At 39.5% G+C, this 56342-nt stretch carries 63 protein-coding genes, 1 pseudogene and 7 riboswitches (2 of these 71 cut by a window edge); of the genes and pseudogenes, 46 read left to right on the forward strand and 18 right to left on the reverse strand.

What is annotated here, in order from left to right; all coding sequences use genetic code 11:
• Positions 1-465: the 5' end (the start) of an aminotransferase-like domain-containing protein gene (locus tag MKX47_RS07865; protein ID WP_340772731.1), read on the reverse strand. 984 nt of this gene lie to the left of the window's left edge; 465 of the gene's 1449 nt are visible here — the first part of the coding sequence; the start codon lies at positions 463-465; its stop codon lies off the left edge, out of view.
• A 99-nt stretch (positions 466-564) separates the two neighbouring features.
• Between MKX47_RS07865 and MKX47_RS07870 the strand changes: the two genes are divergently transcribed.
• Together MKX47_RS07870 and MKX47_RS07875 are read left to right on the forward strand one after the other, a co-directional pair.
• Complete coding sequence (locus tag MKX47_RS07870; RefSeq protein ID WP_340772733.1) at positions 565-1167, forward strand: LysE/ArgO family amino acid transporter; 603 nt, start codon at positions 565-567, stop codon at positions 1165-1167.
• Positions 1168-1289: 122 nt separating this feature from the next.
• The gene (locus tag MKX47_RS07875) at positions 1290-2528 is read left to right on the forward strand and encodes an MFS transporter (protein WP_340772735.1); all 1239 of its coding nucleotides are present in this window, start codon (positions 1290-1292) and stop codon (positions 2526-2528) included.
• Between the two features lie 806 nt (positions 2529-3334).
• On the opposite strand, the gene MKX47_RS07880 is transcribed toward MKX47_RS07875, so the two are convergent.
• A complete protein-coding gene (locus tag MKX47_RS07880) occupies positions 3335-3886 on the reverse strand; it encodes a nucleotidyltransferase family protein (RefSeq protein WP_340772737.1) in 552 nt (183 codons plus the stop codon).
• A gap of 434 nt (positions 3887-4320) precedes the next feature.
• Between MKX47_RS07880 and MKX47_RS07890 the strand changes: the two genes are divergently transcribed.
• From MKX47_RS07890 to MKX47_RS07900, 3 genes are all read left to right on the forward strand, one after another.
• The gene (locus tag MKX47_RS07890) at positions 4321-5046 is read left to right on the forward strand and encodes a nucleotidyltransferase domain-containing protein (RefSeq protein WP_340772742.1); all 726 of its coding nucleotides are present in this window, start codon (positions 4321-4323) and stop codon (positions 5044-5046) included.
• A gap of 57 nt (positions 5047-5103) precedes the next feature.
• Complete coding sequence (locus MKX47_RS07895) at positions 5104-5628, forward strand: DUF402 domain-containing protein (RefSeq protein WP_340772744.1); 525 nt, start codon at positions 5104-5106, stop codon at positions 5626-5628.
• A 66-nt stretch (positions 5629-5694) separates the two neighbouring features.
• Positions 5695-5976: a hypothetical protein gene (locus MKX47_RS07900; RefSeq protein ID WP_340772746.1), complete on the forward strand. Its 282-nt coding sequence runs from the start codon at positions 5695-5697 to the stop codon at positions 5974-5976.
• Positions 5977-6020: 44 nt separating this feature from the next.
• Here the strand turns inward: MKX47_RS07900 and MKX47_RS07905 are convergent, their stop codons facing one another.
• Positions 6021-6539 carry an NUDIX hydrolase gene (locus MKX47_RS07905; RefSeq protein ID WP_340772747.1) on the reverse strand — a complete coding sequence of 173 codons (519 nt, stop codon included), beginning with the start codon at positions 6537-6539 and terminating at the stop codon, positions 6021-6023.
• Positions 6540-6694: 155 nt separating this feature from the next.
• Positions 6695-6829, forward strand: a riboswitch (FMN riboswitch).
• 166 nt (positions 6830-6995) lie between these two features.
• Positions 6996-7129: riboswitch (FMN riboswitch) on the forward strand.
• 188 nt (positions 7130-7317) lie between these two features.
• Between MKX47_RS07905 and ribE the strand changes: the two genes are divergently transcribed.
• The 24 genes and pseudogenes from ribE (at position 7318) to MKX47_RS08025 (ending at position 30425) form a co-directional block, all read left to right on the forward strand.
• Positions 7318-7950, forward strand: a complete 633-nt coding sequence (gene ribE / locus MKX47_RS07910) for a riboflavin synthase (protein ID WP_340772749.1) — start codon at positions 7318-7320, stop codon at positions 7948-7950.
• Between the two features lie 12 nt (positions 7951-7962).
• Positions 7963-8547 (forward strand): annotated as a pseudogene (gene ribB / locus MKX47_RS07915) (3,4-dihydroxy-2-butanone-4-phosphate synthase); the annotation flags it as partial.
• A gap of 34 nt (positions 8548-8581) precedes the next feature.
• Entirely contained in the window at positions 8582-9049 is a 468-nt protein-coding gene (gene ribH, locus MKX47_RS07920; RefSeq protein ID WP_340772751.1) for a 6,7-dimethyl-8-ribityllumazine synthase, read from the forward strand.
• Between the two features lie 227 nt (positions 9050-9276).
• Positions 9277-10224 carry a cation diffusion facilitator family transporter gene (locus MKX47_RS07925; RefSeq protein ID WP_340772753.1) on the forward strand — a complete coding sequence of 316 codons (948 nt, stop codon included), beginning with the start codon at positions 9277-9279 and terminating at the stop codon, positions 10222-10224.
• A gap of 11 nt (positions 10225-10235) precedes the next feature.
• Entirely contained in the window at positions 10236-10553 is a 318-nt protein-coding gene (locus MKX47_RS07930; protein ID WP_340772754.1) for an ArsR/SmtB family transcription factor, read from the forward strand.
• A gap of 105 nt (positions 10554-10658) precedes the next feature.
• A riboswitch (cobalamin riboswitch) is annotated at positions 10659-10843 on the forward strand.
• Positions 10844-10988: 145 nt separating this feature from the next.
• Positions 10989-12638: a precorrin-3B C(17)-methyltransferase gene (cobJ, locus tag MKX47_RS07935; RefSeq protein WP_340772755.1), complete on the forward strand. Its 1650-nt coding sequence runs from the start codon at positions 10989-10991 to the stop codon at positions 12636-12638.
• A gap of 8 nt (positions 12639-12646) precedes the next feature.
• Positions 12647-13426, forward strand: coding sequence for a precorrin-6A reductase (gene cobK, locus MKX47_RS07940; RefSeq protein WP_340772756.1), 780 nt, complete (start codon positions 12647-12649; stop codon positions 13424-13426).
• On the forward strand, positions 13407-14081 hold the full coding sequence (locus tag MKX47_RS07945) for a precorrin-8X methylmutase (protein ID WP_340772757.1): 675 nt from the start codon (positions 13407-13409) through the stop codon (positions 14079-14081). The genes cobK and MKX47_RS07945 overlap by 20 nt, the downstream gene beginning before the upstream one ends.
• The gene (locus tag MKX47_RS07950) at positions 14056-15192 is read left to right on the forward strand and encodes a cobalt-precorrin-5B (C(1))-methyltransferase (RefSeq protein ID WP_340777756.1); all 1137 of its coding nucleotides are present in this window, start codon (positions 14056-14058) and stop codon (positions 15190-15192) included. Before MKX47_RS07945 ends, MKX47_RS07950 begins: the two co-directional genes overlap by 26 nt.
• Positions 15167-16378 carry a precorrin-6y C5,15-methyltransferase (decarboxylating) subunit CbiE gene (gene cbiE, locus MKX47_RS07955; protein WP_340777758.1) on the forward strand — a complete coding sequence of 404 codons (1212 nt, stop codon included), beginning with the start codon at positions 15167-15169 and terminating at the stop codon, positions 16376-16378. Before MKX47_RS07950 ends, cbiE begins: the two co-directional genes overlap by 26 nt.
• On the forward strand, positions 16375-17157 hold the full coding sequence (gene cobM, locus MKX47_RS07960) for a precorrin-4 C(11)-methyltransferase (protein ID WP_340772758.1): 783 nt from the start codon (positions 16375-16377) through the stop codon (positions 17155-17157). The genes cbiE and cobM overlap by 4 nt, the downstream gene beginning before the upstream one ends.
• A complete protein-coding gene (locus tag MKX47_RS07965; protein ID WP_340772759.1) occupies positions 17150-18271 on the forward strand; it encodes a cobalt-precorrin 5A hydrolase in 1122 nt (373 codons plus the stop codon). Before cobM ends, MKX47_RS07965 begins: the two co-directional genes overlap by 8 nt.
• 12 nt (positions 18272-18283) lie before the next feature.
• Positions 18284-19642: a cobyrinate a,c-diamide synthase gene (locus MKX47_RS07970; RefSeq protein WP_340772760.1), complete on the forward strand. Its 1359-nt coding sequence runs from the start codon at positions 18284-18286 to the stop codon at positions 19640-19642.
• An 18-nt stretch (positions 19643-19660) separates the two neighbouring features.
• Positions 19661-20215 (forward strand): nitroreductase family protein, encoded by a 555-nt coding sequence (locus MKX47_RS07975; RefSeq protein ID WP_340772761.1) that lies wholly within the window; start codon positions 19661-19663, stop codon positions 20213-20215.
• Between the two features lie 12 nt (positions 20216-20227).
• A complete protein-coding gene (locus MKX47_RS07980) occupies positions 20228-20767 on the forward strand; it encodes a cob(I)yrinic acid a,c-diamide adenosyltransferase (protein WP_340772762.1) in 540 nt (179 codons plus the stop codon).
• A gap of 11 nt (positions 20768-20778) precedes the next feature.
• A complete protein-coding gene (locus MKX47_RS07985) occupies positions 20779-22254 on the forward strand; it encodes a cobyric acid synthase (RefSeq protein WP_340772764.1) in 1476 nt (491 codons plus the stop codon).
• Positions 22255-22336: 82 nt separating this feature from the next.
• Complete coding sequence (cbiB, locus tag MKX47_RS07990; RefSeq protein WP_340772766.1) at positions 22337-23308, forward strand: adenosylcobinamide-phosphate synthase CbiB; 972 nt, start codon at positions 22337-22339, stop codon at positions 23306-23308.
• Positions 23265-24365 (forward strand): pyridoxal phosphate-dependent aminotransferase, encoded by a 1101-nt coding sequence (locus MKX47_RS07995; protein WP_340772767.1) that lies wholly within the window; start codon positions 23265-23267, stop codon positions 24363-24365. Before cbiB ends, MKX47_RS07995 begins: the two co-directional genes overlap by 44 nt.
• Positions 24316-24846: a histidine phosphatase family protein gene (locus MKX47_RS08000; RefSeq protein WP_340772769.1), complete on the forward strand. Its 531-nt coding sequence runs from the start codon at positions 24316-24318 to the stop codon at positions 24844-24846. The genes MKX47_RS07995 and MKX47_RS08000 overlap by 50 nt, the downstream gene beginning before the upstream one ends.
• A 170-nt stretch (positions 24847-25016) precedes the next feature.
• Positions 25017-25205: riboswitch (cobalamin riboswitch) on the forward strand.
• 197 nt (positions 25206-25402) lie between these two features.
• Positions 25403-26416 carry an ABC transporter substrate-binding protein gene (locus MKX47_RS08005; RefSeq protein ID WP_340772772.1) on the forward strand — a complete coding sequence of 338 codons (1014 nt, stop codon included), beginning with the start codon at positions 25403-25405 and terminating at the stop codon, positions 26414-26416.
• A gap of 21 nt (positions 26417-26437) precedes the next feature.
• Complete coding sequence (locus tag MKX47_RS08010) at positions 26438-27445, forward strand: FecCD family ABC transporter permease (RefSeq protein ID WP_340772775.1); 1008 nt, start codon at positions 26438-26440, stop codon at positions 27443-27445.
• Positions 27445-28236: an ABC transporter ATP-binding protein gene (locus tag MKX47_RS08015; protein ID WP_340772777.1), complete on the forward strand. Its 792-nt coding sequence runs from the start codon at positions 27445-27447 to the stop codon at positions 28234-28236. Before MKX47_RS08010 ends, MKX47_RS08015 begins: the two co-directional genes overlap by 1 nt.
• A gap of 50 nt (positions 28237-28286) precedes the next feature.
• Positions 28287-29726: a precorrin-3B C(17)-methyltransferase gene (gene cobJ, locus MKX47_RS08020; RefSeq protein ID WP_340772780.1), complete on the forward strand. Its 1440-nt coding sequence runs from the start codon at positions 28287-28289 to the stop codon at positions 29724-29726.
• 474 nt (positions 29727-30200) lie between these two features.
• A complete protein-coding gene (locus MKX47_RS08025; RefSeq protein WP_340772781.1) occupies positions 30201-30425 on the forward strand; it encodes a hypothetical protein in 225 nt (74 codons plus the stop codon).
• 47 nt (positions 30426-30472) lie between these two features.
• Here MKX47_RS08025 and MKX47_RS08030 read toward each other — a convergent pair whose 3' ends face one another.
• Genes MKX47_RS08030 through MKX47_RS08040 form a run of 3 tightly spaced genes read right to left on the reverse strand, consistent with a single transcriptional unit; the run spans position 30473 to position 32390 of the window.
• Positions 30473-31339 (reverse strand): ABC transporter permease, encoded by an 867-nt coding sequence (locus MKX47_RS08030; RefSeq protein WP_340772784.1) that lies wholly within the window; start codon positions 31337-31339, stop codon positions 30473-30475.
• Between the two features lie 8 nt (positions 31340-31347).
• Positions 31348-32259 carry an ABC transporter ATP-binding protein gene (locus tag MKX47_RS08035; RefSeq protein ID WP_340772787.1) on the reverse strand — a complete coding sequence of 304 codons (912 nt, stop codon included), beginning with the start codon at positions 32257-32259 and terminating at the stop codon, positions 31348-31350.
• Complete coding sequence (locus MKX47_RS08040) at positions 32256-32390, reverse strand: hypothetical protein (protein WP_340772788.1); 135 nt, start codon at positions 32388-32390, stop codon at positions 32256-32258. Before MKX47_RS08040 ends, MKX47_RS08035 begins: the two co-directional genes overlap by 4 nt.
• 217 nt (positions 32391-32607) lie before the next feature.
• On the opposite strand from MKX47_RS08040, the gene MKX47_RS08045 reads away from it, so the two are divergent.
• Complete coding sequence (locus tag MKX47_RS08045; protein ID WP_340772790.1) at positions 32608-33270, forward strand: hypothetical protein; 663 nt, start codon at positions 32608-32610, stop codon at positions 33268-33270.
• Positions 33271-33330: 60 nt separating this feature from the next.
• Here MKX47_RS08045 and MKX47_RS08050 read toward each other — a convergent pair whose 3' ends face one another.
• From MKX47_RS08050 to MKX47_RS08070, 5 genes are read right to left on the reverse strand one after another with little or no spacing between them, the layout of a single operon-like run.
• Positions 33331-33462 carry a hypothetical protein gene (locus tag MKX47_RS08050; RefSeq protein WP_340772793.1) on the reverse strand — a complete coding sequence of 44 codons (132 nt, stop codon included), beginning with the start codon at positions 33460-33462 and terminating at the stop codon, positions 33331-33333.
• A complete protein-coding gene (locus MKX47_RS08055; RefSeq protein ID WP_340772795.1) occupies positions 33459-34328 on the reverse strand; it encodes an energy-coupling factor ABC transporter ATP-binding protein in 870 nt (289 codons plus the stop codon). Before MKX47_RS08055 ends, MKX47_RS08050 begins: the two co-directional genes overlap by 4 nt.
• A 13-nt stretch (positions 34329-34341) precedes the next feature.
• Complete coding sequence (gene cbiQ, locus MKX47_RS08060) at positions 34342-35118, reverse strand: cobalt ECF transporter T component CbiQ (protein WP_340772797.1); 777 nt, start codon at positions 35116-35118, stop codon at positions 34342-34344.
• Positions 35105-35392 (reverse strand): energy-coupling factor ABC transporter substrate-binding protein, encoded by a 288-nt coding sequence (locus tag MKX47_RS08065; RefSeq protein ID WP_340772799.1) that lies wholly within the window; start codon positions 35390-35392, stop codon positions 35105-35107. Before MKX47_RS08065 ends, cbiQ begins: the two co-directional genes overlap by 14 nt.
• 1 nt (position 35393) lies before the next feature.
• A complete protein-coding gene (locus MKX47_RS08070; protein WP_340772800.1) occupies positions 35394-36137 on the reverse strand; it encodes an energy-coupling factor ABC transporter permease in 744 nt (247 codons plus the stop codon).
• Between the two features lie 124 nt (positions 36138-36261).
• Positions 36262-36438: riboswitch (cobalamin riboswitch) on the reverse strand.
• Positions 36439-36654: 216 nt separating this feature from the next.
• Positions 36655-36838: riboswitch (cobalamin riboswitch) on the forward strand.
• A 139-nt stretch (positions 36839-36977) separates the two neighbouring features.
• On the opposite strand from MKX47_RS08070, the gene cobI reads away from it, so the two are divergent.
• The 9 genes from cobI to MKX47_RS08115 are packed head-to-tail and all read left to right on the forward strand — an operon-like array spanning position 36978 to position 44667.
• A complete protein-coding gene (gene cobI, locus MKX47_RS08075; RefSeq protein WP_340772802.1) occupies positions 36978-37682 on the forward strand; it encodes a precorrin-2 C(20)-methyltransferase in 705 nt (234 codons plus the stop codon).
• Positions 37683-37707: 25 nt separating this feature from the next.
• On the forward strand, positions 37708-38340 hold the full coding sequence (locus tag MKX47_RS08080; protein WP_340772804.1) for a precorrin-2 dehydrogenase/sirohydrochlorin ferrochelatase family protein: 633 nt from the start codon (positions 37708-37710) through the stop codon (positions 38338-38340).
• Positions 38337-39095 carry a uroporphyrinogen-III C-methyltransferase gene (cobA, locus tag MKX47_RS08085; RefSeq protein ID WP_340772806.1) on the forward strand — a complete coding sequence of 253 codons (759 nt, stop codon included), beginning with the start codon at positions 38337-38339 and terminating at the stop codon, positions 39093-39095. Before MKX47_RS08080 ends, cobA begins: the two co-directional genes overlap by 4 nt.
• A gap of 18 nt (positions 39096-39113) precedes the next feature.
• The gene (locus MKX47_RS08090) at positions 39114-39950 is read left to right on the forward strand and encodes a class I SAM-dependent methyltransferase (protein ID WP_340772809.1); all 837 of its coding nucleotides are present in this window, start codon (positions 39114-39116) and stop codon (positions 39948-39950) included.
• Positions 39943-40983, forward strand: coding sequence for a FecCD family ABC transporter permease (locus MKX47_RS08095; RefSeq protein ID WP_340772811.1), 1041 nt, complete (start codon positions 39943-39945; stop codon positions 40981-40983). The genes MKX47_RS08090 and MKX47_RS08095 overlap by 8 nt, the downstream gene beginning before the upstream one ends.
• 1 nt (position 40984) lies before the next feature.
• Complete coding sequence (locus tag MKX47_RS08100; RefSeq protein WP_340777760.1) at positions 40985-41761, forward strand: ABC transporter ATP-binding protein; 777 nt, start codon at positions 40985-40987, stop codon at positions 41759-41761.
• Position 41762: 1 nt separating this feature from the next.
• Complete coding sequence (locus tag MKX47_RS08105) at positions 41763-42746, forward strand: ABC transporter substrate-binding protein (protein WP_340772812.1); 984 nt, start codon at positions 41763-41765, stop codon at positions 42744-42746.
• Between the two features lie 18 nt (positions 42747-42764).
• Positions 42765-43457: a sulfite reductase gene (locus tag MKX47_RS08110; RefSeq protein ID WP_340772814.1), complete on the forward strand. Its 693-nt coding sequence runs from the start codon at positions 42765-42767 to the stop codon at positions 43455-43457.
• Between the two features lie 13 nt (positions 43458-43470).
• Positions 43471-44667, forward strand: a complete 1197-nt coding sequence (locus MKX47_RS08115; RefSeq protein WP_340772815.1) for a CbiX/SirB N-terminal domain-containing protein — start codon at positions 43471-43473, stop codon at positions 44665-44667.
• A 47-nt stretch (positions 44668-44714) separates the two neighbouring features.
• Here MKX47_RS08115 and nrdF read toward each other — a convergent pair whose 3' ends face one another.
• From nrdF to MKX47_RS08145, 6 genes are all read right to left on the reverse strand, one after another.
• Positions 44715-45677 carry a class 1b ribonucleoside-diphosphate reductase subunit beta gene (gene nrdF / locus MKX47_RS08120; protein ID WP_340772817.1) on the reverse strand — a complete coding sequence of 321 codons (963 nt, stop codon included), beginning with the start codon at positions 45675-45677 and terminating at the stop codon, positions 44715-44717.
• Complete coding sequence (locus MKX47_RS08125; RefSeq protein WP_340777761.1) at positions 45665-46072, reverse strand: hypothetical protein; 408 nt, start codon at positions 46070-46072, stop codon at positions 45665-45667. Before MKX47_RS08125 ends, nrdF begins: the two co-directional genes overlap by 13 nt.
• 278 nt (positions 46073-46350) lie before the next feature.
• Complete coding sequence (locus MKX47_RS08130) at positions 46351-48084, reverse strand: ribonucleoside-diphosphate reductase subunit alpha (protein ID WP_340772821.1); 1734 nt, start codon at positions 48082-48084, stop codon at positions 46351-46353.
• A gap of 2 nt (positions 48085-48086) precedes the next feature.
• Positions 48087-48449, reverse strand: a complete 363-nt coding sequence (gene nrdI / locus MKX47_RS08135; protein WP_340772823.1) for a class Ib ribonucleoside-diphosphate reductase assembly flavoprotein NrdI — start codon at positions 48447-48449, stop codon at positions 48087-48089.
• Positions 48446-48670, reverse strand: coding sequence for a glutaredoxin family protein (locus MKX47_RS08140; protein WP_340772826.1), 225 nt, complete (start codon positions 48668-48670; stop codon positions 48446-48448). The genes nrdI and MKX47_RS08140 overlap by 4 nt, the downstream gene beginning before the upstream one ends.
• Before the next feature lie 141 nt (positions 48671-48811).
• Positions 48812-48991, reverse strand: a riboswitch (cobalamin riboswitch).
• Between the two features lie 78 nt (positions 48992-49069).
• Positions 49070-49393, reverse strand: a complete 324-nt coding sequence (locus MKX47_RS08145; RefSeq protein WP_340772827.1) for an ATPase — start codon at positions 49391-49393, stop codon at positions 49070-49072.
• Between the two features lie 178 nt (positions 49394-49571).
• On the opposite strand from MKX47_RS08145, the gene MKX47_RS08150 reads away from it, so the two are divergent.
• Positions 49572-50459 (forward strand): alpha/beta hydrolase, encoded by an 888-nt coding sequence (locus MKX47_RS08150; RefSeq protein WP_340772829.1) that lies wholly within the window; start codon positions 49572-49574, stop codon positions 50457-50459.
• A 22-nt stretch (positions 50460-50481) separates the two neighbouring features.
• The gene (locus MKX47_RS08155) at positions 50482-51234 is read left to right on the forward strand and encodes a class I SAM-dependent methyltransferase (protein ID WP_340772831.1); all 753 of its coding nucleotides are present in this window, start codon (positions 50482-50484) and stop codon (positions 51232-51234) included.
• Positions 51235-51274: 40 nt separating this feature from the next.
• Here MKX47_RS08155 and MKX47_RS08160 read toward each other — a convergent pair whose 3' ends face one another.
• Positions 51275-51673, reverse strand: coding sequence for a cobalamin biosynthesis protein CobN (locus MKX47_RS08160; RefSeq protein ID WP_340772834.1), 399 nt, complete (start codon positions 51671-51673; stop codon positions 51275-51277).
• A gap of 331 nt (positions 51674-52004) precedes the next feature.
• Between MKX47_RS08160 and MKX47_RS08165 the strand changes: the two genes are divergently transcribed.
• The 5 genes from MKX47_RS08165 to MKX47_RS08185 form a co-directional block, all read left to right on the forward strand.
• Positions 52005-53279, forward strand: a complete 1275-nt coding sequence (locus MKX47_RS08165) for a histidine--tRNA ligase (RefSeq protein WP_340772836.1) — start codon at positions 52005-52007, stop codon at positions 53277-53279.
• 21 nt (positions 53280-53300) lie between these two features.
• A complete protein-coding gene (locus MKX47_RS08170) occupies positions 53301-54011 on the forward strand; it encodes a metallophosphoesterase family protein (RefSeq protein ID WP_340772838.1) in 711 nt (236 codons plus the stop codon).
• A gap of 169 nt (positions 54012-54180) precedes the next feature.
• Positions 54181-55086, forward strand: a complete 906-nt coding sequence (locus MKX47_RS08175) for a cation diffusion facilitator family transporter (protein ID WP_340772841.1) — start codon at positions 54181-54183, stop codon at positions 55084-55086.
• Between the two features lie 123 nt (positions 55087-55209).
• Complete coding sequence (locus tag MKX47_RS08180) at positions 55210-55587, forward strand: GntR family transcriptional regulator (protein ID WP_340772843.1); 378 nt, start codon at positions 55210-55212, stop codon at positions 55585-55587.
• Positions 55587-56342, forward strand: the 5' portion of a protein-coding gene (locus MKX47_RS08185; protein WP_340772845.1) for an ABC transporter ATP-binding protein. It continues 105 nt past the right edge of the window; the window shows 756 of its 861 coding nt (coding positions 1-756); the start codon lies at positions 55587-55589; the stop codon falls past the right edge of the window. Before MKX47_RS08180 ends, MKX47_RS08185 begins: the two co-directional genes overlap by 1 nt.

Consider the following 56342-nt stretch of genomic DNA (forward strand, 5'->3'; position numbering starts at 1 on the left):
AGGCTCTGAGTAACCAATGGCTCTAGATTGTAAAACAATTTTTTGTAATGAATGTTCGAGCTGAGCTGTCGGTAATAGCTCGGGCGACAGCTCACCTGTACCGATACGAATCATATCCAGTCGTTGTTCATAGTCATTAATGAGCTGAATCGTATCAATATTTGGTTTATGTACACTTGCTTCGATATGTTGATTCCATTTTGGATGTGTGAGCATCGGCTGCCATGGATTTTCTGTAATAAATGTTCCCGCACCAATTCGAGTTTCAAGGAGCCCTCTTGCCTTTAACTCCTCTATAGCGGTATTAATGGTACTGCGATTCACCTCAAATTGTAGCGCTAATACACGCTGCGGTGGACATTTCATCCCTGGAGTGAAATCGCCACTTGTAATTTGTGCGGTGAACCAATCGACAATTTGCGTATGTAATGTTACTGATAGCTGTTTGTCTGGTTTCCAAGTCATAATGCAGCCCCCTTAATTGGTTGGGTAAATAGCCATCCAATTGGTCGTTTTCTTTTATTATAAAGCGAATTATAGTAGAAGGGAAATGGAGTGAGTTGAATGGAAGTAGTTTTACATGGTGTGATTTTAGCGTTTGGTTTAATTTTACCTTTAGGCGTGCAGAACGTCTTTATTTTTTCACAGGGGGCAACACAGCCGAGTCTTGTAAGGGCATTGCCGGCTACATTAACGGCTGCTATTTGTGATTCCGTACTTATTTTACTTGCGGTGTATGGATTATCGCTCGTTATTTTACAGTATGAGGGACTTCGCATGATGCTAATGGTAGCGGGGATTCTATTTTTGCTATATATGAGCTATTCGATTTGGCGAGCTACGCCGACAGAAGCAAATGTAGCGAATGCACTGCCGATGAAGAAGCAAATTTTATTTGCCTTAACAGTGTCGCTACTCAATCCACATGCAATATTAGATATTGTCGGAGTGATTGGTACAAGTGCTTTAAAATATAGTGGCTACGAGCTGGTGTTATTTACTGTAGCCTGTATTGCTGTGTCGTGGCTTTGGTTTTTCGCGCTAATGATTGCCGGCTCTCGTATAAAAAAATTCGGCAATCAATTGGTTATTATGACCGTTTTTAATAAGTTTTCAGCGATTTTTATTTTGGGGATGGCAATTTATTTAGCGATTGGGCTTATGTAATGCGCCATACTCGATTATGTATCTAAGAACCTATTATATCCTAAGAAATTGACAAATAGGAAATGGTTGATTAATCTTTACCTATTCTAACAAATCGTTACATAGAAAAGAGTGTGAGAAGAATGGCTACTCAAGAAATGTCGAGAGAGGCACTCCAAAAATTGTATAAACGAGTATTAGTCGTTGTGAGCATATCGCAAATGTTTGGCGGTGCTGGTTTGGCCGCGGGTATTTCGGTTGGTGCACTACTCGTACAACAAATGACGGGGGATAGCTCAATTTCAGGTGTTCCAACCGCATTGTTTACATTAGGGTCTGCAGTAACCGCCTATACGGTGGGTAAGATTTCACAAAAATATGGTAGGCGCATCGGTTTGTCAGCAGGTTTTTTTGTCGGTGGCATTGGCGCACTTGGTGTCATATTTGCAGCGATTTTAAATAACCTCATCCTGTTATTTATTGCTTTATTTGTGTATGGTGCGGGGACAGCCACGAACTTACAGGCACGTTATGCAGGAACAGATCTAGCAACGAAAGAGCAGCGCGCAAAAGCGATTAGTACTACGATGGTGATGACGACTTTTGGTGCAGTTGCGGGACCAAACTTAATTTCCACAATGGGGAACGTAGCGGAAAGTTTACATATGCCAGCTTTAGCAGGACCCTTTATTTTATCGATGTTTGCCTATTTACTGGCGGGCTTAACATTATTTTTAATGCTTCGACCAGATCCGTTACAAATTGCCAAACAGTTAGAGCAAAATCAGTCCTCTAGCCAAGCGATGGTAATGGATTCTTCGCAAGCGCAACGAAAAGACGGCATTATTGTTGGTGCGACTGTCATGATTTTAACACAAGTAGTCATGGTAGCGATTATGACGATGACGCCCATTCATATGACACATCATGGGCATAACTTAACAAGCATCGGTTTAGTCATTGGCTTCCATGTTGGCTTTATGTATTTCCCATCATTAATTACGGGCGTTCTAGTAGATAAGTTCGGACGTACGGTGATGATTATTGGTGCTGCGATTACATTAGTGTCAGCTGGATTACTTGCAGCCTATGCGCCAACTGATTCATTACTTTTACTTATTATTGCATTAGCTTTATTAGGTCTGGGATGGAATTTTGGTTTAATTAGTGGGACGGCGTTAATTGTAGATCATACGACGATTGCAGAAAGGGCTAAAGTACAGGGGACAATTGATGTTTTCATTGCGATTTCGGGTGCAGCGGCAGGTTTACTTTCAGGGCTTATTGTTGCTAAAACGAGCTATGGGCTGCTGTCAATTAGTGGCGCGCTGATTTCGTTAACGTTACTCTTGTTGGTTGGATGGATTATGAAAAGAAGGTGAAAAGGTAGAATTGATGATTTGTACTATCGTTTAATATTTCTACTTGAGATGTTCCACAATCGCACAGATAGTGGAACATTATTTATATAAGAACTTACATCGAGCAATTTTACTAACAATAAATGGATTAAGTACAGTATGTTTTCTTTTTGGCGGGCTACGGCATGACAGCATATTTAAAGTCAGCAACGTATAGGCTGACTTTAAATACTGCGACGAAAGCGTAGCGACAGGAGCATGACATTTTGCGACGAAAACGAAGTGACAGGAGTATGAACCCTGCTTCTGCGGGGAGTAAAGAGAAATTCTAAAAGGTGTTTTAGAATTTCCCTTTACTACTGTCTTTAATGCCGCATGCAAGGCCCGCCAAACTAAAATATAACTTCTAATAAAATGAAAAGCACTCAATGCTGCCGCTAGCGCTATCGCGAGGCAGCGGTTTTGGCTAAAATATGGCGCTGTTTCAATTATGTAACTTTGTCCAAAAGTTAGCTCTTCGAATAAAATATCCTACTATCATTGTGTTAAAATAAATCCTTTTCCAGATTAAAGTTATCTTGATTAAAATTATACGTTTGATTTCCCAAAATTTTTTTTAAAACCTTTCCTATAAAAAACAATCATAGTAGAAAAACACACTCAATTATCTATTTTTGTTTTGAAAAATGCTCGTTTTGAGTAATATGGAAATTAGCTATCCTTCTTTGAAAAAGTTAACAATTCCTCAATAACCAACTCAAGTAATGATGATATTTCTTCACTTTCTTATATACAATCCACATTTTCCTATGAAAATCTCATCGCAATTAAGTAATGATTTGTAACTTATTCCATGTATGTCCCCAGTTTTTTTCTTGAATTCTATTTAAAAAGATAGGGTGCAAAGGTGAATTATTTGTGAAATTTGGCGTTGGTCTTACTTGACAAGTAAATAAATCTTGTAATCCATAAGGTGCCATTATTTCGATTTTATTTTGATTAATTCTAGCAGCAATTGCCGTTGGTGTTTCAGGGAAGTTCGCGACGCCTTCAAATGAACTATGATAAGGTGGTAAGTTGTTTTTTATATGCATACGAGCTTGATTTTTTACGGACCAAGGTAGATGGGGCATAATGGTATTTAACTTAGCTTCCAATATTTTTTCAGCATTAATTGATGGTTCATTTTCATCGAAATAAATGACATCAATATCGTTGGTTTCAGTTTGCATACTATGTAATGTATCCCAAACTTTATTCCTAATAATGCCTGCAGCTATCCAACAATCATTTAGATTTAGCGTTTCTACTGCTTTCAAAATGGAGAAAAGAGCTTTATCCGACTCCAAAAGATTCATTAATTCTGATTCGAATTTCATTCATTTAGCCTCCTGTAATACTATCATTAGAATATTTGTACTTGTAATAATGATAAAGCAATTTTTACATAATGAGGAATTATTTATTTTAAGAAGGAGAAAGTGCTCTTTTGTTGAAGTGGATACTAACTGGCTAAAACGATTTTGATATTTTGGGGAGATGATTTTTTGGTTAACCTGTTGGAAAATGTTTATCAACTATCAGCAGTAGTCCTACTCCTATGCGCAATCTATTATTATAGACATTTTATAAAAACAAAGAGAGCAAGAAAATTAACTCGATTTGAATTTTCAATTTATGTAATTACTCAAATTGCTTTATTTGTTTGTGCTGGTAGTTATATTCTTTTGCTTTTGGATAAATAAGATTCAATAATCATGCCCCCGTCTTTATTTTAGTACCGGATTATGCTTGTAGATGAGAGGGGAAAGTTATGCAAAATAACAAAAGTTTAGAGCCGCTTAATGCAGCTAGCCAATTTGTAGAAAAGTATTTTTCATACTGCCAAGCAGCGTTACTTGCAGGTAGCGTCGTTCGTGGTGAAGCGACTACAACATCTGATTTAGATATTGTTATTTTCGATAAGGAAGTGAAAAATTCTTATCGGGAATCATTTGTTGAGTTTGAATGGCCGATTGAAGTGTTTGTACATAATTTAACATCATATAAAAAGTATTTGACTATGGATTATGAAAGGGCAATACCATCATTACAGAAAATGCTCGTAGAAGGAATGGTTATAAAAGATGATGGCATTGTTGAGCCAATAAAAAAGCACGCACAGAAAATTTTAGAAAACGGTCCACAGCAGTGGTCATTACAAACAATGGATACCAAGCGCTATTTTATTACAGATGTATTGGATGATTTTATAGGGTGTACAAAGATCCATGAAGAACTTTTTATTGTGAATAGGCTAGCAGAGCTTGTTAGTGAATTTATTTTAAGAGCAAATGGTAAGTGGGTGGGAACTTCTAAATGGGTATTTCGTTTATTGAAAGCACATGATGAACAGCTAGCATTTCAATTTTTTGAAGCATTTAATTTATATTATGAAACGAAAGACAAAACACAAATTATTGTATTTGTAGATAATGTATTAGAACCGTATGGAGGAAGATTATTTGAGGGCTTTTCGATGGGGAAAGCAATACGATAACACGCTAAAACAAAATGATAAGTTTTCAAAAAATACATTAATAATAGGTGAAATTATATGAAAAAGTCCCTAGCTATAAAAGTACTAAAATACGGTGGGAAACTGCACTATGAATGGACGTCAACTATCATTGAGCAAAATGAGAATTATGTCATCGCATATAGCACTCCAGGAAGAAAATTAATCCATCATACGAAAGGCAAAGAGTTTCAATACGACAATTATTCCATTGAATTTATCCCGAAAAATGAATGGTATACGGTTTGTATTGATATTGAAAGAAGTGGCGAGGTGCAATATTATTGCAATATTTGTATGCCCCCGATGATTGAAGATAATGTAGTGAAATTTGTTGATTTAGATATCGATATTGTCAATCGAGCAGGTACGTGGGAAGTTGTCGATGAGGATGAATTTGACCATAATCTGAAACATTTTAATTACCCGCAAGCTGTTATTGAGCAAGCGATACTTTCGAAAGAACGATTGCTTCAGAAAATCCATCATCAGGAATTTCCTTTCGATGGATTTTTAGAGCAATCTTATCAATTCGTATACAAACTTGAAAATCAAAACCATTAAAAGAGCGTTCGTAATCTCTTTTTGATGAGAAGCATAGCTTTATCTTATTCAAAAGGTAGTGAGAAAATGCCAGTGTTAAGGAAAGAGCAAATTGAAGCACGATTAGTACAGAGTAGGCAGGAGAAGAGGCGCAACGCAACACCAGAAGAGTTAAAGCTATTAAAAAATTGTCTAAAAGAACAGCAGCGTTACGCAAATGAGGAAATGAAACTGTTATATGTACAATTTGATTCGCTAATAATTCAAGTAGAGTATGCGGAGACCACTATTTCGTTTACAGTGAAAAATACAAAATGTGTCGATGAGTATACAATAACGGATAGTTATTTTTTCATTATTCCAAAATAACAAGGGTGGAAGCTCGCATGGTGATCAACTGCACGAGCTTTTTCCTATTCCCGTATGGAGCCATATTGGTAGCGCATATCAAACAACAAATGAATAAAATGCTCATAAAATGGAATGAACGTCCCTTCCTGCATCATTTGAATAATTTCATCCTTTGATGCCCATTTCACAGCTTGTACTTCCTCAGGCTGGAGTACAAGTTCTGATAAATTGACTTCATGTTCAATTGTATAATAATCATCAAAGCCACGCTCAAAATTAATGGTTAGCTGTGGGCGTATCGCTTCAAAATTGTATGTAATTCCTAATTCTTCAAATAGCTCACGGGCAGCAGCTTGTTGGCTAGTATCGCCAGTAATCGCGCTACCACCACATGAAACGTCCCATAAGTTTGGCCATCCGTCTTTAAAGGGTTGGCGCTGTTGAATTAGCATTTCACCTTGTTTGTTAAAGATACATACATGCACAACGACATGAAATTCATCAGGCGCCATTTCGCTTCCTCTTGTAATAATTTTTCCTGTTTTATTGCGGTGTTGATCGTAGACATCCCAATTTTCCATCGAAGATTCTCCTTGTGTAAAATTTTGTAATAGAAGTGCTATTATACTACAAGTAACGTTAGAATTTACATGCAAATTGAAAATAAAATCGCAAAATTATTACTATTAACTTTTCTTTTTCAAAAGATATGTTACAATAGCATGTGAAATTAAATAATTTCCTTCGGGGTCGGGTGAAATTCCCAATCGGCGGTGATGAGGCAACTCTAAGCCCGCGAGCCACCTTTGTGTGTGCAGGATTTGGTGTAAATCCAAAGCCGACAGTATAGTCTGGATGGGAGAAGGAATCGTAGCACTTTTTGAAAATTTTTGTTCAAAAAGCTTTTTTACTATACCCATTTTGGTATGGTAAAAATTCGCGCACCATTTTTTATGTAAAAAATGAGGCTTATTTGGCTATGTATTTAATCCCTGTACCCCTGTGTATAGGGATTTTTTTGATTTCACAAATTCATACATTTCCTTCGGGGTCGGGTGAAATTCCTAATCGGCGGTGATGAGGTAACTCTAAGCCCGCGAGCCACCTTGTGTGTGCAGGATTTGGTGCGAATCCAAAGCCGACAGTATAGTCTGGATGGGAGAAGGAAGCATTGTGCGAGATTTTTGAAAAAATACAATCAAAAGTCTTATTTGACGATGCCAATTTTACCTCTCATCAAACTCCGACACATTTCGTACGGGGTTTTTTGTGGTTTGAAAAGTAGTAATTTTTCAAAGACATCCACATAATAAAGTGAAATTTTTGACTATTCATGATGATTGATATGAGGTGAGAGGTTTGTTTACAGGAATTATTGAAGAAATTGGAATAGTTGAAAACATAAACAGAAAATCCAATGCGATGCAGCTCGAAATAAAAGCAGCCAAAGTGTTAAGTGATGTGCAACTGGGTGATAGTATAGCAGTTAATGGCGTTTGCTTAACGGTAAATAAGTTTTCAAGTGAGCGTTTTTTTGCAGATGTGATGCCCGAAACGTTCCATGCTACCAATTTATCAACCCTACAAAAAGGGGCGGCTGTTAATTTAGAACGAGCAATGCATGCAAACGGTCGATTTGGTGGGCATTTTGTCAGTGGTCATGTGGACGGAATCGCTACCATTAAAAGTAAGAAGGCTATTTCAAATGCAATTTATGTAGAACTAGCAGTAGCGGATGAGTTACTTGAAAATTGTATATTGAAAGGCTCGATTACACTGGATGGAACAAGCTTAACGATTTTTGCGCTACAAAAAAATACGCTCACTGTATCACTGATCCCTCATACCAATCATCAATCCGTACTTGGAATGAAAAAGGTCGGGGAGCAAGTCAATGTGGAAACGGATTTACTTGGTAAATATGTGAAACAACATGTACAAGCCAGATCCTCCAATATGACGCGCGATTTCCTAATTAGAAATGGATTTTAAGGAGAGGGACAAATGAATACAGTACAAGAAGCGATCGATGCGCTTAAAAACGGGGAAATGATCATTGTTGTTGATGATGAAAACCGTGAAAATGAGGGCGATTTAATTATGTTAGGAGAGCATGCAACGCCTGAAAATATTAATTTTATGGCGCTGCATGGACGAGGTTTAATTTGTACGCCAATTAGTACAAAAATTGCAGACAAATTTGCGCTCACACCAATGGTTGAAACAAATACCGATCATCATGGGACGGCCTTTACCGTAAGTATTGATTACAAAACAACGACGACAGGTATTAGTGCATTTGAACGTTCGGAGACAGTCACTGCGTTATTAGATGCAACGAATGTAGCTGAGGATTTTAAACGGCCGGGTCACATTTTCCCACTCATTGCAAAAGAAGGTGGGGTAGTTGTGCGACGTGGTCATACCGAGGCTGCCGTTGATTTGGCTAAGCTTTGTCATAGTTCGGAAGTGGCGGTTATTTGTGAAATTTTAAACGAAAATGGCACAATGGCAAGACTGCCTCAATTAGAGAAATTGGCTGAACAATGGGACATGAAACTTATTTCAATCGAACAATTAACGCAATATATCACACAATCATTGGTATAAAGGGAGCGATATTATGGGAAAAATTTTTGAAGCACAATTAATTGGGACAGAACTAAAAATTGGTATTGTTGTAGGACGATTCAATGAATTTATAAATGACAAGCTATTATCGGGTGCGCTGGATGGCTTAAAGCGACATGATGTACAGGAAGCAAATATCGATATTGCTTGGGTACCAGGTGCATTTGAAGTGCCATTTATCGCTAAAAAAATGGCAGAGACACAGCAATATGACGCGGTAATCGGCCTTGGAACGGTAATACGCGGGGCAACAACGCATTATGATTATGTGTGCAATGAAGCCGCAAAAGGGATTGCTAAGGTGGCTTTAGACACAGGCGTACCTATTATTTTTGGCATTGTGACGACGGAAAATATCGAGCAGGCGATTGAACGCGCGGGTACAAAAGCCGGGAATAAAGGCTATGATAGCGCGATTTCAGCGATTGAAATGGCGAACTTAAATCTACTTTTCAAATAAATTCTAGGGGTGAGAGGACAACACGATGTAACAGTTTTAGCATTCGTTCCTAATTTCTATCACCGCGAAAAATTGGCTACAGCGGATTATGAATATATGAAGAAGCACTGTGCGATAAGTATTTACTTTTCGTGCAGTTTCTTTTTCAAATGGAATTGACAAAAAATGAGGAAAGTAATAATATTAGTATATGAATATATGTTCATATAAAGAAGGAGGTTGTTTTTATGGCTGAACATCAACATGACCATTCACATGGTGCGAATAAAAAAACATTACTCATTTCATTTATTATCATTTTTAGCTTTATGATTGTTGAAGCAATTGGTGGGGTAGTAACGAATAGTTTGGCGCTGTTATCTGATGCAGGGCATATGTTTAGTGATGCACTTTCACTTGCGATTGCGCTTTTAGCCTTTATCATTTCGGAAAAAGCGGTGACGATGTCGAAAACATTTGGCTATAAACGGATTGAAATATTAGTTGCCATGCTAAACGGGGTAACACTTGTTGCGATTGCGCTCTATATTTTCTATGAAGCGGTTGATCGCTTTCAAAATCCACCTGAAGTAGCGACGACAGGGATGCTCATTATTAGTGTCATTGGTTTGCTTGTGAACATTTTAGTTGCATGGATTATGCTAAAAGGTGGAGACACAGAAGAAAATTTAAATATGCGTGGGGCATTTTTACACGTAATTAGTGATATGCTTGGTTCGGTAGGGGCGATTATTGCTGCATTGTTAATGATGTTTTTCGGATTTGGCTGGGCAGATCCACTGGCAAGTGTTATTGTAGCACTGCTTGTATTACGTGGTGGCTATTCCGTAACGAAAAATTCACTACATGTGTTAATGGAAGGAACACCAACAGTGGTCAATAGTGAAGACGTACTCAACATTATTCAAGGACATGAGCAGGTGCGCAGCGTTCATGATCTTCATATTTGGGCGGTTACGAGTGGCTTACACGCATTGACTTGTCATATTGTATTGGATGATGCCTTAACAATAAAAGAAGGTAGTGCCATTATCGCACATATTGAACACGAACTATTACACGCCAATATTCAACACGCGACTATTCAGATGGAAGATAGTAGCCATAAACATGGCGATTCTGTGTATTGTACGGTAAAGGCTGAAGCAGGTGGACATCACCATCACCATCATTAAGGAGGCAATTTATGAACGAGCAAATGGATCAAGTACGCCATGAATTAGATGAAGAAACCTTATTTGTAGTATCTCAGACCTTCAAAGCATTAAGTGATCCAACACGTATTCGAATATTAAACTTATTATGCTGTAAAGAATATGCCGTAAACGATCTAGCAGAAAGCTTGAATTTAAGCCAATCTACAGTGTCACACCAGCTGCGGTTTTTAAAAAATTTACGCCTCGTCAAGTTTAGACGTGAAGGGACAACAATGTTCTATTCAAGTGATGATGAGCATGTAATGAATTTATTGCATCAGGCGATTGATCATGCGAAACATGAATAATACAATACGCCGGATATCTCTTAGATTTATACATGAATTGTTATAAAAGTGAAAAAATTATATCCAATACCAATGAAGTATGTTACTTTAAGAATGTTAATTAAATAATTTGCAATTTAAATGAGTGCTTACATTTTTATGTAAGGTAAAAGGGAAATTAGTGAAAATCTAATGCAGCCCCCGCTACTGTAAATGCTGATGAAATCACAACAATCACTGTCAATCGATGGGAAGATGTGAAAGTAAAATGAAGCTTGAGCCAGGAAACCTGCTTATTTAAACGATACTTACTTTTCGGAGGGAGAAGTGTAGGCGAAACATGATCATGTTTTTGTGTTTTTTTATACTAATCCGTATACAATTTCACTTGCCCGTACCTCTTTTTCTAAAAAGTAGGTGCGGGCATTTTTTCATTTCTATACGGAGGGTGTTTGGATGCAAAAGGGAAAAATTTTTGTTGTTGGCTTTGGTCCTGGTGATCGAGAGCATATTACAAAGCGTGCAGTCGATGCACTGCAACAAAGTGAACACATTATGGGCTATAAAACATATGTGGACTTGATTGAACATTTAGTAACGGCAAAAACGATTGTAAGTACAGGGATGACTGAGGAAGTCTCGCGTGCACAAGAAGCGGTTAAGCAGGCAGAGGCAGGAAGTATCGTATCGGTTATTTCAAGTGGAGACTCAGGTGTTTACGGGATGGCCGGTCTTGTATATGAGGTGCTAATTGAAAAGGGCTGGACAGAGGCAACGGGTATTGAAGTGGAAGTAGTGCCGGGGATTTCCGCGATTAACTCTTGTGCAAGTTTGCTTGGTGCCCCCGTTATGCATGATAGCTGTACGATTAGCTTGAGTGACCATTTAACACCGTGGACAGTGATTGAAAAGCGAATTGAAGCAGCAGCAATGGCCGATTTTGTCGTTGCGTTTTACAATCCTAAATCAGGTAGACGAACAAGACAAATCGTAGAAGCGCAACGCATTTTGTTGAAATATCGTGCGCCCGATACGCCGGTTGGATTGGTGAAGGCAGCCTATCGCGATACTCAGGATATTGTGTTAACAACACTTGCCGAAATGTTAGAGCATGATATAGGCATGCTGACGACTGTTGTTGTAGGAAATTCCTCTACCTTTTACTATGACAATAAAATCATCACACCGCGTGGCTATCAGCGAAAATATACATTAGGTGAAGAAAAGCAACTATTAAAACCACACCAACGCTTGAAGAAGGAAGCCGAACCATGGGCATTAGACCAAGAAACAGGTGAGGCAAAGGAAGGCTTTGAAAAAATAGAGGCGATTGAGAAAAAAACAACGAATGTGAGCGTAACGGAATGGAGCTCATTGCAATTAGCGAATGAAGCATTGGCGCTTGTTCGACCAGAGGAAAAGGTGGAAAATCCTTTTTTAGTGCAGCAAAAGCAGGAGTCCATTTTTGAATTTGCTGTGTCTCCAGGGGTTGCCAATAAAATGATTACCCCACAGCAAATGGTGACATTAGCTGAAATTGTAGGCGAAAAAGGTACGATGGAATATACACCAGATCACCGTCTTGTGGTTAAAGTACCAAGCATGGATCCACAAAAAATTGTAGCAACGGTTGAACAAACCGGATTGCTCGTCCAACCGGTGGGGGATGTTGTCATCGTGAAGGCCTGTGATTTTTGCTATGGCGAAAAAGCTGAATCCATCCCGTACGCGGAAAAGATTATGGAAACGCTTGGTGGCTTGAAGATGCCGAAAGAATTGCATGTTGGGATCAACGGCTGTGGCATGGCGTGTTACCGTGCTGTATTCGACGATATTGGCATCGTCTATCGCAAGAAAAGATTCGATTTATTTATCGGCTCAAAACCAGTCGGGCGTACAGCACATGCAGCTCAGCCTGTTTTAGAAGGTCTAGCACCCGAACAATTAATTCCATTATTAACTGAGATTGTTGCGGATTATCAAGCAAATGCACATCCAAATGAACGTTTCTTTAAATACTTTAAACGCGTAAAAAAAATCTTAAACTTCGAGTATGTCGATATGGCATGCAAAATTAAAGTAGAAGAAGCGCCTTGCGGGGACTAGGAGGAAGCATGATTTTATTTTTAGCGGGTACAAGCGACGCACGGGAGTTAGCCGTGAAATTGAAACAAAAGGGCTATGAATTAATCGCAACAGTTGTCACAGATTCGGCAGCATCTAGCTTACAACAGCAAGGAATTCCATATCATGTTGGACGATTATCTGTACAACAAATGACCGAGTTGATTAGTGATAAACAGGTTCAAGTTATTATCGATGCCAGTCATCCTTATGCAGAAGAAGCATCGAAAACGGCAATGGCTGCGGCACAAGAAAATGGAATTCCTTATATTCGTTACGAGCGTCCAACGCAAGAGTTTGTTGATCCACTTGTAACGGAAGTTGAAACATATGAAGAGGCGGCACAATTAGCTACTACGCATGTGGGGACAATCATGCTGACAACAGGCAGTAAAACGTTAGCAATCTTTACAGCAAAATTATTAGGTCAAGAAAATATCCGCGTTGTATGTCGTATGCTGCCAAACAAAGAAAATATGGAAAAATGTGATGCACTGGGCGTGATACAGCGCGATATCATAGCGATTCAAGGTCCATTTTCAAAAGAGCTAAACACGGCGCTTTATAAGCAATATGACACAACGCTTGTTATTACAAAGGAAAGTGGCAAGGTTGGTTCGGTTGATGAAAAAATGGAGGCAGCCCTCGAGCTAGGCATCCCAGTCATTTTAATCAAGCGACCAAAAATACACTATGCAAATAAATGTACTTCATTTGAGGAAGTACAAGAAAAATTAGGGGGCATTATCAATGGCAAATATGAACTTTAATACGGATTTCGTACCACTAACGGTTGATCCAGACAAAATTTACGACTATAGCTTCTCGATTATCGCAGAGGAAATGGGCGAGCATCCTTTTTCAGATGAGGAATGGTTAGTTGTTCGTCGTGTCATTCATGCATCGGCGGACTTTGAATTAGGACGCAGCATGATTTTTACGGAGGATGCGATCGAAGCAGGAATTCAGTCAATTTTAGCGGGGCGTCATGTCGTTGCAGATGTACAAATGATTGAAAGTGGCTCGGGACGTAAGCGATTCCAAAAGCATGGTGGGGATTTGCATTGCTATATCGCGGATGAGGACGTTTCGATTGAGGCCAAAAAATTAGGGACAACACGCGCAATCATTTCTATGCAAAAAGCAACGCAGCTTCAAGAGGGTGGCATTTATGCGATTGGCAATGCACCTACTGCATTACTTGAGTTAATTCGCCTAATTAAAGAGGGCTTGGCAAAACCAGATTTAATTATCGGGATGCCAGTAGGATTCGTATCGGCTGCGGAATCGAAGGCAGAGTTAGCCATTTTAGAAGGCATTCCATTCATTACAAACGTAGGAAGAAAAGGTGGCAGTACCGTTACCGTTGCAGCACTCAATGCCATCTCACTTATGGCAGATGAACGTAGAAAGCAAGCGGAATAAGAAAGACCCATCACAAATGCGGCATGGCTATACAACAGGAGCTTGTGCTACGGCAATGACAAAAGCAGCCTTGCATGCGCTTGTGACAGGGGAAATACCAAATGATGTAACCATTCATTTACCTGTTGGGCAAGATGCCACCTTTAAAGTGGCATCTTATGTAGTGAAAGATAATGAAGTGATGTGTGAGACGATTAAAGATGCCGGGGATGACCCAGATGCAACACATCAGGCGAAAATTCAAAGCACGGTACGCTTCGTCGAAAAAATAGGTGTTCATTTAGATGGAGGCATCGGGGTAGGGCGTGTAACGAAGCCCGGATTGCCCGTTGCAGTCGGTGAAGCCGCAATTAACCCAGTGCCAAGAAAAATGATTTTTGGTGTTGTGGATGAAATGGTGGCGCAATTTCAATTAGAGCAAGGGATTGAAGTCATCATTTCGGTTCCAGAGGGTGAAGAAATTGCCAAGAAAACATTGAATGGTCGACTCGGGATTATTGGTGGCATTTCCATCTTAGGAACACGGGGAACCGTCGTACCTTTTTCAAGCTCTGCCTATATGGCAAGTATTGTACAGGCTATTAGCGTCGCAAAAGAGGCTGGCTGCGATCATTTAGTCATTACAACGGGAGGGCGCAGTGAAAAATATGCGATGAAGCAATACCCCGATTTGCCAGAAGAAGCATTCATTGAGATGGGGGACTTTGTCGGCTTTACGCTCAAGCATATTGCACGTAAGGCTATACCCAATGTCTCGCTTGTCGGCATGATGGGGAAATTTTCGAAGGTCGCACAGGGGGTCATGATGGTGCATTCCAAAAGTGCGCCTGTAAGCTTAGCGTTTTTAGCGGAAATGGCCAAAAAATCTGGGGCGACTGACGAGCAAATATTCGAAATTCTTCATGCAAATACCGCTTCACAGGCAGGCGAAATTATGCAGGAAAATACTGGTTTCTTTGAGGCGCTCTGTCGCAATTGCTGTTATTATGCGCTTGATCATGCAAAAGGAAAACTAACGGTCTCCACAACGCTTTATGCAATGAATGGAGAGCAACTAGGAAAGGCTGAGAATATTGACAAATTGGATGAAGATGATTGGTATCGGGGATAGCGGTATTGAAAATCTATTACCACAATATATGGATTGGATTGAACAAAGTGCAGTACTTGTTGGCGGTGAACGGCATTTAGCGTTTTTTCCACAGTATCAAGGAGAAAAAATACCGATTAAAGGCGGAATCAAGCCACTTGTAGAAAAATTACAGCTCGAGACACGCAATGTCGTCATTTTAGTTTCAGGGGATCCGTTGTTTTACGGTTTAGGAAATGTATTAGCTAAAAAGCTAGCGATCGAAATTTATCCGCATACAAGCTCCATCCAATTAGCATTTACAAAATTGCAGGAAAGCTGGCAAGATGCGTATGTAACGAGTGTACACGGACGGTCAATGAAAGGCTTGGCGCAAAAAATTGACGGTCAAAAAAAGGTCGCCATTTTAACGGATGAAACAAACTCTCCAAACGCGATTGCGACGTATTTAAAAGCGTTTGGCATGACCGAATATGATGCTTTTGTGGCAGAAAATTTAGAAGGCGAAAATGAACGCTGCCGTCATTTCACATTAGATGAAATGGAAAACGCGCAGTTTTATCCACTAAACGTCGTTATTTTAAAGCAACGCATGCCTGTACAGCTTTCCACAATGGGAATCGATGATGATGCGTTTATTCAACGTAAACCTGAAAAAGGATTAGTGACTAAAAAGGAAATTCGCGTGTTATCGCTGCATGCATTAGAGCTACAAATAGACAGTGTTGCGTGGGATATTGGGACATGCACAGGGTCTGTTGCAATCGAAATGGCGAAACAAGCACGAGAAGGGCAAGTATATGCCATTGAAAAAAATGAGTATGATTTAGAAAATTGTATGCAAAATCAATTACGTCACCGCGCGGATATAACGGCCATTTTAGGCAAGGCACCTGCACGCTTAGACGAATTCCCAGACCCCGATGCCATTTTCATTGGTGGCACAGGCGGAAATATGGAGGAGCTACTGGAGGTATGTGTGAAGCGCCTAAAGCCAAATGGTCGTATTGTCATAAATTTGGCAACGTTAGAAAACCTAGTCGATGCCCAAAGAATTTTTAAGTCGCTTCATTGTGACGTAAGCTTTATTCAAGCTTCGATTGCGCGTAGTAAACCCATCTTAAATCTTACTCGTCTGCAACCGCTAACGCCGATATTTATTGTTACAGCACGGAAAATACAGGAGATGGAAGGTGAGCATTCATGAGAAAAATTTGGATTGTTGGCGCAGGACCGGGTGACCCAGATCTAATTACGGTGAAGGGCTTAAAATTATTGCAACAGGCGGATGTTGTCATGTATACCGATTCATTAGTAAGTGAGGAATTGGTTGCAAAGGCTTCTGAAACAGCTGAAATTATTCGAACAGCCGGCATGCATTTGCAAGAGATGGTGGATTGCATCGTTGAACGCGTCAATGCAGGGAAAATGGTCGTACGTTTACATACAGGAGACCCAGCGATGTACGGTGCAACAATGGAGCAGGTGGCGCTTTTAAAACAGCAGGACATTGGCTATGAAGTCATTCCAGGTGTTAGCTCGGTATTTGCATCTGCCGCAGCTGTTGGCGCAGAATTAACGATTCCCGATTTAACACAAACGCTTATCTTAACCCGAGCAGAAGGCCGTACACCGGTGCCAGAGCGTGAACAATTGCGCGATTTAGCAAGCCATCATTGTACAATTGCAATGTTTCTAAGTGCAACGTTGACGAAAAAGATTACGAAAGAATTAGTTACAGCGGGCTGGTCAGAAAATACCCCGGTTGCTGTTGTACAGCGCGCTTCTTGGCCAGATCAAAAAATCGTCCACACAACAATCGGACAATTAGACGAGGCGATGCGCGTCAATGGAATTCGCAAGCATGCGATGATTTTAGCTGGCTGGGCATTGGACCCTAATATTCATGAAAAGGATTATCGTTCCAAGCTTTATGATGCGACATTTACACATGGCTTCCGAAAAGGTGTGAAGGTCGATGATTAATTTAGTAGAGGGACAAATTCCAGAAATCCATGTCTCAAAGCCGTATGCGCTCGTTGCGATTACAAAGCACGGCGTCAAGCATGCACGTGCCTATGCGGAAAAGTTTCCATATGTAGATGTTTATTATATGAAGAAATTTGAACAGGGTGATGAAGCACAAAGGAATATTCAATTGTTTGATGGCACAGTGCGCTTATTATTGCCAGCATTGTTCAAGCAGTATAAAGCGATGATATTAATTATTTCACTCGGTGCAGTGGTTCGAATGATTGCCCCGATTTTAGAGGACAAAAAAACAGATCCCGGCGTTCTCGTTGTTGATGACAAAGGACAATATGTCATAAGCGTTTTGTCAGGGCATATTGGTGGTGCTAACGCATTAACCAATGAATTTGCCGAAGCCATTCATGCAACGCCAATTGTAACAACGGCATCAGATGTGCAAAAAACCATTCCCGTTGATTTATTCGGGGCACGCTTTGGCTGGATTTGGGATAGCGATGAAAAGCTAACACCTGTAAGTGCCTCGGTTGTCAATGAAGAGCAGGTAGCCATCGTGCAGGAAACCGGTGAAAAAGATTGGTGGATGCATGATACACCTATGCCACCAACGCTAAAAATTTATTCGAATACGGCCGAAGCGATTGCTGCCAAGCCACATGCAACCTTGTTAATTACAGACCGCATAATTGAAAAACATGAACAGGTGCTGTTAGAAAACGGTGTCATTTACCGCCCTAAATCACTCGTACTTGGCATGGGATGTAATCGGGGAACATCAGCAGAGGAAATCGAGGCATGTATTGACGAAACGTTAGCGGAACTGAAGCTTAGTAAAAAAAGCGTCAAAGCGATTGCGACAATTGATTTAAAAAAGGATGAGCACGGCTTATTACAAGTAACGGCAAACAATCAGTGGCAATTTGTTACCTATAGCCCAAATGAATTAAATGAAATGCCTATTTCAAATCCATCTGAAACCGTTTATAAATTCACGGGAGCTTATGGCGTCAGTGAACCGGCTGCATTGCGTTATGCCAATGCAACTTCATGGATTTTGGAAAAAAAGAAAAGTGGCAATGTGACGATTTCAGTAGCGCGAATGGCGTTTTAAGGAGGAGCTAGGATGAATCGATTCGTACTTGCTGGAACAGGCAGTGGTGTTGGAAAAACGACCTTTACCATTGGCATTATGCGCGCATTGATGAAGCGAGGACTTCGCGTGCAGGGCTTTAAATGTGGCCCGGATTATATCGATCCAACCTATCACACAGCAGTAACCAAGCGAATTTCACGCAATATTGATAGCTTTATGATGACAGAGGATGTTGTGCGAACAATTGTTGCGAGAAATAGTGTGGATGCAGATGTGGCAATGATTGAAGGCGTCATGGGCTTATATGACGGAAAATCGCCATTATCAAATGAAGGCTCCGCTGCACATATTAGTGAAATTACAAATAGCCCCGTCATTTTAATCGTGAACGCTGCGAGTATGGCTAGGTCTGTGGCGGCGGTTGTGAAGGGCTTCCAGCTGCTTGATGAAAATACCCATATTGTAGGCGTTATCGCCAATCAATTAGGCAGTAAAAGCCACTATGAAATCGTGAAAACAGCTATTGAACAAGAATGTAACGTACCGGTGCTCGGCTACTTACCAAAGGGTGCTGTGCCCGCAATACCAAGCCGTCATTTAGGGCTAGTGCCAGCGATAGAGCGCGGGGAGTTAGATCACTATTTTGATGAATTAGCAGAAGCAATTGAGGCGCATATCGATTTGGATGCATTGCTTCTAGCGACAAAAGCACAGCCATTACAGCAATGCAGCCCTATTTTTGATGCGGTGGAGTATACGGCACCTGTCCATCTTGCAGTGGCAAAGGATGCAGCCTTTAACTTTTATTACGAGGAAAACTTTGAGCTGCTGCAGGCGAATGGTACGGTGTTGCATTATTTTTCACCATTAGCAAATGAAGAAGTACCAAAACAGGCACAGGGCTTATACATAGGTGGCGGCTTCCCTGAAGAATTTGCAGAACAATTAGCAAACAACACAGCAAGCATGCACTCGATTAAAGAGGCGATCGAACGCGGGCTTCCGACTTTGGCAGAATGTGGTGGCTATATGTATTTAACAGAAAGCATTTCCAATCGCGCAGGTGAAAGCTTTCCAATGGTCGGCATCATTCCAGGTAGGGTGAAAATGCAATCCAAATTAGCAGCACTTGGCTATCGGGAAATTACAGGCATGCAGGACAACTTCCTCATTTCTGAACAAGAAGCAGCAAAGGGCCATGAATTCCATTATTCTGTTTATGAAGGGGAGCACACGACCCCGGCTTACTTGAGCAAAGGCCGATTTGGCGCGAAGCAAGAGGGCTATTTGCATCATAATTTAGTGGCCGGCTATACTCATTTCCATTTTGCTTCAAATCCACAGCTTGTGAAAAATTGGTTAGCTGCTTGTGAAAAACTTGAGAAATAAAGAAAAGGGATGAAGAAAATGTTAGAAGAATTAAAGAAACGACGTGCCATTCGTAACTTTTTACCCCAACCGGTAGGACGTAAAAAAATTGAGGCATTATTAGAGGCAGCTACATACGCACCGAATGACCGTATGCGCGAGCCGTGGCATTTTTATGTACTCCAGCAAGAAAGCTTAAAGCAATTTGAACAAGTGGCTTTCAATTATTTACAGCAGCGTTTTCCTACAAAACCTCATTTAGTGGAAAGCTCCATGAAGGCTGTTACAAATACACCGCTTATTATTGTCGTCACTTCTGCAATTGTAGCAGATGATGAGGGAGCCACTATTGACAATACATTTGCTGTTAGTAGTGCGATTATGTCGATGTGGTTAATGGCAGAAAGCTTAGATTTAGGGATGGTATGGCGTACGCGCGGTGTTGGATTAGTGCATGAGACCGCACTTCATGAATTTATAGGCGCAACGGAAAATGAGCGTTTAGTTGGTACGCTGTGCATCGGTTATCCAGAAGAAAAAATAACGACTGAAAAAAAGCGCACGCCATTTGCAGAAAAAACGACGTGGCTTTAGGAGGAATGACAAATGGCACGAAAAGGTATGTTACTTGTTTATACAGGGGATGGAAAAGGGAAAACAACCGCTTCATTAGGTGTGACATTACGCGCAATCGGACGCGGTATGTCGGTTAAATATTTTCAATTTATTAAGTCACCGGAGCGTACATATGGTGAACAAATTGCACTAAGAAAATTAGGTGTGGAAACCGTGCAACTCGGCATTGGCTTTACATGGACAAAAACACCAGAAGAACACCGAGAAGCATTAAAAAACGCTTGGTCCATTGTGAAAAAAGAGCTACAAGATGAAACAACGGATCTACTTGTATTAGATGAATTAAACAATGCACTTGCGATTTCAAAATTTCCGATTGAAGATGTACTCCCATTGCAAGAGGTGCTGGAGGTCATTCAAAATCGACCAGCTAAAATGCATCTTGTTGTTACAGGGCGTTCGGCACATCCAGCATTATTAGAGATGGCTGATTTAGTATCTACAATTGACGCAACAAAGCATTATTATGAGGACCAGGATGTTATGGCGATGAAGGGACTTGAGTTTTAGTGCGCGCCATTATGATTCAAGGAACGGCGTCGGATGTAGGGAAAAGTGTGCTCTGTACGGCACTTTGTCGCATATTTGCCAATGATGGCTATCAGGTTGCCCCGTTTAAATCACAAAATATGGCGTTGAATTCGTACATTACCCAAGATGGTGGTGAAATCGGACGAGCGCAGGGAGTGCAAGCAGAGGCTGCCAAAATTGAGGCAACGACAGATATGAATCCGATATTATTGAAGCCAAAAGGGGAAATGGTGTCAGAGGTCATTTTACATGGGAAGCATTATGCAAATATGGATGCCATGAGCTACCGAGAAAATTTTGTGGAAACGGTCATGCCTGAAGTGCGCGCCTCTCTAAAAAGATTGGCACAACAATATGATGTGCTTGTCCTTGAAGGTGCAGGAAGTCCCGCTGAAATTAACTTGAAAAATCGTGATATTGCCAATATGCGTATGGCTCATGAAACAGATGCGGCGGTCATTTTAGTAGCTGATATTGAGCGTGGTGGTGTGTTTGCCTCGCTCATTGGCACATTAATGCTATTAGATGATGCAGAGCGTGCCCGCGTCAAAGGCATCATTATCAATAAATTCCGTGGGATGAAGGAATTACTCGACAGCGGTATTGAGTGGCTTGAAAATTATACAAATATCCCGGTGCTCGGTGTTATTCCATATATCGATGTGCAAATTGAAGCCGAGGATTCAATGGCCTTATCTAGCTTGCGTTTAAAAAAACCACTTGCGAGTGAGTTTGATATTGATGTGGCAGTTATTCGGCTACCACATATTTCAAACTTTACTGACTTAGATCCACTATTTGAGGAACCGGGTGTGGGTGTCCGTTTTGTCTCATCCATTCGAGAATTAAAAAAGCCGGACGTCATCATCATTCCAGGTACCAAAAATACGGTAGAGGATTTTTTATGGTTACAGGAAACGGGCATTATGCAAGGGATTTTACAATTGCAGCATACAGAAGTCCAAATTGTAGGAATTTGTGGTGGCTATCAAATGCTTGGTGAAACATTAAGAGATGAACAGGCCATTGAAGGCAAGGGTGGCACGTATTTGGCACTCGGCTTACTTCCAATTGAAACGACATTTATTCAAGAAAAGCAAACGGTTCAAGTGACGGGGATTAGCTGTACAGGTCATGAAATCAGTGGCTATGAAATCCATCTTGGGCGGAGTGAAGCCCGTGTGCCGGTTCAACCCTTTATTGAATTTGCGGATGGTCGTACAGATGGTGTTTATACTGAGAAAATCATTGGCACTTATGTTCATGGTATTTTCCAAAATCGGGCGTTCACACGTCATTATTTCAATAAAATTCGTGATAACAAAGGCTTGCCGATTGTTTCAACGGAAATTTTATCGGATTTTGAACGCCGAGAGCAGGCTTATGAAATGTTAGATCAACATGTGCGCACCCATTTAAATATGACGAAAATTTATGAACTGCTTGCATTAGAGCGCACGTCATAATCTTTTTCGGGATTCTGTTTATTACAGCCGATGTACAATTTTGTGCATCGGTATTTGCTATTTTCAAGGAGGGAGTAATCGTATGCTATACTTTTGGATAGGCTTAGTAGCTGCTGTGCTGGATGCTGTATTCGGGGATCCGAAAAAATGGAAGCATCCTGTCATTTATATTGGAAATTTTATCTCGCTCGTGGAACGGAAGCTTAATCGAGGGACTCGCCGTAAAGTAAAGGGCTTTATTGCGATGCTGCTAACGGTTACGCTATCGACTGGCTTTGTTTTGGCTATCGTTTTGCTGGCATTTCAAGTACATATATGGCTATGGCTTGCTGTTGAGGTACTGCTTATTAGCTTAGCTTTGGCTCAAAAGTCGTTAAAGGAGGCAGCACTGCTTGTCTATGATGCGTTAGAAAAAGAGGATTTACCAGAGGCGCGCCGTTATTTAAGCTGGGTCGTCGGGCGAGATACGGCGCATTTAGATGAACCGGAAATTGTCCGCGGGGTAATTGAAACGGTGTCGGAAAACACAAGCGATGGTGTGACTGCCCCGCTCTTTTATGCGCTGCTATTTGGCGCAACAGGTGCTTGGGGCTATAAAGCAATCAATACGCTGGATTCGATGATTGGCTACAACAATGAACGCTACGCTGATTTTGGCTATTATTCAGCAAAGCTAGATGATATCGCCAATTTTATACCAAGTCGTATTTCGGGCTTTATCATTGTGCTCGTTAGTAAAAATTATTCGAAAAAACCTTTTATGGAGCGCCTAAAGCACTGGCTATGTGATGCCAAAAAGCACCCCAGCCCAAATAGTGGGTATTTAGAAGCCGCAACAGCCTACCAATTAGGGATTCGCTTAGGCGGCTTTAATCGCTACGGTCAAAAGGAATCGTTTCGTGCCTATATGGGGGAGCCGCTCCAGGAAATGGGTAAGCAGCACATTTTACAAGCAATTCAGCAAATGCAGCGCTGTACATATGTATTTTTAGGATTAGGAGGAATCATCTATGCTATTACCTGCACATGGGGCAAATGCGCGGGCTTTATATGAAGCAATGCAAATCGACATGCCAAACGACGTGATCGATGTTAGTGAAAATGTCAACGCAATGGGGATACCAAAAGCGATTCAAGCAATTTGGCCAAACTTACTTAATCAATTAGCAAGCTATCCAAATGAATTGGCAGAGCCCCTCCGCTCGCAGCTTGCACAGCACCATCAATTACAGTGTGAGCAAGTGTTAGTAACAAATGGTGCTGCGGAAGGGTTGATGGTGCTAGCGCAGCATTTTCAGGGACAGGATATATTGGTGCTTGAGCCGTCCTTTTCTGAGTATAAACGCACGCTATCCCAACAAAATTGCACAGTATATACCCTTATTGCAGAGGATATAATCTATTATAAATTTGATATGGATAAATTAAACAGTCAATTGGAAAAGGTCACAGCCTGCTATATTTGTAATCCAAATAATCCAACGGGTGTTGTGCTAGAAAAACAGTGGATTCATCATTTAGTAGCTGCCCATCCACAATGTCTCTTTGTCATTGATGAGGCGTTTATGGATTGGACCGATGAAGCGGAGTCTGTCATTCCATTACTTACAAGCTATTCGAATTTACTTGTCGTCCGTTCGCTGACGAAAATGTATGCACTTGCTGGTGTGCGAATTGGCTATGTGCTCGGTCAGCAAGTTGAAAAATTACGCCCCTATTTACCACATTGGAATGTTAGCTCCATTGCCTTGGCTCTCGGAAGTGAATGCATCAAGCAACAGGAATTTGTTAAAGAATCGGTTGATTATAGTTCTGAATTACTAGCTAAAATGAAGCGCTATTTTCGTTCAATTCAATGTCCATACAGTAATAGTGCCGCGAATTTCTTATTGTTTAAACTTCCCGAGCAATATGATGCCGACCATTTTTTCATATACTTATTAAAGCGGGGAATTGTGCTTCGGCATACGAAAAATTATGCGGGCTTGAATGGACAATGGTTTCGAATTGCAGTAAAAACAGAGGAAATTTGGGCGCGTTGTCAGAAAGAGATGGATCATTATGTCAAAAATTATTCGCTATTATCGCCATTGTCAAACGAGCTGGAATGAACATCAAAAATTGCAGGGCTGGCTGGATTCGCCATTAACGAACCGGGGAATAGCGCAGGCAAAGGCCGTCGAATGGCAGCCGGACATTGTTTTTAGTAGTGATTTGCGGCGGGCGATTACATCTGCTGAATGGATGTTTCCATCAAAAGAAATTCAGCAATGTCGTGCGATTCGGGAAATCTATTTAGCGGATTGGCAAGGGCGGTACATTGTACAATTACAGGAGGATAAAAACTATCAGGCATACAGTCAACATCCGGCATCCTTTATTGCACAAGAACAGGAATCTTTTGAAGCGGTAACGGCGAGAATGCTTCATTTTCATCAACAAGTATCCGCATTGCCGTACGAAAAAATTGCGGTCGTAACACATGGCATGGCCTTAGCCTGCTTGTTGACGGCATTACATGGCGATGAAATTGAAAATGTTTGGGGGTATATGCTGGGAAGTGCCCAGTATGAGGAAATTTCTTTGTTTTGATGCCGATAGAAAATTTATTACCTTATACAGAATAAAATATTTAAGTAAGCGAATTTTTAGTTTTCTTAACTTATACTTCTATTTTGTGAAAATTCCGATATGTTATTTTTGGTTTTTTTTATGGTATGGTATTGTTCGTACAAAATATTACATAGTTGTGTAATGTACAAATTGAATAATTAACATTAGGTTCTTTTTTACAAAGATTAATAGGGAAATTGGTGAAAAGCCAATACAGCCCCCGCTACTGTAATCGCCGATGAAATCAGATAAAATGCCACTGGAAAAATTTCTGGGAAGGTTTCTGAGAGTAAAGTGACGCGAGAAGTCAGGAAACCTGCCTAACTGTTATAGCAATGGACCTTCGGAGGGAAGGGGACGACTAGTTGAAACGATTATTTTTGCTAATGGAGGAATTTTATATTTCAGCCATTATTTTTGCGGAAGTGAATCAAGCATTGGAGAAAATATTCCAAATGTTTACTAAGTATCCCAGCTACGATTGGTCGGGGTACTTTTTTTGTGCCCAAAAATCGACAAATTGGAGGAAAAGAACATGAAAAAAGGAAAATGGGCATCATTATTGACAGTGTTGATGCTATCACTTGGGCTCGCTGCATGCTCAGGAGAAAGTGAAGATGTGAAGGAAACAAAGGCATCTGAACAAACGAATCAGCAAGATGAAAGCGTTGTTAAGGAAGCGCATGGCGTAACAATTACCGACAAGGATGTAACATTCACAGACTCTCGTGGACAAGAAATTACGATTGAAAAAAATCCGCAACGTGTTGTTTCGGTTTTTAACTCATACTTAGATATTTGGATGGCGAGTGGTGGTGAAGTTGTGGGGACTATCGAGCCCTCAGGTGACAAGCCAGTACCAGGAACTGAAAATGCTGAAATCGTTGGAACACTTGGTGCAGTAAGCTTAGAAAAAGTTTTATCTTTAGAGCCTGATGTTGTAATTGTTAACGGGAACTCTGCACACCATATGGAATTAGTACCAAGCTTTGAGCAAAATGGTATTAAAGTGATTGCGTTAGACTTTGTTTTTAAAGCAGATTACTATAAATTAGCGCGTGTCTTTACGGCACTGACAGAGCGTGAGGATTTATACGAAGCAAATGTAGCACAGGTGAATGAAGCCATTGAAAAAATCATTGCGGAGTCACCAACGGATAAAAATTATAAAGTGCTATTAATGATGGCAAGTGGTAAATCAATTACAGCACGTGGGACAGATTCCTATGTAGGAGAAATGTTAAAGGATTTACATACGACGAATATTGCGGATGTATCGAACAATTTATTAAGCGAAACCTCATTTAGTATGGAAAAAATTATTGAAGAGGATCCAGACTTCATTTTCGTTCAAACAACAGGAAGTGATATGGATGTTGTATACGATAAATTAAAGCAAGATGTAGAGTCAAATCCAGCTTGGGCATCTTTACAAGCAGTAAAGAATGATCGCTACATTTTCTTACCAAAAGATATTTATATGTATAAAGCAAACCAGCGCTACGCAGAGGCATATGAAGGTTTAGCACAGCACTTATACGGTGAATAATCGAATTCGTAGGTGAATCGGATGACTACAACAGAAAAGGTTGAACATAAAAAGCACCGCTTATGGGCATTAATTAGTTTTGCCATTTTACTTATTATTAGTATTTTTGTAAGCATTGGCTTTGGGGCTGTGAAAATCGGTCCTATGGAGATTGTTCATATATTGTTGCATAAGCCTGAGGGGATGCAATATCAAATTATTTATAATGTCCGTCTCCCTCGTACGATTGTTGCAGGGCTTGTTGGGATTTCGCTAGCATTATCGGGGGCAATTTTACAAGGGATTATGCGAAATCCATTGGCAGGACCAAACATTATCGGGGTATCCTCAGGTGCAGGGCTTGTAGCATTAGTTATTCTAATGCTCTATCCCTCACTGTATTATTTTGTTCCATTTGGTGCATTTTTAGGTGCATTGGCAACAACACTCTTTATCTATGCACTTGCATGGAAGGATGGCGTATTACCGACACGAATGATTCTAGCAGGTGTTGCCATTTCCTCCTTATTAGGTGCGGGTATCAATTCCTTGCTAACTTTTTATCCAGACCGTGTCGCAGGCGCAATTCACTTCTTAGTTGGTGGATTATCAGCAGTAACATGGCAAGATGTTTTACTTGTTTTACCGTATTCTTTATTTGGCATTGTGTTGCTCTTGATGATTTCAAACAAATTAAATATTTTAATGCTGGGTGATGAGGTGGCAACAGGGCTTGGATTAAATGTTGAACGAACACGCTTTTTATTCATTGCATTATCTTCATTGCTCGCAGGGAGCGCGGTCAGTGTGGTTGGTCTACTTGGTTTTGTTGGATTAATTGTGCCACATATTGCACGCCTCTTTGTTGGCTCGGATTATCGATATTTATTTCCAGGATCGATTCTGTTAGGTGCGGGAGTGCTGATTTTATGTGATACGCTCGCTCGGACGATGTTTGCACCGATTGAAATTCCAGTAGGGATCATCATGTCGGCATTAGGCGGACCATTTTTCTTACATTTATTAAGAAAACGTGAGGTGAAGCATTAATGGGAATTACGACAGAAAATCTCATTGTAAAATATGGAGAAAAATTTGCACTAAAAAATGCAAACTTCACCGTAAATGATGGAGAAGTCGTGACAATCATCGGTCCAAACGGTTCAGGGAAAACGACGCTCATTAAAGCGATTACCCGCTGTGTGAAAATTGATGCTGGTAAGATATTACTGAACAATGAGTCATTGCAAGCAATCCATACAAAAAAAATTGCACAAGAAGTGGCTATTTTACCACAGAAAAAAACGATAACCGGTGATATTCGCGTGGAAACACTCGTATCATATGGGCGTTATCCGCATATGAAATTTGGAAAGCGACTAAAAAAAGAAGATTGGGATATTGTTGACTGGGCACTTGAGAAAACAGGCTTAATGCATTTACGCTACCGCTATGTAGAAACATTATCTGGTGGTGAACAGCAACGTGCATGGATTGCGATGGCATTAGCCCAACGTTCAAAAATATTAGTGCTCGATGAACCAACGACCTTTTTAGATGTTTCGTTCCAGGTTGAAGTAATGGAGCTCATAAAGGAATTAAACGAGACATTGAAAATAACGGTTGTCATGGTGCTCCATGATTTAAATCATGCGGCGCGTTATTCAGATAAATTATATGTGGTAAAGGATGGGGAGATTCTAGTACAAGGTGCACCACGCGATATTCTTCAATCCCCGCTATTACAAAAGGTCTTTCATATTGATTCTGAAATTTATGAAGATATAAGAGGCGATAGTCCATTTTTCATTCCATACAAATTAGAAAATCGTGAAGAGTAGCTTCTTCACGATTCATTTTTTATAGGATAAGAAAGGTAGAGGTGTTATTCATGCAAAAAGGTAAAATTTACGTTATTGGCTGTGGTCCTGGCGCATATGGACAATTAACAATCGATGCGCTAGAGGCCGTTCGTCAAAGCCATATTATTATGAGCTACAAAACATATACGGAGCTACTATCGGATGTCCTTACAAATCAAATAATTATTCCAACCGGGATGACAGAAAATGTTGAGCAGGCATATGATGCCATTGACAAGGCTTTAGAAGGAAATACAGTTGCGATTTTATCGAGTGGTGATGCTAGTATTTATGGAATGTCGGGTATGCTATATGAGGCGCTTCATGAGAGAAATGAAACAACGATCGACATTGAGATATTGCCTGGAATTTCGGCTTTAAGTGCCTGTGCCAGCTTAGTTGGTGCGCCCTTCATGCACGATCATTGCGCAATTAGCCTCAATGAGAAAACAACCCCATGGGAAATTATTGAAAAGCGTATCGAAGCGGCGGCAATGGGGGATTTTGTTCTCGCATTTTATAACCCGAAAACAGGCTATCAAACACCCCAGTTGTTAAAAGTGCAGGCAATTTTATTGGCTTATCGCAATCCTAATACACCTGTAGGCATTGTGCGCGGTGCATTCCGTACGTTCCAAGAAGTTCATGTAACAACGGTTGAAAAGATGCATGAGCAGGATATCGGAATGGTCACTACTATTTTCATTGGCAATCACCATACCTATTTGAGAGATGGCGTAATGGTTACACCACGTAGCTATCAGCAAAGCTTCACGATTGGAGAAAAGAGGGAGGTTGCCCCGGTAGAGCAAGTGTCAAGTCCTACTGTAAGTACAGCAAGAATAGTAAATTTACCAAAATTTGATTCAATTTTTGAAGTAGCGATTAGTCCAGGTGTAGCTAATAAATTTTACAGCACGCAGCAGCTTGCAACGCTCTCACAATTAATTGCAGATAAGGGTACGATTGAATATACCGCGGATCATAAAATGATTGTTAAAGTACCAACGGATGATCCAAAACCTTTATTAGAAAAGCTAGAGCAAGCACAGTTTTTAGTGTCGCCAGTGGGGCATGTCGTAAATATTAAAGCATGTGATTTTTGTCATGGGGAGAAAATTGAGGCATTACCTTATGCTGAAGAACTAGAGCAGCAATTAGGTGGATTAAAGGTACCGATGCCGCTTAATATTGGCTTTAATGGTTGTTCAATGACATGTTACGGAGCCGTTTTTGATGATATAGGCATTGTCTATCGTAAGCGAAACTTTGATTTATACATTGGGGCAAAATCAATTAGTAAAACGGCACATGCCGCAAAATTTGTAGCAGAGGGTATTGCTATGGAAGAGCTGGTTCCTACTGTCGTTCGTGTTGTGAAAGAGTATCAGCAAAATGCTAATAATAATGAACGTCTATATCAATATTTTAGACGTAAAAAAGAGATTGCTGGTTTTGATTATTATTAATTGAATGATGGCTATAATCCTTTGTAAAAAACGAAAATAATGTTTTCAACAAGAGTAAAGAGCATGTAGAGTAAACACTTGCCTCACCTGCTCTTTTTGGCCTGCACTTGAAAACAACTCACCTATCCTAGCAGCATTTTTTATAGTACTATAGAAAATAATACATTATTACCATTTCGATTTGAAATTTCTTTAAAACAGAGTTAGTAGCAAATGAAAAGCAAATTTGAGCTGATATTATCACTGGGAGTTACGCCAAAGCAGGCGATACATAAGTAATTAGTCGAATCTACTATAACAAGTACTATTACGAAAGTTGAGGTACAAAAAGCGAATGACCTTGTGCAAACACTGAGGATGATGAGTGGATAAATTATTGGATGCACTGACCCAGTTTTGACGGTGCAAAGTCCAATATTTTTCATTGACCTTATGCAAAAGCTTGTGGGAGTGGCGCGTGAAGAGGAGGGACGAATGATGTTATTTATTGCGATTGTCTTATCGATTCCGGTCTATGGCTATTGTATTTGGGGTTTATTTGAGACGGAAGAAGCGATGCTATTTATGGACAGGTGGCGTTATAAAGAGGAGCCGGAATTTTCGGATTTGCAAATAAAGTTTTTTAAAGCAGGCAATATTATTGTCATTGTCGTCATGACGCTATACATTTTATCCATTGCCTATGATACGTTTTTCTAGGAAGGGCCAAAAATAAATAAAAATGAAAGCGCGGGATCACACCGCGCTTATTTATTTTTTCGTTTGTAAACAATGGCAGAAAGTGCACCAACAACGAAAATAGTTCCTACAATGAATAAAACACTTGACGTTGTTGAAATGATCGAATCTCCAATTTCATATACCACACCAAAATTAACTTTGTAGGATTCCTCATAAGCTACAGCATCCGCAAACACAGAATGTAGAGATTGCTCCATAAACACTTGTCGTAAAAGAACGGCGATATGACTAACTGGGAAAAAATGAATGACCGTTTGCACCGCACTTGGTAAAACGCCCATCGGAACATAAATCGCACATAAAAAGCCAATCATTGTGCCGATAATCGTATTCACTGTAGAAAAGGCCGTTTCAGAGTTAATAAATAGGACAATTAATAGATTCAGCATCGCACTTAAGAGCACCGCTAACACTAATAAAGACAGCACCTTTATAAGGGCTACAAACGATAATATGTCCCCGCCAATTGCCACGATAAATAATTCACAACAAATAAAAGCAACAAACGTCATCGCAAAGCCAATAATAAGCGAGCTAAATACATAGCTTAATTGGATATTAAATCTTGAAGCGGATGTAACTAAAAAATCCGCCGTTCGCTTTGATTCTAAATCATGAATATAAATCCCAAAAACACCGAGCGTGGAAGTCATTGCAGTTGTGGTTAATATGCCTGCAACCATCCATTCACTGACTAACAGTTCAATATCGTTATTAACCGGTATGAATTGATTGATTGAATCGACCTGCAATTTTTGAAGGAAAATCGCATATAAACCAACTGCAATCAGCACAGAGAGCAGTGAGAAAAACACGAGCATTTTATTGCGCAAAAATACTTTATTATTACGGCTAATTAAACTTAGCAGCATGCTAGCACCTACTTTTCTTCATTGATTTGGATAAACACTTGATCGAGTGAGCCTTTCACCACTTCAAAGGAAGAAATGAACGGTTGGATTAGCTCTAGTATCGGAATGGCATGTAGTGTGGAAGGGAGGTTGATTTTAAAGACATCACCAGCTGCGAAAATGGGATAAATAATTTTCGATTGAATACTAGCTATATCAACATCTTCCTTTAATGCAATAATGAGTTGGTCACTTGCATACTGTTCTTTTAATGTATTGGGCGTACCTTGTGCGATAATTTCGCCTTGTTTAATGACGACGATTTGGTCTGCATTCGTCGCTTCTTCCATATAATGCGTCGTTAAAAAGATGGTCATGCCGATTTCTTTACGTAAACGTTCTATCGTCTCCCATACAAATTTACGTGTATGCGGGTCCAAGCCAGTTGTCGGCTCATCCAAAAATAAGAGCGTTGGTTTGTGAATGATTGCCCTAGCAATATCTGCACGTCGACGTTGCCCACCGGATAATTGCCCATATTTTTTTGCCTCAATATCTTCAAGCTGCAGGTATTGCTGAACAAATGTATAATTTTCTTGCAATAATGTTTTAGGAAGCTTATAAAAACGACCGCGATGCAAAATATTTTCCTTCACCGTTAGCTTTTCATCTAAAATACTTTGCTGAAATACGATGCCAATCGATTGGCGGATGGCTTCATTTCCCTTCATCGTCCCAAGTTCATGCCCGTTAATTTGTACGTCACCACTTGATTTTTCAAGTAATGTACAGAGCATTTCAATTGTCGTCGATTTTCCGGCACCATTTGTTCCGAGAAACGCAAAGAGGGAGCCTGCAGCGACTTGAAAGTTGATGCCTTTTACCGCATTAATCTCGCCATAATTCTTTGTTAATTGCTTTACTTCAATAATATTCGTCATTCGGATTCACCTCTATTTTTTTGTGATTGAGTTTTTTTCATGAGCTGTTCCACTGCTTCCGTGTATTCCGGTGCATGAATATGAACTTCAATTTGCGGTAAATCATTTTCAATATGTAGATGAATTTTCATATTGTCTCCTTTCTTGCTAGTATTGTAGCATTGGAAATAGCAATCTTTTTCCTTTTCTATGTAACAAGCATTAATAATGAGCTAACAGGTCATTTTTGATAGTTAAGCGGTTATTCGTATTGTAAACGTAAAATGGATAATACTGGCGCGTTTTATTGCTAGAATTGCTGGATTTCATAGAGGAACGTTATAATGGAAGGGAAGGGAGGTGATCAAAATGACAATGGATATTTCATCACTGTATTCGATTGATCGTTTGCTAGGCTCTACATATGGCACAAACGCAGCAGCTTCAACGAATAAATCTAGTACGAGCTTTGAAAATTATTTATTGAAGGCCTTAGGAGCCAATAATGCAAATTCTACTTCATCAAGCGTTTCTTCGCTATTTGATTTGTATGCTAATGGTGGAACGAAGGCCTTGCTTGGTGGCTTAACGTCAAGTGATGCAGCTTCTCCGCTCGCATCACAGCTATTATCAAGCCTGCAAACCTCGGGGAAAACGGATTCTAGCTTGATGAATTGGAATAACCCCGTATCTACAACCGATCAATATGCAGATTATTTAACAAAAAGTGTTCAATCGCAAATGCTAACGAATATGAGTGCAGCCAAATCAAAGCTGCAATCCTCGTTTGACAGCTTTGTGGAACGCATGGGTGAAAATCCAACAGCTGCAGCACGAGGCCGTATGGAGCAAATGAAGCAAAATATTAGTGTAATAGAAAATTATATCGCTTCAAAGTCAGCAAATAATATGGATGCGCTAATAGGTCAGCAGACGGGTTCAGCGCAAGTGGATGCGACAGCAAAAAAGCAATCGCTAGTAGACCAGTTAAATGCAAAGTCAGCGGTAACGCAGTATATGTTGGATTTATAAAAAAGAAGAACTTGCACCGAATTGAATGGTTTCAGTGCAAGTTTTTTCGTGTTAATACAATCAGTCTAATTCAATAACGAATGAAGCGGTGACAAATTGTATAAAGCATGTTTCGATATCCTCAAATACATTTTCCTCCATAAAAAGTTCGAGCTCATACGGTTGATCAGATTGTAATATGTCCTTTTTCATAGTCTACCTCCATAAGAAAAATTCGTATCATAATGAGATTTCATCAGCTGTATTAATTCTTCCATCGAGCCGGGAAGTTGCGATTGTGGCTGAATCATACCTTCTTGTAGCATCGATTCATAGCATTTCACAATCCATGGTTTTTCGATATGGGCTTTTTCTAATAACGCGTCATTTCCAAAAAGCGCATCCCTTTGCCCTGAATATAGCAATTGCCCTTTATGAAAGACGATAAAATGATCAGCCCATTCATAAATTAAATTGACCTGATGGGTGGAATATAAAAAGGTTCTATCCTCACGATCAAGTTCATCTAAATACGCTGTGAGCTGATTGGAAAAATAATAATCTAAGCTGCTTGTTGGTTCATCTAAAATATAAATTTTCGGATCCATTGCATAGACGCCAGCAATCGTCACACGTTTTTTTTGCCCACCACTTAAAAAATGGATAGGGCGCTCTGTTAAGTCCTCTAGCTCTGTTAATTCAATCGCCGTTTCAACCTGACGTTCAATTTTTTCGTGAGACCATTTCAAGTTAAGTGGACCGTATAATATATCGTGTTTGACGGTAGAGGCAAATAGCTGATTATCTGCTTCTTGAAAGACAAAGCCAACCTGCTCGCGCAACTCGATTAATTGTTTTTTAGAATAATGTAATGGCTTGTTTAAAAATGTGATTTCCCCACTCGTTGGTTTTTCTAGCCCAATAAGAAGTTTGAAAAATGTTGATTTTCCGGAACCATTTTCACCTAAGATGGCGACCTTTTTGCCTTTTGGAATGGTTAAGGTCACATCAAGTAAAGCCTGTGTGCCATCCTCATAGTGAAACGATACTTGCTCAAATGTAAAATAGCTTTCTATCATAACTAAAATCTCCTTACAAGATGAATAAAAACCCAATAATCAAATAGACGACTGCAATTAGTGTCAGCTTGAAATCCCAGTATTTTGTAGGTGAAAAGGCTTGCGGGATAATAAATTGTTCAATATTTCGAGCAGCCATCGCATAAGAAAGAGCCTGATAGCGGACGAAAATTGAGCGAAAGAGCGCGCTAATAAGCAAGCTCAATGATTGAAAGCTACTTCGATAAGTGCGATAGCCTAAACGAGCGTGCTGCGCGGTATATAGCTGTGTAATGGTTTGTAAAAATAAAAAGATAAACCGATACATCAGCTCCATTAATTCAATGATAATGGTTGGCACTTTTAATCTGGCAAGTACGGGACTAATTTCATACATCGGTGTTGTTAAAATTAAAAAGTACAAGCAACTTGTCGCACTAATTGCGGTAAAAAATAGCGTGATGGCTCGCAATAAATCACTCGGCAATATAAAGAACTGTATGCCAAAAAGCGAGCTATGCCATAATGTATGCGCCGGAACAGACTGTGACAAGGTGATCGATATGACAATGGCTATACCCCCCGCTAACACGAAGCCAATCGGTGCAATGAGTAAGCTTACATAGGATTTCCAGGGGATTTTGGCATAAAAGATAATGACACTACTCATAAAGAGTAGTGTCCAAACCGACAGAATGTTATTTCGAAATAATGTTACGATGAATAGCCCGATAAAGCTTAACGCCATTTTTTGACTAGCTACCACCTTGTGAAGCGCATTATGACTGGCTAAATAATCAATGTTCAGCATGATCCTTCGCATGCTTTCCGCGCATATAGCCAATGAAATAGCCGATAATGAGTGCACCAATCACGCCTTGTAAAACGAATAATAGACTTTCAATTTCCCCACTTGGAGGCTCCCAAATAGCGCTAAACCATGGCTCGTAATTCGTTGCGATTTCAGTAATGGCTGCTTCGGCTTCACCATCAGCCCCACCAAATTCGGCATCCTGTAAAAATAATAATGGGATAATTGCCAGAACAACGACACCTAAAAGTAAAATTAAATTTTTCTTTAACATATTAGCTCTCCCTTGCCTTTAAAATACGAAGCTGAACTAATTCCTTCATATTATATTTTTGTAAGAAGTTCATAATCATGACAGTTAATAATCCTTCACTAATGGCTAAAGGAATTTGCGTAAGCGCAAAGATGCTTGCGAATTTTTGGAATGAGCCTAAAATGCCACCAACTTCAGCTGGGAACGCTAATGCTAATTGGACAGAAGTCATGACATAGGTGCCTAAATCACCTAGCATGGCTGCGAAAAATACAGCAACGCTAAAGGATAATCCCCATTTTGTTGCGAGCTTAAAGACCCCTACAGCAATAAATGGACCAACGATCGACATGGAGAAAATATTGGCGCCTAAAGTCGTTAATCCACCATGTGCCAGTAAAATAGATTGGAATAATAAAACGATCGATCCTAAAACACTCATCACAAATGGCCCAAATAAAATCGAGCCTAACCCAACACCAGTAGGGTGAGAGCAGCTTCCCGTTACAGATGGGATTTTTAACGCCGATAAGACGAATGTAAAGGCACCTGATAAGGCAAGTAATAATTTACTTTCTGGATTTTCTTTCACGATGGAACGGATTACGTTTAGACCTTTTACAAGGAATGGTAGGCATAGGGCAAACCAGAAAATGGCCCAGCCAATTGGTAAAAATCCTTCCATAATGTGCATGGCATGTGCTTGCTTTGGCATAAATAATAAAACGACGCCAAAGTAAGCAAGTTTTGGTAAGTATTGCTTCATGTTTTTACTCCTTTTTTCTTATTTGATGAAAAAAAGTGCATAAAAAAATACACTTTTAAGAGTAAAAGTGCATCACAAAAAAGCAAGCGGTTTAGCTTGTTTCACGCACCTATCCTCGTAGGGTTGAATAACTTAATTGTTGGCAGGTCTCCTGACTTCTCTTCAACGTAGTACATGTCTTCCCGCATAAAAATGCAGTGACGTATTATGTAATACTCCAAGTTACAGTTGCGGGACAGCACCGGATTTGCACCGGTTTCCCTATTAAGCTCGTAAAAGCACCAAAAATCATTCAATTTTCACCATGTGAAGAAAATAGTATCACTTGTTTTTTTATTTGTCATCATTATTTTTTTGAATTCTCTAAAAAAGAAGTTTTTGTCGAGAAATATGTAAACTAATTTGTCGTTCATGGGGAAAGCTCGCTAGTTTTAACTTCTTTTTCTTTTGAATCGTAATAATTGTTCGGCAATTGTTATTGTCAAAATAATACGAGCATGGTAGAGTAACGTTAACTTCATAATTTTTGTAATAAAGTGCTCTTTTTATAAGAGGTAAAAGGGAAATTAGTAAAAATCTAATGCAGCCCCCGCTACTGTAATAGCTGATGAAATCACAATTAATCACTGTCAAAATGATGGGAAGATGTGATAGTAAAATGACGCTTGAGCCAGGAAACCTGCTTTATTATTGCAACACGACTTTTCGGTGGGAGAAGGACGGCGACCATTACGTTTATTTAGTATTTTTATATACTTATAAGGATGTTTATGCCTATTTCTAGCATTTGCCGGAAATAGGCTTTTTTTTATGAATTTTTTTAAAGAGGAGAAGTAAACAATGACACTAGGAACTTTATACGGAGTAGGCGTTGGCCCGGGGGATCCCGAATTAGTAACAATTAAAGCTTTTCGAAAATTAAAGGAATGTCCTGTAATTGCATACCCGAAAAAAATGCGCGGTAGTAAATCTTATGCCCAAAAAATTATTGACCTCTATGTAGACCCACAGCAAAAAATCATGCTAGGGCTCGTATTTCCAATGACGAAGGATGAGGACACCTTACAGCAGGAATGGGCCAAATCGGTCGAACAAATTTATGCCTATTTACAGGAAGGTAAGGATGTAGCCTTTGTTACAGAGGGGGATCCAATGCTATTTAGTACATATATTCATTTGATGAAATTAATGAAAGCACAGCATCCAGATGTACCGATGCAATCCGTTGCAGGTATTTCTTCATTTAATGGAACAGCGAATCGCCTTCATATTCCGTTAGCAGATGGCGATGATCATGTGGCAATGATTCCCGCAACGACGAATAAAGAAGAGATGCGTAAAGTGCTTGAAACGCATGATGGCATCGTATTTATTAAAATCGCGAAGGTATTAGATCAAATGCTAGATTTGCTGGAAGAAATGAATTTAATAAAAAATACCCATGTTGTGACAAAGGTGACGTCCGATGAAGAAGTAATTTGGGATGTTGAAAACTTACGCGGCACGGATTTGAACTATTTATCTTGTATGATTGTTCGCAAATAATCGTAACAACTTAGGAGGACTGAAGATGAGTTATTTCCCTGTTATGCTCAATGTCGATTATAAAAAAATCGTCGTTGTTGGTGGGGGGCATGTGGCGACACAAAAAATAGAGAGCTTACTGGCGACAAAAGCGGTCATTACCGTAATTAGCCCAATGCTAACAGCGACTTTGCAACAATTTGTTCAACAAGGTGTCATAAATTGGCGTGATAAATATTTCGAGCCAGCTGACTTAGATGATGCGATGATCATTTTTGCTACAACAAATGATGAGGCAGTCAATGATCAAATCGAACAGGCCACCCAGCATTGGCAATTGTTCACGCGCGCGGATGTCAATGGACGAATGGATTTTATAAGCCCGGCTGTTGTCCGCCGTGGTGATTTTGTACTTACCGTATCCACTTCTGGAGCAAGCCCAGCCTTTACCCGACAAGTAAAACAGCAATTAAGTGAGCAATTTGATTCAAGCTATGAAAATTATGTTGCTTTTTTAAAGCGTGGAAGACAAACCATCTTAGCTCGATTCGAAGGGGAAGACAAGCGTCGTGCATTAGCAGCCCTTTTGGAGCCACAAGTATTACAGTGGGTGCAGCAAGAGCAGTTGGAACGCTGTGAGGAATTTTTACAACAATTAGTAGAGGGTGAATCAATGTGAACGGCTTTGTATATATCGTTGGTGCGGGTCCAGGAGATCCGAAATTACTAACCATTCGTGCGCTCGAATGCATTCAGTTGGCGGATGTGATTTTATATGATCGTCTCGTCAATCCGGTCATTTTACAGCATGCCAAAAAAGATGCCGAGTTAATTTATTGTGGCAAAGAACCTGGAAAGCACGCGCTTATTCAGCAAGAAATTAACGAAGCGCTTGTAAGTCATGCGAAAGGAAATAAGCAAGTCGTCCGTTTAAAGGGGGGCGATCCGTTTGTTTTTGGTCGTGGCGCTGAGGAAGCACTGTATTTAAAGGAGCGTGATGTGTTATTTGAAATCGTCCCGGGGATTTCGGCGGGTATTGCAGCACCTGCCTATTCTGGTATTCCAGTGACGCATCGTGATTATTCAAACAGCTTTGCCATCGTGACGGGGCATGGACGTGAGGAAAAGGGCCAGGATTATTTACATTGGAATGCGTTAGCACAAATCGATACAATCGCCTTTTATATGGGGGTTGGGAATATTGAACTCATTACCGAAAAGCTCATCGCACATGGCAAATCAGCACAAACCCCGGTTGCCGTAATTGAATGGGGAACAACCGATCATCAGCGTACGGTCACAGGCCAGCTTGCTACAATACGCGAGCAAATAGCCGCGACGCAAATTACAAATCCCGCAATGATTTTAGTCGGCGAGGTTGTGCAATTACACGATCAAATTGCTTGGTTTCAAGAAAATAAAACGTTTTCCTAATGAAAGGAGATTCATTAGATGAAGGAATCCCCACTAACAATCGATTTTGAACAGCAATGGAAAGCAGGTATGCATGATTGGCATGGCAAGATGCCAGAACGAATGATCAATGACGATTTAGAAGAAGCATTTTGGGCGCAATCGATGCAAAAGAAAACGTATAAGCAAACCGACGCCCATACCAAACAAATTTATGACAAAATGAAGCGCCATATCCCAGAAAAGGCTAGCTGCATCGAGATTGGACCAGGTTGGGGTAACTATACATTTTCCTTACAAGAGGATGTTGAGAAATTAACATTAGTAGATGGCTCAAAAAGCGTGCTCCATTATTTACAACAGTATTTCGTTGAAGAAGAAAGGGTACAGTTTGTCCATGCAAAATGGGAAGAAGCCGTGCTGGAGCCACATGATGTAGTCATTGGTGTGAATTGCTATTATCGCATGTATGAAATGAATGAAACGCTTTTAAAAATGAATGCCCTCGCGAAAAAGCGTGCGATTATTGGACTAACAACAGGACCGATTCAGCCACATTACGAGGTACTACACAAAACATTTGGCTATGAAATCAAATACCCTCGTCGTGATTATATTCAAATCGTCAATATGCTCTACCAGCTTGGGATTTATGCTGATTGTGAAATGCTAAAGCTGGAGCGAATATATCGCTACGAAAATGAGGACGCGTTATACGCTGCGCAGAGTAAAAAAATACTGAATGAGCATTTTGATATCGAGCATGTAAAGGCTGCCTTAGCACCATTTATAAAAAAACAGAACGGTATGATCGAGTACCGTCACATATTTTATGCGGCGATTATTAGCTGGGAGCCGCTAGAAATTCATGAGTAAAAGAAAAATTTATGTATATTTATTGCTTTTTAGTATAATCCTCGCAATTTCTATGATTGGAGGCATTTTAGTTGGTTCTGTAGGGATTACGCAGTCACTTATTTTTGATGTATTGTTTTATAAACTAGGATTCACTAATAATGTATTTGCATCAAATGCACAGCAAATTATTATTTGGGAAATTCGGACACCACGCGTTATTTTAGCAGCCATTGTCGGTGCGGCATTAGCTATTTGTGGAGCCGCTGTTCAAGCATTGGTAAAAAATTCAATTGCCGATCCTTACATTTTAGGGGTTTCATCGGGTGCCTCTGTTGGAGCGACTGCAGTGATTTTATTAGGCATGTTCAGCTTTTTAGGTGTCTATGCTTTATCTTTTGCAGCTTTTGTAGGTGCAATTATAGCGGTGTCGTTAGTGTTTTTATTAGCACGTGTGAATGGGCGAACATCTGTCATACGGCTTTTATTAGCAGGGATTGCGATTTCAATGGTTTTTAGTGCAGTAACTAATTTTATTTTAATGATGTCGAAGGAGCAAGGGGGCATTCAGGCAGTGATGCATTGGATGCTCGGCAGTTTAGCTGGTGCAAAATGGTCTAATTTAGTGATTCCAAGTATTGTTTTAGTCGTTGTTTTTATTTTGTTATGGAGTAATTATCGCCAATTAAACGCGTTATTACTAGGAGAAGAAACGGCTAATACTATGGGGATAAATGTCGAGTATTTTAGGATTTTTATTATTATTACGGTTTCGTTACTAACAGGCGTTGTAGTAGCAGTTAGTGGAAGCATCGGTTTCGTTGGGTTAGTTGTTCCCCATATTGTAAGGATGGCGGTTGGCTCGAACTATAAAGTTGTTTTACCGTTTAGTGCATTGTTAGGAGCCATATTTATTGTGTGGGCAGATGTAGGGGCTCGAGTATTTATTGCACCAGAAGAAATGCCTATTGGAATATTAACAGCGCTATGTGGCGGACCATTTTTCATTTGGATGTTACGACGACAAAGATATACGTTCGGAGAGGGTGATTAAGCTGTTAAAACTAGATAACATTGAATTTTCCGTTCAAGAAAAGGAAATTCTACGTCACATTTCCCTTGAGATAGCAGCGGGTCAGTTTGTCGGAATAATTGGTCCAAATGGTAGTGGTAAATCGACAATGTTAAAAATAATTTATCGGCATTTTAAACAAACAGCGGGCATAATTACACTGCATGAAAATGAAATATGGGATATTTCAGCGAAGAAATTTGCACAAAAAATGGCGGTTGTTAGTCAAGAATCCACATTACTGTTTGATTTCACTGTAAGAGATTTAGTGTTGATGGGGCGCACACCTTATAAAAAATGGCTTTCAACCGATAAGGCAGAGGATTTTTCGATTGTCGAAGAATGCATGCAGCTTGCAGATATTAGCCACTTAGAGAATCGAACACTACAGGAATTATCGGGGGGCGAAAAGAAAAGAGTTATGTTGGCTCGTGCGCTTGCACAACAGGCAGATATTTTAGTTCTAGATGAGCCTACAAACCATTTAGATGTAGAGCATCAATTACAGCTAATGGAGCTCGTGAAAAATTTACCGATCACCATCATTGCTGCCTTACATGATTTAAATTTAGCAGCAGCATATTGTGATGAACTGCTTGTAATGAAAAATGGAATATTAGTGGCACAAGGCCCCCCAGATAAGTTATTAACTGTGGCATTATTAGGGGATGTGTTTTCTGTTAAAGCGGGTATTTCAAAAAATCCGTATACAGAAAAATTACATATATTTTTTATCAATCACAATAATGGAGTATTATAGAATGAAATTTACAAAAAAGAGAATTGTAGCAACAATAGCGTTATTGGCATTGATGGTATTAACCGCATGTAATAATGAAAAAGAAATTAAGGAATCGAGTGCAGAAGAACCAGTACAACAAGAGGCGGTCACAATTGAAAACGAAGGTGTGACAACGGTTTATGAGCAAGCACCAACAAAAGCGATTTCACTAAATCAACATGTAACGGAAATTATGTTAGCGCTTGGCTTAGAAGATTCGATGGTAGGAACAGCTTTCTTAGATAATGAAATTTATGCACCTTTGCAAGAAGCGTATGAACAAGTTCCTGTTTTAGCAGAAGGCTATCCTTCTAAAGAACAAGTGATTTCAGCAGAAGCTGATTTTTTATATGGTGGATGGGCAAGTGCATTTAATGAAAAAAATATTGCAACTCGTGATGAGCTTGAAACATTAGGCATTAACAGCTATCTACAATCTTCTTCTGTTAAAGTAGCGCCAACATTAGAGGATGTGCAACAGGATATTACAAATATCGCTAAAATTTTCCGAGTAGAAGAGCGCGGCCAACAATTAATTAATGAAATGAATCAAGAGATTGAAGCGATTCAAGTAAAAATCCCAGAAGCAGAAAAGCCATTAGAAGTATTAGTTTTTGATAGTGGCGAAACGGATATTTTTACTGCAACACAAAATTTCATGAATACACTCGTAACAATGGCAGGAGCTCATAATATTTTTGGTGACATTGAAGACAATTGGGCAACAGTTTCAAAAGAAGATACTGTGGACCGCGCACCAGATGCAATTGTAATTATTGATTATGGTTCAACAACAGCTGAAGAAAAAATTGCTTTTTTGAAAGATGATCCTGCACTGAGTCAATTACCAGCCGTTAAAAATGAACATTTTGTTATTTTACCTTTATCTGCAGCATCAGAAGGAGTTCGTGTAGCAGAGGCATTAGAAATTTTAGTAAAAGGCTTATATCCAGAGGCGTACTAAACTGAAGGAGCAGTTGTGATGAGACAAAAACAATTTGAACAAAATTTTGAAAAGGCAATGGCATTGCCAATGCCAACAAAAACATTTGCGAAGTTAAATGTAGAAAAGGAATTTGTCTCATTAACGATTCGTCCAGGTCTTATTAATAAGCATTTGACACAAGATCAATTAATCGCACTAAGTAGACTTGCATCCCACGGCGCAGTGAAATATTCGGCTGACCATGGGTTTATTGTATCAGTACATCAAGATTTTTTAGAAGAGGCATTAGAAAAATTGACAGTTGTGGGTTTATATGCTGTAAATCCGCAGCCTAGTGCCGTAGTGAAATGCTGTGATTTTTGTGATGGTGAACGATTAGAGGCACTTTCAATAACGGAAAAGTTTCTACAGGAAATTGAACAATTTCCATTGAAAAAACGAATTCGAATAGGTTTAAATGCGTGTACATCTGCTTGTTATAATGCTGTACGTGATGATATTGCCCTTATTTATCATGATGGAAAATTCGATCTTTATGCAGGGGCTATTCAAATGGGGAGAAGAGCAAATTCAGGTGAATTATTAGTGAAAAAAATTGATGACTCTAAAATTATTCAAGTAGTTTACGAACTTTTGCAACTTTTTGAAAGGTCAACGTTCAAAGAATTTCATGGCTTTATTAGAAAAGAAAAGCTGAATATTCAACAAACGCTGGCACAATTATTATGAGGTAGGTAAAAAAATGACAACTTGGAACTTAACAAACATGCAGCGCCATCTTTTGATTTGTAATGGTGCAACTTGCATGGGGGCGGGCGCAGAGGAAGTAACTAAACAAATCCGTGATGAAATTCGTCAACATCGTCTGGATGAGCGCATTCATACATCGCGTACACGCTGTAATGGGCGTTGTAAAGATAAATGTGTCGTTATCGATTATCCAAAGGGGAGTTGGTATTCTGTACAACAAGAGCAAACAGCACGTGCCATTGTCCATGAAAATGTAGAAGAAGAAGCGATTATTTATACGATGCAGGACGGCGAACGAAAACGACCAGACAATCGTATTAAAGGCATCGAAAAATATAGAAAGGAGAAGGGGGCTGTGAAGAAAGCAATTCTTTTTGTGGGACATGGAAGTAGATTAGAAGCTGGAAACGAGGAAGTACGTCAATTTATTCAGCAAATGAGACTGATGATTGATGCATCGTTACTTGTTGAAACTTGCTTTTTAGAATTTGCCTCACCGAATATTGAAGATGGTATTCAAAACTGTATCGAACAGGGTGCGGATGAAGTGCATGTTATTCCGATCATTTTACTACATGCAGGTCACTCAAAAATGCATATTCCTGCAGAAATTGAGCATGCAAAAGAGCATTTCCCAGATATTCGTTTTACATATGGACAAACAATTGGCATCCACGACGAGATTTTTGAAATATTAAAATCACGTTTATCTGAAATTGGCTTTAATCCTGATGAAAAGCATGAAGACACGGCAATTTTATTAATCGCGCGTGGCGGTAGTGACCCATATGCGAACGGCGATTTTTATAAAATTACGCGTTTACTGTGGGAACAACTCGATGTTCCGATTGTGGAAAGTGCCTTTATGGGGGTTACAACGCCTACAGTGGAACAGGGGATTAAACGCTGTGTTAAATTAGGTGCGAAAAAAATTATTATGCTGCCATATTTCCTATTTACGGGAATTTTAATGGAGCGCATGCATAAAATGGCCAACCAATTGACGGAGCAATATTCAGATGTAACCATTGATATTGCTGGTTATTTTGGCTATCATGATAAACTGAAAACGGTGCTGTTAGAACGTATGGAACAAGCGCTTGATGGCACATCTACAGGCATGCAAGATTTAGAAAACTTTAGAATGTATGCGCAAGAGCATGGCTATGAGCATCATCACCATCATTAAACGAAAGAAGCAACTGTCCAATTTAGGAGACAGTTGCTTTGTTGCGTTTAAAATTTAAATGTATCATCAGTAATCGGTGCTACTTTTGCGATAGCATAGGTAGCGCCTTTTTGACTGAAAAAATCATAGGTAGAGCCTGTATTCGAAATCCCGTTCATGACAACCGGATTTACTTCCTCCTCAGGGAACATCGTCTCAAAGCCTAAGTTCATCAGTGCTTTATTGGCATTGTAGCGCACGTATTTTTTTACTTCTGGGGAAAGACCTGTTTCGGCATAAAGGTCTTCAGTGTACTTCATTTCATTTTGGTAAAGATCCAGTAAATATTCATAGCCCCATAGTGTTAACTCTTGCTGTTTTTCTGCAGAAAACGTTTTGAAAATGTTTTGTGCGAAAAAGCCAACTGCTACACCGTGAATTGATTCGTCGCGTAATATAAGTGAAATCACTTCAGCAGAGTTACGTAACGTTCCTTGCCCGCCTAAGTATAACGGGTAGAAAAAGCCAGAGTAAAATAGGAAACTTTCGAGCATTACGGAAGCAAACATCGCTTTCCATAAGCTTTCTGAATCATCTTCTTTGATCGCTTTATAAACATCCCCAATTCGGTTTGCTTTATATTGAAGAAACTCATTTTTTTGTACCCACTCGAAAATTTCATCGATTTCCGTGTTCGTACAAAGTGTGGTGAAAATGTACGAATACGATTTGGCATGGATGGCTTCGAATGCGCCAAATACAGTTAGAACGGCCTTTTCTTGAAGGTCAGGTGTGAATTTGGCAATTTCGTTCATGCCAATATTTGTTTGAACGGTATCGAGTAAAGTTAAACCACCAAACACCTTCTTGTACGTATCCTGATGTTCGAATTCCTTCCATTGCTTGACATCCTTGCTGACTGCAATTTCTTCTGGGAACCAAATTTGTTTCCATTGCTGATCCCAAAAAATGCGTGCCAACTCACTTGTAGGCTTGTTCCAGTTGACGGCTTGGTAAGTTAAATTTGACATGCGACACACTCCTCAATTGTCAGTAAACGTTGACGAACATAATACACTGATTTTATACCCTTCATCCAAGCATAAATATACACCTTTGCGAGCTGCTCAGTGTTCCATTGATCGGTTACGTATAACGTCATCGAGATACCTTGGTCGACATGCTGCTGCGCGGCTGCGTATAAATCAATCAGCTCATACGGATTGACGTCATAGGCCTCTGTATACAGTTCCTTGTTGTCATTCGTTAAAAATGGCATCGGATAAATCGTTCGTGAGTCTGCATAGTCACGTACCTCAACGCGTTCTGTAATCGGTGCAAGTGAAGCAGTGCAAGATCTTATATATGAAATACTACCAGTCCTTGATACCCTCAGTTTCCTGATATTTTGTAGGGAGTAGACTATACAATATAGGTAATGGCTTTTTACCTATCAAGTATTATAGTCGTTGAACCTTCACCATTTGATAGGTGCTTGGCTGCTGATTACCGATTCGATAAGCACTTAGGACATAGGATTTCAACTATGCTTTTTTTCACCTTATGCTATCCAAAAAATTTTTTCTGCTTTCGCCACATTCACGCATATCGTTTCCGATTACGTTGTAGTTTTTTTGGCTTTACGGCTTCCCAGCAATTTAACTTGTTTTGACACTGTTTTACAACAATGAAAGCCCTAGTTTGTTAAGGCGCAATGGCTAGTCGGTAGCTATGGAACAAGCCATATTTTTGTACATCCTCTTTTAACGCCTGCCACATTTTATTTGTAATGATTGGCGTTGACCCTAATGCACCTAAAACGATTGCATCAAGCTCGACTGTTTCTTTATTCATATATTTTTCAAAGTAAGCGCCTGAAGCATATTCGCTATCCTCATAGCGATAGAATGTTTCCTTCTTCTCTTTTGCGATTTCCATCGAAGCTTTTACCGAATAATAATTCAATGCTTCCATAAAGGCATCAACAAATGCAATGGATTCCTTTGAACCGTAGCGAATCCCGCTGCTTACTAAGTGCCCGTGCAAATTCATCACACCAAGTCCAACCGAGTGCATTACCTTATTGGCCTTTGAAACGGAAGGGACGTTGATGATATCAGTCATCGTCGATACATTCGTTAACAAGCGCATCGCTGTTTGCACTAATTGTTCAAAGCTTTGTACCTTTGTTGCCTCGTGAATATCAATGGAGCCGAGATTACAGGAAACATCTAGACCATATTCATTTGGCTGGTTTTGATCGGTAATGACGCTCGTTTGCTGATACTGAAGAATTTCCGTGCATAAATTTGACATTTTCACGCGCCCGATATTTTTCAATGCATGATGATTATTAACATTATCATCCAGTATTTCGAAAGGATAGCCGGATTCAAATTGGGCTTTTTTCACTTCGGTATATAATTTTCGTGCATTAATACGCTTGAGCTTGCGAATATTTGGATTATCCAATAATTCGTAATACATTTCAGACAACGAAATTTCAGACATGCGCTTCCCGTATTCTTTGTAAATATCGTAGGAACTAAATAGTACGATGTCTTTATCCCGGCGCATTAGTTCAAAGAAAATATCGGGTATAATAATGCCGGTAGAAAGGGTCGCTAAACGAATTTTGTCGTCGGCATTTGGCTTTTTCGATGAGATAAAGCTTTCAATATCCCCATGGAAAATATTCAAATAAACAACGCCTGAGCCATTACGCTGCCCAAGCTGATTCGAATAACTGAAGGAGTTTTCTAATAATTTGGCGACGGGCATAACCCCGCTAGCACGATTTAATATCCCTTTAATCGGATCACCGAGTGGACGTAAATCCGTTAAATTCACTCCAACACCGCCACCTAATCGAGATAGCTCCAAGCAGTAGCCGATATTTTCAGCGATTGAGTTCATCGTGTCATCCATCGTTAATTTAAAGCAGGAAACGAGCTCACCACGTGCTTTTTTCCCACTGTTTAGGGCAGTAGGGGTAGCAGGCTGGTAGGCAGTCATAATAGCTTCAATCGCCTGTTCGGCTAATGCTTCGTCACCTTGTGCAAGGTAGAGCGCAATAATAACAATGCGGTCTTCATATTTTTCTAAAATTTCTTTGCCATCACGGCTTTTCATCGCATAGCTATCATAAAATTTAGATGCACTCATAAATGAAGGGAAGCGGAATTTATAGGCATACGCCTTTTTGTACATACGCTTTATGAAATCCATAGCGTACAGCTCGATAAATTCCTTTTCATAGTAGCCTTCATCTACTAGGTAGCGTACTTTTTCTTCAATATCAATAAAATAGCGGAGACGGACATTGATCTCCTCTAAAAAGTAACGGCGTGTCGCGTCCTTATCCTTTTGTAAATCGATTTCACCTGTCGCGCGGTAGCGGTTAAGGATATCGTTATTAAGCGTTAAATAGTGTTTCATCATCAAGCCTCATTCCAAATGGAGTTATAAAATTGCTTTATTTGCTCATAATCGGCAGTCGTTCCTCGTAAATCTAGCTTTGCGATTAGTGGGAGCTCATAATAATTTGCTAATAGATCACCGGCACGGCCAAACATCGAATGACCAAAATTGCGATTGCCACTGACAATAATGCCTTTACAAAGCATGTGGTGCTGCTGCATATAGTCTTCTACGACAGCGGGAATCGAGCCTAGCCCATCTGTATAGGTGAATAGTAAAAATGGCTTCGTAATGGATGTAGCTTGTTCAATGGGAGTAGACGGTAAACCAAGTTTTCCAATCACACTCTGAACATTGCCCGTGCGCGTAGCATAAACAATCATGCGCTGAATTCTGAAATACGATTCATAATGGAAGGAGTCTCCGCATACCATTCACTATCAATTTCCAGCACAGGAACCGATAAAAAACCTGCCTCCAAAATTGCTTGTTTTGCTGCTTCATTATGGTCGATGTTAATGATCTCGACTTGTAAGTTTGCCGCATCCAATTCAGATTTTACCCATAAGCACTTTGGGCAGATTGTTTTTGTGTAAAGTTTCATAATAAAATCCCTCGTTATACATGTATTTATTGTGCACGCCATTTGATTTTGGGCAAAGAAAAAAGCCATCCGGTTAAAGGATAGCTTGAAATGGAAACAAAAATAGAGCTTTCGTCTCCATTTCCTATTCCCCGAAGAAATGTACGTGAATTTAGCGCGGCAGGTCTCCTGGCTTTGCGTCATCCGTCAGACACCTTCCCATGCATAAGCACAGTGGCAAACGTCTTCAGTCAGCATTTACAGTTGCGGGGACAGCGTTGGTTTTGCACCAAACTTCCCTATTAAACTACATTTAGTAGTACCGCGATAAATCAACACAATATCTAGTTATGAATATGAGTATAAGTGTTCGTATATAAAAAGTAAAGAGGAGATTTTAAAGTCGGACAACTGAAATGACTAAACAGATTTCTTTTCTTCCTGCCATTTCACATAATTGTAGTAAGCCTGCACGACGCAAAGTAGCACAACAAAAATAACGTAGCCGATAAATAGGGGCGTTAAGCCAAATAAAAAATACATAAATACAATCACCAAAAGTAAAAACGGAATTGAATAAATGGTGCGCCAAAATTTTCGACGGTAGGATAATGCAAAATAAGCCAATTTCTTTCCCTTGTCAACTTTTGGCTTGTTTTGATAATACTTTTTTAAGCCGAAAAATAAAAGCGAAATAATGGTCAAATTGATCAATAGGCTTACCCAAAAAACAGAATTACCCAACAAAGAAGTCCACCTCTATTAGAATAAAATTTTCGATATCCTGTATAATTATAACAATTAATAGAGGTGTGCAAAGTTGTGCCTCACTGAATGATACAACGTGTACAAGATGCATATGTTGTAAGACAAATGATTTTGGGTAATGTACCACAAATAAACTCGAATGAGGTGTCGAATTATGCGTAGCTGGCAAAGTGTAGCGTTTGAAAAGTTTTTATTGGTGCGAGGAACGAAGAGAAAGTTTCAAAATTCCAGATTAATGGATGAATATATAGCAAGTAAATATAATGAAGTACCATATCAATTAGATGAAACATTTCGATTAAAGAATGATATTTTGAAAAATGAAATCAATGGGATGCGCTTTTATACAATTAACGAACAGCGCAAACCGAAAAAGGTGATTTATTATTTTCACGGAGGCGCTTATATAAATGATCCGTTAAGCTTCCATTGGCGCTATTTAATAAAGCTTGCTAAGGCTACTGAGTTTACAATTGTCGTGCCCATTTATCCAAAACTGCCCCGACATACGGTGCTGGAATGCTATGAGGCCATCCATGCATTATATGAGCAATTAGTTGAACAGTATGAGGCGCCATTTATTTTTATGGGAGATTCCGCAGGTGGAGGATTGGCCTTAGGGTTTGCGCAGGATGTCAAGCTACTGAATAAAAAACAGCCCGAGCATATTATTATGCATTCACCGTGGTTAGATGTGACAGGAGTAGATCCACGCTACAAACAGCTTGAAAAACATGATCCGATGTTAGGCATTCAAGGGGCACAAGAGCTCGGTCGTTTGTGGGCAAAGAATGTCGGTATCCACGATTATAAGGTCAGTCCACTAAATGGGGATATACAAGATATTGGAAAACTCACACTATTTGTGGGAACAGGGGAGTTGCTGCTGGTAGACGCACAAATGCTACGTGAAAAAGCAAAGCAGCAATTTGTACCACTCAACTATTTTGAATATAATAAAATGAACCATGTTTTCCCAGTATTCCCGGTTCCAGAGGCAAAAAAAGCGTTTAAAGAGCTGTTGAATATCATTCAAACATAAGATTGGGTAGGAGGCATGAACGATGAAACATACAGAAAAATTTACAGGAAAAGCACAGCAATACGATCAAGGTCGCCCCTCGTATGCAGCAGAATTAATCGATGCATTCTATCAAAATGGCTATATAACACCACATTCCATCATTGCTGATATCGGAGCAGGTACTGGCAAATTCACGGAGCAACTATTGAAGAAGGGGAATTTGGTATTTGCCGTAGAGCCGAACAACGATATGCGCAAAGTGTTAACGGAGCGGATTCCGTATTTTTACAACGTGAAAATAGTAAATGGAACATGTGAAGCGACAACATTACAGGATTGCTCAGTAGATGTTATCACCGTCGCACAAGCCTTTCATTGGTTTGATGTTGAAAAATTTAAACAAGAAAGTAAGCGCATTTTAAAGCCAAATGGTCACGTTCTATTAATTTGGAATATGCGTGATGAAGCGTCACCTGTTAATCAGGAGACGTATCGGATTTTTCAAAAGTATTGTAAGAACTTTACGGGATTTAGCGGGGACATTCAACAAAACGATGAGCAATTTTCAGCGTTCTTTGAGGGTGAGTTCATAGTTAAAAGTTTTTCAAACCCACTCCATTATTCAAAGGAGGACTTTATCGCACGCTGTTTATCTGCATCGTATTCGTTGAAGCAAGGCGACGAAAACTTTGAAGCGTATTTGCAGGAGTTAATGGATTTATATAATCGGTTTAAAGTAAATGAGGTATTTGAAGTCCCAAATCATAGTGTTGCTTATATTGGAAAATTATAAGTAAAGGCATGCGTAGTGAATGATGATTCCTACGCATGGCTTATTTTTTTATCGATATTTCTGTGACAATTTTCGTTACTGGCAAATAAGTAATTTCACAATAATAAGTGCCATCTGCAATATTTTTGTAGCGCACCGATTTAATAGAGTATGTCTTGTTCTCGATTGTCACTTTTGTTGTATCTATGCTATTTCCGCCCCCTCTAACAAACTCGAGCGTACAAGCACCTGCAGTTGACTTCGTTTGCTCGGTTTTTAAATAATAAAAGTCAATGCTATAAATACTAGCAACAATAAATGTAAATATCATTAGTACTCCAAGCATTATAACAGGCATCTTATTTTGATTTTTTGATTGTAAGGTTTTAATCCAAACAAAAAGCACTATGAAAAACAAAAGTACAAAAACGATGAGTCCACTATAATAACCAAGTAACATAATCGCCGCCCCCTTAGTCGATAATAATTATACGGATTAATAATGAAGAATGTTTCGATGAATTGTGAATTTTATGTATTTTCTGTTGCAACTATAATTTTTTTGCTGTATAGTCTCTAGTTAATTGAAAGGGGAAGATTATATGCCGCTGAATTTGTCGTCATTATTTACTACGAACCATCAACATAAATAAACGTCTTGCTATCTTTATTAAATTTTTTAATAACGAATAGGAAGACTTTTCGCCGTGAAATCGTATACATAAAGCCATTCGGAGCTTTATAGAAATACGATTTTTTTATTTGCCCAAAATCGAGAGGAGCGAAAGATTATGAAGAAAATGGATTATCAAAATGTACGAGGAACACAAGATTTTTTACCTGAACAGGAGGTCGTGCGTCGTAAAATTCGTAGAACGCTAGAAGATACCTTTATTTTATATGGCTGTAAACCACTTGAAACACCGATACTGAACTACACAGAGCTCATGGCATCTAAATATGCAGGGGGTGCCGAAATTTTACAGGAAATGTACACACTAACAGATCGCGGCGAACGTGACTTAGCATTACGCTATGATTTAACGATTCCATTTGCCAAAGTAGTGGCGATGAATCCTCATTTGGCTATGCCGTTTAAACGTTATGAAATCGGCAAAGTGTTTCGTGATGGACCGATCAAGGCGGGGCGTTTCCGTGAATTTACACAATGCGATGTTGATATTGTTGGTGTTCAGTCTCAAATAGCTGAGGCAGAACTGATGATGATGGCGGTGGATGCCTTCGAAAAATTAGATGTGTCAATTCAAATTCAGTACAATAACCGCAAGCTTCTTTACGGCTTATTGCAAGTATTTGAAGTACCTGCGCAAGTGATGAATCGTGTTATTTTAATTTTAGATAAAATGGAGAAGGTTGACCGAGCTACCTTAGTGAAAGAGTTAACAGAACTAGCGCTCACAACCGATTCACTAACAAAAATAGAGCAATTTTTAAATGCAGAACCAACGCTTGCCTACTTTGAAAGCTACCGTACGGAAAATGACTTTGTGGCACAAGGGATGACAGAGGTTCAGGAACTGATGGGTTATTTACAGGCACTACAAATCGAACAATATTGCATTTTCAATCCATTTTTAGCGCGCGGATTAGAAATTTATACCGGTACGATTTATGAACTGTTTTTAGCAGATGGGGCGATAAAATCGAGCATCGGTAGCGGGGGACGCTATGATAATGCGATTGGTGGTTTACTAGGCACAGACGAATCATTGGCGACAGTTGGCATCTCATTTGGCCTAGATGTGATTTACACAGCCTTTGAATTAGCCAATAAAATCGAACAAAAACCACGTGAAATCGATGTGTACATTATACCAATCAATACCGAAAGACAAGCATTGCAACTGGCGACAGCTTTGCGGAAATTGGGCAATCGTGTTGACGTCGAGCTATCGGGAAAAAAGCTTCGTAAGGCAATGGACAAGGCAAATCGCGAAAATGTAGGCAAAGTGATTGTACTAGGGGAAAATGAAATTATTGCCAATCGAGTAGCCATAAAAGACATGGAAAGTGGTATGGTAGAGGAAATGAACTTTATTTTCTAATAGAAACGGCAGATGATTTTGGTGAGCAATATACTCATAGTAAGCGATATACATGGACATTTTAAGCAATTTGAAGAACTATTAACGTATTGGAATCAAGAGGATACATTAGTGATTTTGGGGGATTTAATCGATCGAGGACCAGATTCATTAAAGGTGATTGAAAAAGTAATTGAACTGAAGCAAATATATGAGGACAAAGTGATTTTTGTGAAAGGCAATCATGAGGAAATGCTGCTGAATTTTTTAAATAATCCGATTGAAAAGCAGGAGCATTATTATAAAAATGGTGGTCAAGAAACGATACAAAGTCTACTTGTACATTTACCAAACGACATAGCGGATCAAACTTATACCGAGCAAGCCAATGAAATAAAACAGCATTATCAGGCACAGCTAGCTTTTTTAGAGTCAGCACCTACTTTTCAGATTATCGGCAATGTACTATGCACACATGCGGGCTTTAACTCCCAATTCGCTACACTTGAGGAAACAACGGAGCGGGATTATATTTGGATTCGTAAGCATTATGAAACAATAAATAAAACACCGTACATTAATGTGTTTGGCCATACTCCAGTCACGTATATCCATGAATCCAATGATGTGTGGGTGAGTGAGGACAAGCGCTATATTGCGATTGATGGGGGTTGCTATATGAGCGGGCAGTTAAATGCGGTATTGTTGAATCAACAAGGGGAAGTGCTTTATGTCTATAAAGTTCAGTATTAAATGATGGCATTGAATCGACATAGCGTTACTTTGCTTGTGGTGAATTTGAATTTATTTAATTTTTTGCTATAATAAATATAAATTGCATGTTCGAGAGGTTATTCCTTTTCTTTTTTGAAAAGGGGTAGCCTCTTTCGTGTTTACAGAAGTTTTTCGGGGAGGAAACATTGTGGAGCAGTATACAAATTTACGTGCGGGTGAAAAAGGCGCGTACATATCGATTATCGCCTATATTTTTTTAAGCTTACTTAAATTAATTGTCGGCTATTTAGGCGATTCCGAGGCATTAAAAGCAGACGGTTTAAATAATACAACCGATATTATCGCATCGATTGCGGTATTAATTGGCTTAAAAATTTCACAGCGCCCACCTGATGACGATCACCGCTACGGGCATTTTCGTGCAGAGACGATTGCTTCACTAATTGCCTCTTTCATTATGGTTTATGTAGGAATTGAAGTATTAAAGACGGCTGTTGAAAATATGATGCATCCGATTAATCAGGAGCCAAGTGTATTAACAATTGTCATTGCGATTTTCAGTGCGATTGTGATGTTTGCAGTATATAAATATAATTTTGCACTGGCCCAAAAAATTAATAGTAGCGCGGTCAAAGCGGCCGCCTATGATAATCGTTCAGACGCCCTTGTTAGTATTGGAACCGCAATCGGGATTACAGCTGCGATTTTAGGCTTCGCGATTATTGATACGATTACGGCGTTTGTCATTGGTATCATCATTATTAAAACCGCGATTGAAATATTTAAAGAAGCGGTCTTTTCCTTAACGGATGGCTTTGATACGGAGTTAATTTCATCGATTGAAGAACATGTTGCCGAAATTCCACGCGTTCGTGAAGTGGTAGAGGTTCGTGGACGTCAGCACGGCAGTTTGATTTTAGTGGATATTACCGTTTGTGTGAACCCGAATTTAAATGTTCGCGATTCGCATTCCATTACCGAGCAAATTGAAAAAGCGGTGCAGCAGCTTAATCCACATGCCATGACACTTGTGCATATAGAGCCATATGATCCGAAAGAAATGATTATTTGTGAAGATGATTATCATTTCTAAATTTAAAGAAAAGATATGCGTTGAACAATTTTGTTCAACGCATATCTTTTTTTATTGACAATATACTGTTTGTAAGTTATAGTGTGTATACACAGTATATACACTATAAACATGAGGTGTGTTATGAATATTATTATTAGTAATGCGAGTGAAAAACCAATTTATGAGCAAATTTCCTCGCAATTAAAAGCACAAATTATGAACGGTCAGCTGCAGGAAGGTGAACTTTTACCCTCCATTCGTGTCATAGCAAAAGAGTTAAAGGTAAGTGTCATTACGACCAAAAGAGCATATGCCGATCTTGAACGAGATGGTTTTATCGAAGTTGTTCAAGGAAAAGGTAGCTTTGTTGCTTCACGCAATATGGACTTTATTCGTGAAGAGCAGCTAAAAAATATAGAGCATCTATTACAAAAATCAGTAGATATCGCCAAAATGAGTGATATTTCGTTTGAAGAACTAAGTGAGATGCTGATGCTCATTTATAAAGGAGAAGACTAATGGACTCAATTTTAGAAGTCAAGAATTTATCCAAGCATTACAATTCATTTTCATTAAATAAAGTGAATTTAAACATCCCAAAAGGAAGTATTGTAGGATTAATTGGTGAAAATGGCGCGGGCAAAACGACGGCTATTAAAGCAATTATAGGGGCTATACAGAAAGATGCTGGCGAAGTTTCCTTATTTGGTCGACCATTTGACGCAACAAATAAAGAGGTAATGCAGCAAATCGCAATCGTGATGGAAGGAAGCTTCTTTCATGAGGAGCTTTCACCAAGGCAAATGGCAAAAGTGTTGAAAGGTTTGTATAAAAAGTGGAATGACGTAACATTTAACAGATATTTACAGCAATTCAATGTACCCAACACAAAAAAATTAAAAGAATTTTCTAAAGGGATGCGTATGAAGTTGTCTATTGCAATTGCGTTATCGTACGATGCAAAGTTACTGATTTTAGACGAACCAACAAGTGGGCTAGATCCTGTTGTACGCAATGAAATTTTAAACATTTTCCAAGACTTTATAATAGATGAGGAGCGTGCTATTTTATTGTCCTCACATATTACAACTGACTTAGAAAAAATTGCGGATTATATTACGTTTATTCATAATGGTGAAGTAATTTTAAACGAAATGAAGGATGATTTAATTTACAATTACGGTGTCGTAAAATGTAGCGAGCAGCAATTTAAAGCTTTAGACAAAACCTATGTGATTGGCTATGAAAAGAACCAATTTGCGGTGCTTGCATTA

Origin of the sequence: Solibacillus sp. FSL R7-0668, assembly GCF_038006205.1 — a bacterium.
In the GTDB taxonomy this organism is placed as follows: Bacteria; Bacillota; Bacilli; order Bacillales_A; family Planococcaceae; genus Solibacillus.

What these genes read in the sequence shown, in the direction of transcription:
- MKX47_RS08005 (WP_340772772.1), top strand. Translation starts at nt 25,403, where the DNA reads ATGAAAAAAGGAAAATGGGCATCATTATTGACAGTGTTGATGCTATCA.
- MKX47_RS07950 (WP_340777756.1), top strand. Translation starts at nt 14,056, where the DNA reads ATGAACGTAGAAAGCAAGCGGAATAAGAAAGACCCATCACAAATGCGG.
- MKX47_RS08180 (WP_340772843.1), top strand. Translation starts at nt 55,210, where the DNA reads ATGAATATTATTATTAGTAATGCGAGTGAAAAACCAATTTATGAGCAA.
- MKX47_RS08055 (WP_340772795.1), bottom strand. Translation starts at nt 34,328, where the DNA reads ATGATAGAAAGCTATTTTACATTTGAGCAAGTATCGTTTCACTATGAG.
- ribH (WP_340772751.1), top strand. Translation starts at nt 8,582, where the DNA reads ATGGGAAAAATTTTTGAAGCACAATTAATTGGGACAGAACTAAAAATT.
- MKX47_RS08095 (WP_340772811.1), top strand. Translation starts at nt 39,943, where the DNA reads ATGAGTAAAAGAAAAATTTATGTATATTTATTGCTTTTTAGTATAATC.
- MKX47_RS08015 (WP_340772777.1), top strand. Translation starts at nt 27,445, where the DNA reads ATGGGAATTACGACAGAAAATCTCATTGTAAAATATGGAGAAAAATTT.
- cbiQ (WP_340772797.1), bottom strand. Translation starts at nt 35,118, where the DNA reads ATGCTGAACATTGATTATTTAGCCAGTCATAATGCGCTTCACAAGGTG.
- MKX47_RS08110 (WP_340772814.1), top strand. Translation starts at nt 42,765, where the DNA reads ATGAGACAAAAACAATTTGAACAAAATTTTGAAAAGGCAATGGCATTG.
- MKX47_RS08150 (WP_340772829.1), top strand. Translation starts at nt 49,572, where the DNA reads ATGCGTAGCTGGCAAAGTGTAGCGTTTGAAAAGTTTTTATTGGTGCGA.
- cobI (WP_340772802.1), top strand. Translation starts at nt 36,978, where the DNA reads ATGACACTAGGAACTTTATACGGAGTAGGCGTTGGCCCGGGGGATCCC.
- MKX47_RS08000 (WP_340772769.1), top strand. Translation starts at nt 24,316, where the DNA reads ATGTCAAAAATTATTCGCTATTATCGCCATTGTCAAACGAGCTGGAAT.
- cbiE (WP_340777758.1), top strand. Translation starts at nt 15,167, where the DNA reads ATGAAGATGATTGGTATCGGGGATAGCGGTATTGAAAATCTATTACCA.
- MKX47_RS07905 (WP_340772747.1), bottom strand. Translation starts at nt 6,539, where the DNA reads ATGGAAAATTGGGATGTCTACGATCAACACCGCAATAAAACAGGAAAA.
- MKX47_RS07890 (WP_340772742.1), top strand. Translation starts at nt 4,321, where the DNA reads ATGCAAAATAACAAAAGTTTAGAGCCGCTTAATGCAGCTAGCCAATTT.
- MKX47_RS07870 (WP_340772733.1), top strand. Translation starts at nt 565, where the DNA reads ATGGAAGTAGTTTTACATGGTGTGATTTTAGCGTTTGGTTTAATTTTA.
- cobM (WP_340772758.1), top strand. Translation starts at nt 16,375, where the DNA reads ATGAGAAAAATTTGGATTGTTGGCGCAGGACCGGGTGACCCAGATCTA.
- nrdI (WP_340772823.1), bottom strand. Translation starts at nt 48,449, where the DNA reads ATGATTGTTTATGCTACGCGCACGGGCAATGTTCAGAGTGTGATTGGA.
- MKX47_RS07930 (WP_340772754.1), top strand. Translation starts at nt 10,236, where the DNA reads ATGAACGAGCAAATGGATCAAGTACGCCATGAATTAGATGAAGAAACC.
- MKX47_RS08115 (WP_340772815.1), top strand. Translation starts at nt 43,471, where the DNA reads ATGACAACTTGGAACTTAACAAACATGCAGCGCCATCTTTTGATTTGT.
- MKX47_RS08070 (WP_340772800.1), bottom strand. Translation starts at nt 36,137, where the DNA reads ATGAAGCAATACTTACCAAAACTTGCTTACTTTGGCGTCGTTTTATTA.
- MKX47_RS07900 (WP_340772746.1), top strand. Translation starts at nt 5,695, where the DNA reads ATGCCAGTGTTAAGGAAAGAGCAAATTGAAGCACGATTAGTACAGAGT.
- MKX47_RS08090 (WP_340772809.1), top strand. Translation starts at nt 39,114, where the DNA reads ATGAAGGAATCCCCACTAACAATCGATTTTGAACAGCAATGGAAAGCA.
- MKX47_RS08065 (WP_340772799.1), bottom strand. Translation starts at nt 35,392, where the DNA reads ATGTTAAAGAAAAATTTAATTTTACTTTTAGGTGTCGTTGTTCTGGCA.
- MKX47_RS08140 (WP_340772826.1), bottom strand. Translation starts at nt 48,670, where the DNA reads ATGAAACTTTACACAAAAACAATCTGCCCAAAGTGCTTATGGGTAAAA.
- MKX47_RS08130 (WP_340772821.1), bottom strand. Translation starts at nt 48,084, where the DNA reads ATGAAACACTATTTAACGCTTAATAACGATATCCTTAACCGCTACCGC.
- MKX47_RS08165 (WP_340772836.1), top strand. Translation starts at nt 52,005, where the DNA reads ATGAAGAAAATGGATTATCAAAATGTACGAGGAACACAAGATTTTTTA.
- MKX47_RS07965 (WP_340772759.1), top strand. Translation starts at nt 17,150, where the DNA reads ATGATTAATTTAGTAGAGGGACAAATTCCAGAAATCCATGTCTCAAAG.
- cobJ (WP_340772755.1), top strand. Translation starts at nt 10,989, where the DNA reads ATGCAAAAGGGAAAAATTTTTGTTGTTGGCTTTGGTCCTGGTGATCGA.
- MKX47_RS07970 (WP_340772760.1), top strand. Translation starts at nt 18,284, where the DNA reads ATGAATCGATTCGTACTTGCTGGAACAGGCAGTGGTGTTGGAAAAACG.
- MKX47_RS07875 (WP_340772735.1), top strand. Translation starts at nt 1,290, where the DNA reads ATGGCTACTCAAGAAATGTCGAGAGAGGCACTCCAAAAATTGTATAAA.
- MKX47_RS07945 (WP_340772757.1), top strand. Translation starts at nt 13,407, where the DNA reads ATGGCAAATATGAACTTTAATACGGATTTCGTACCACTAACGGTTGAT.
- MKX47_RS07895 (WP_340772744.1), top strand. Translation starts at nt 5,104, where the DNA reads ATGAAAAAGTCCCTAGCTATAAAAGTACTAAAATACGGTGGGAAACTG.
- MKX47_RS07985 (WP_340772764.1), top strand. Translation starts at nt 20,779, where the DNA reads ATGATTCAAGGAACGGCGTCGGATGTAGGGAAAAGTGTGCTCTGTACG.
- MKX47_RS07995 (WP_340772767.1), top strand. Translation starts at nt 23,265, where the DNA reads ATGCTATTACCTGCACATGGGGCAAATGCGCGGGCTTTATATGAAGCA.
- cobJ (WP_340772780.1), top strand. Translation starts at nt 28,287, where the DNA reads ATGCAAAAAGGTAAAATTTACGTTATTGGCTGTGGTCCTGGCGCATAT.
- MKX47_RS07975 (WP_340772761.1), top strand. Translation starts at nt 19,661, where the DNA reads ATGTTAGAAGAATTAAAGAAACGACGTGCCATTCGTAACTTTTTACCC.
- MKX47_RS07880 (WP_340772737.1), bottom strand. Translation starts at nt 3,886, where the DNA reads ATGAAATTCGAATCAGAATTAATGAATCTTTTGGAGTCGGATAAAGCT.
- MKX47_RS07925 (WP_340772753.1), top strand. Translation starts at nt 9,277, where the DNA reads ATGGCTGAACATCAACATGACCATTCACATGGTGCGAATAAAAAAACA.
- MKX47_RS08030 (WP_340772784.1), bottom strand. Translation starts at nt 31,339, where the DNA reads ATGCTGCTAAGTTTAATTAGCCGTAATAATAAAGTATTTTTGCGCAAT.
- MKX47_RS08105 (WP_340772812.1), top strand. Translation starts at nt 41,763, where the DNA reads ATGAAATTTACAAAAAAGAGAATTGTAGCAACAATAGCGTTATTGGCA.
- MKX47_RS07980 (WP_340772762.1), top strand. Translation starts at nt 20,228, where the DNA reads ATGGCACGAAAAGGTATGTTACTTGTTTATACAGGGGATGGAAAAGGG.
- MKX47_RS08040 (WP_340772788.1), bottom strand. Translation starts at nt 32,390, where the DNA reads ATGAAAATTCATCTACATATTGAAAATGATTTACCGCAAATTGAAGTT.
- MKX47_RS08080 (WP_340772804.1), top strand. Translation starts at nt 37,708, where the DNA reads ATGAGTTATTTCCCTGTTATGCTCAATGTCGATTATAAAAAAATCGTC.
- MKX47_RS08025 (WP_340772781.1), top strand. Translation starts at nt 30,201, where the DNA reads ATGATGTTATTTATTGCGATTGTCTTATCGATTCCGGTCTATGGCTAT.
- MKX47_RS08160 (WP_340772834.1), bottom strand. Translation starts at nt 51,673, where the DNA reads ATGTTACTTGGTTATTATAGTGGACTCATCGTTTTTGTACTTTTGTTT.
- MKX47_RS08045 (WP_340772790.1), top strand. Translation starts at nt 32,608, where the DNA reads ATGACAATGGATATTTCATCACTGTATTCGATTGATCGTTTGCTAGGC.
- MKX47_RS08010 (WP_340772775.1), top strand. Translation starts at nt 26,438, where the DNA reads ATGACTACAACAGAAAAGGTTGAACATAAAAAGCACCGCTTATGGGCA.
- cbiB (WP_340772766.1), top strand. Translation starts at nt 22,337, where the DNA reads ATGCTATACTTTTGGATAGGCTTAGTAGCTGCTGTGCTGGATGCTGTA.
- MKX47_RS08155 (WP_340772831.1), top strand. Translation starts at nt 50,482, where the DNA reads ATGAAACATACAGAAAAATTTACAGGAAAAGCACAGCAATACGATCAA.
- MKX47_RS08035 (WP_340772787.1), bottom strand. Translation starts at nt 32,259, where the DNA reads ATGACGAATATTATTGAAGTAAAGCAATTAACAAAGAATTATGGCGAG.
- MKX47_RS08050 (WP_340772793.1), bottom strand. Translation starts at nt 33,462, where the DNA reads ATGAAAAAGGACATATTACAATCTGATCAACCGTATGAGCTCGAACTT.
- cobK (WP_340772756.1), top strand. Translation starts at nt 12,647, where the DNA reads ATGATTTTATTTTTAGCGGGTACAAGCGACGCACGGGAGTTAGCCGTG.
- nrdF (WP_340772817.1), bottom strand. Translation starts at nt 45,677, where the DNA reads ATGTCAAATTTAACTTACCAAGCCGTCAACTGGAACAAGCCTACAAGT.